Origin of the sequence: Psychrosphaera sp. F3M07, from assembly GCF_018860345.1 — a bacterium.
GTDB classification, from domain to species: Bacteria; Pseudomonadota; Gammaproteobacteria; order Enterobacterales; family Alteromonadaceae; genus Psychrosphaera; species Psychrosphaera aquimarina.
Map to the genome: position 1 here is coordinate 288,357 of NZ_JAHKPJ010000011.1, position 46,763 is coordinate 335,119.

At 38.1% G+C, this 46,763-nt stretch carries 33 protein-coding genes and 1 tRNA gene (1 of these 34 only partly in view); 13 read left to right on the forward strand and 21 right to left on the reverse strand.

Annotated features, from left to right (window positions below; genetic code table 11):
- From KO505_RS04895 to rlmE, 11 genes are all read right to left on the reverse strand, one after another.
- On the reverse strand, positions 1-537 hold the beginning of the coding sequence (locus tag KO505_RS04895; protein WP_216054324.1) for a GAF domain-containing sensor histidine kinase. The gene continues 888 nt to the left of window position 1, outside the view; the window shows 537 of its 1,425 coding nt (coding positions 1-537); its start codon is at positions 535-537; its stop codon lies beyond the left edge, outside the window.
- Positions 538-539: 2 nt separating this feature from the next.
- Positions 540-2,087 (reverse strand): response regulator, encoded by a 1,548-nt coding sequence (locus tag KO505_RS04900; RefSeq protein WP_216054325.1) that lies wholly within the window; start codon positions 2,085-2,087, stop codon positions 540-542.
- A gap of 192 nt (positions 2,088-2,279) precedes the next feature.
- Positions 2,280-2,561, reverse strand: a complete 282-nt coding sequence (locus KO505_RS04905) for a putative quinol monooxygenase (RefSeq protein ID WP_216054326.1) — start codon at positions 2,559-2,561, stop codon at positions 2,280-2,282.
- Between the two features lie 41 nt (positions 2,562-2,602).
- A complete protein-coding gene (locus tag KO505_RS04910; protein WP_216054327.1) occupies positions 2,603-3,841 on the reverse strand; it encodes a leucine-rich repeat-containing protein kinase family protein in 1,239 nt (412 codons plus the stop codon).
- Between the two features lie 117 nt (positions 3,842-3,958).
- Positions 3,959-4,043: transfer RNA gene (locus KO505_RS04915), tRNA-Leu, on the reverse strand.
- Between the two features lie 7 nt (positions 4,044-4,050).
- Positions 4,051-4,437, reverse strand: coding sequence for a preprotein translocase subunit SecG (gene secG / locus KO505_RS04920; RefSeq protein ID WP_216054328.1), 387 nt, complete (start codon positions 4,435-4,437; stop codon positions 4,051-4,053).
- 9 nt (positions 4,438-4,446) lie between these two features.
- Positions 4,447-5,184 (reverse strand): triose-phosphate isomerase, encoded by a 738-nt coding sequence (gene tpiA, locus KO505_RS04925; RefSeq protein WP_216054329.1) that lies wholly within the window; start codon positions 5,182-5,184, stop codon positions 4,447-4,449.
- Positions 5,185-5,268: 84 nt separating this feature from the next.
- On the reverse strand, positions 5,269-6,600 hold the full coding sequence (gene glmM / locus KO505_RS04930; protein WP_216054330.1) for a phosphoglucosamine mutase: 1,332 nt from the start codon (positions 6,598-6,600) through the stop codon (positions 5,269-5,271).
- Entirely contained in the window at positions 6,593-7,423 is an 831-nt protein-coding gene (gene folP / locus KO505_RS04935; RefSeq protein ID WP_216054331.1) for a dihydropteroate synthase, read from the reverse strand. Before folP ends, glmM begins: the two co-directional genes overlap by 8 nt.
- A 77-nt stretch (positions 7,424-7,500) precedes the next feature.
- Positions 7,501-9,423, reverse strand: coding sequence for an ATP-dependent zinc metalloprotease FtsH (ftsH, locus tag KO505_RS04940; protein ID WP_305849771.1), 1,923 nt, complete (start codon positions 9,421-9,423; stop codon positions 7,501-7,503).
- 38 nt (positions 9,424-9,461) lie between these two features.
- Positions 9,462-10,091, reverse strand: coding sequence for a 23S rRNA (uridine(2552)-2'-O)-methyltransferase RlmE (rlmE, locus tag KO505_RS04945; RefSeq protein ID WP_216054332.1), 630 nt, complete (start codon positions 10,089-10,091; stop codon positions 9,462-9,464).
- Between the two features lie 101 nt (positions 10,092-10,192).
- Between rlmE and yhbY the strand changes: the two genes are divergently transcribed.
- Entirely contained in the window at positions 10,193-10,489 is a 297-nt protein-coding gene (gene yhbY / locus KO505_RS04950) for a ribosome assembly RNA-binding protein YhbY (RefSeq protein WP_216054333.1), read from the forward strand.
- 162 nt (positions 10,490-10,651) lie between these two features.
- Here the strand turns inward: yhbY and KO505_RS04955 are convergent, their stop codons facing one another.
- The 6 genes from KO505_RS04955 to KO505_RS04980 form a co-directional block, all read right to left on the reverse strand.
- Positions 10,652-16,105, reverse strand: coding sequence for an Ig-like domain-containing protein (locus KO505_RS04955; RefSeq protein ID WP_216054334.1), 5,454 nt, complete (start codon positions 16,103-16,105; stop codon positions 10,652-10,654).
- A 312-nt stretch (positions 16,106-16,417) separates the two neighbouring features.
- The gene (locus KO505_RS04960; RefSeq protein ID WP_216054335.1) at positions 16,418-17,683 is read right to left on the reverse strand and encodes a TIGR03032 family protein; all 1,266 of its coding nucleotides are present in this window, start codon (positions 17,681-17,683) and stop codon (positions 16,418-16,420) included.
- Positions 17,684-17,901: 218 nt separating this feature from the next.
- Positions 17,902-18,423: an energy transducer TonB gene (locus KO505_RS04965; protein ID WP_216054336.1), complete on the reverse strand. Its 522-nt coding sequence runs from the start codon at positions 18,421-18,423 to the stop codon at positions 17,902-17,904.
- Positions 18,424-18,425: 2 nt separating this feature from the next.
- Positions 18,426-20,465: a S9 family peptidase gene (locus tag KO505_RS04970; protein ID WP_216054337.1), complete on the reverse strand. Its 2,040-nt coding sequence runs from the start codon at positions 20,463-20,465 to the stop codon at positions 18,426-18,428.
- Positions 20,466-20,520: 55 nt separating this feature from the next.
- Positions 20,521-23,277, reverse strand: coding sequence for a TonB-dependent receptor domain-containing protein (locus tag KO505_RS04975; RefSeq protein WP_216054338.1), 2,757 nt, complete (start codon positions 23,275-23,277; stop codon positions 20,521-20,523).
- 64 nt (positions 23,278-23,341) lie between these two features.
- Positions 23,342-29,065, reverse strand: coding sequence for an autotransporter outer membrane beta-barrel domain-containing protein (locus KO505_RS04980; protein WP_216054339.1), 5,724 nt, complete (start codon positions 29,063-29,065; stop codon positions 23,342-23,344).
- 284 nt (positions 29,066-29,349) lie between these two features.
- On the opposite strand from KO505_RS04980, the gene KO505_RS04985 reads away from it, so the two are divergent.
- From KO505_RS04985 to KO505_RS05005, 5 genes are all read left to right on the forward strand, one after another.
- Positions 29,350-30,309, forward strand: a complete 960-nt coding sequence (locus KO505_RS04985) for a MipA/OmpV family protein (protein WP_216054340.1) — start codon at positions 29,350-29,352, stop codon at positions 30,307-30,309.
- Between the two features lie 3 nt (positions 30,310-30,312).
- Complete coding sequence (locus KO505_RS04990) at positions 30,313-30,729, forward strand: DUF3019 domain-containing protein (RefSeq protein ID WP_216054341.1); 417 nt, start codon at positions 30,313-30,315, stop codon at positions 30,727-30,729.
- Positions 30,730-30,731: 2 nt separating this feature from the next.
- Positions 30,732-31,436 (forward strand): response regulator transcription factor, encoded by a 705-nt coding sequence (locus tag KO505_RS04995; RefSeq protein WP_216054342.1) that lies wholly within the window; start codon positions 30,732-30,734, stop codon positions 31,434-31,436.
- Positions 31,423-32,604, forward strand: coding sequence for a HAMP domain-containing sensor histidine kinase (locus tag KO505_RS17550; RefSeq protein ID WP_216054343.1), 1,182 nt, complete (start codon positions 31,423-31,425; stop codon positions 32,602-32,604). The genes KO505_RS04995 and KO505_RS17550 overlap by 14 nt, the downstream gene beginning before the upstream one ends.
- 149 nt (positions 32,605-32,753) lie before the next feature.
- Positions 32,754-34,139: a Na+/H+ antiporter NhaC family protein gene (locus KO505_RS05005; protein ID WP_216054344.1), complete on the forward strand. Its 1,386-nt coding sequence runs from the start codon at positions 32,754-32,756 to the stop codon at positions 34,137-34,139.
- Between the two features lie 72 nt (positions 34,140-34,211).
- Here KO505_RS05005 and KO505_RS05010 read toward each other — a convergent pair whose 3' ends face one another.
- Positions 34,212-35,408 carry an acyltransferase family protein gene (locus KO505_RS05010; protein ID WP_216054345.1) on the reverse strand — a complete coding sequence of 399 codons (1,197 nt, stop codon included), beginning with the start codon at positions 35,406-35,408 and terminating at the stop codon, positions 34,212-34,214.
- 40 nt (positions 35,409-35,448) lie between these two features.
- Positions 35,449-37,629, reverse strand: a complete 2,181-nt coding sequence (locus tag KO505_RS05015; protein WP_216054346.1) for an N-acetylmuramoyl-L-alanine amidase — start codon at positions 37,627-37,629, stop codon at positions 35,449-35,451.
- Positions 37,630-37,896: 267 nt separating this feature from the next.
- Between KO505_RS05015 and KO505_RS05020 the strand changes: the two genes are divergently transcribed.
- From KO505_RS05020 to KO505_RS05030, 3 genes are read left to right on the forward strand one after another with little or no spacing between them, the layout of a single operon-like run.
- Positions 37,897-38,058 (forward strand): DUF2986 domain-containing protein, encoded by a 162-nt coding sequence (locus KO505_RS05020; RefSeq protein WP_216054347.1) that lies wholly within the window; start codon positions 37,897-37,899, stop codon positions 38,056-38,058.
- Positions 38,059-38,097: 39 nt separating this feature from the next.
- Positions 38,098-38,412, forward strand: coding sequence for a hypothetical protein (locus KO505_RS05025; RefSeq protein WP_216054348.1), 315 nt, complete (start codon positions 38,098-38,100; stop codon positions 38,410-38,412).
- A gap of 60 nt (positions 38,413-38,472) precedes the next feature.
- A complete protein-coding gene (locus tag KO505_RS05030) occupies positions 38,473-38,940 on the forward strand; it encodes a CreA family protein (protein ID WP_216054349.1) in 468 nt (155 codons plus the stop codon).
- 104 nt (positions 38,941-39,044) lie between these two features.
- On the opposite strand, the gene ffh is transcribed toward KO505_RS05030, so the two are convergent.
- Positions 39,045-40,415: a signal recognition particle protein gene (ffh, locus tag KO505_RS05035; protein WP_216054350.1), complete on the reverse strand. Its 1,371-nt coding sequence runs from the start codon at positions 40,413-40,415 to the stop codon at positions 39,045-39,047.
- A gap of 235 nt (positions 40,416-40,650) precedes the next feature.
- Here ffh and KO505_RS05040 point away from each other — a divergent pair, with 235 nt between their 5' ends.
- From KO505_RS05040 to KO505_RS05055, 4 genes are all read left to right on the forward strand, one after another.
- Positions 40,651-41,457, forward strand: a complete 807-nt coding sequence (locus KO505_RS05040) for an inner membrane protein YpjD (protein WP_216054351.1) — start codon at positions 40,651-40,653, stop codon at positions 41,455-41,457.
- Positions 41,458-41,526: 69 nt separating this feature from the next.
- Complete coding sequence (locus KO505_RS05045) at positions 41,527-42,807, forward strand: HlyC/CorC family transporter (protein WP_216054352.1); 1,281 nt, start codon at positions 41,527-41,529, stop codon at positions 42,805-42,807.
- Positions 42,808-42,967: 160 nt separating this feature from the next.
- Entirely contained in the window at positions 42,968-44,602 is a 1,635-nt protein-coding gene (locus KO505_RS05050) for a methyl-accepting chemotaxis protein (protein ID WP_216054353.1), read from the forward strand.
- A gap of 92 nt (positions 44,603-44,694) precedes the next feature.
- Positions 44,695-45,726, forward strand: a complete 1,032-nt coding sequence (locus KO505_RS05055) for a phospholipase A (protein ID WP_216054354.1) — start codon at positions 44,695-44,697, stop codon at positions 45,724-45,726.
- Between the two features lie 74 nt (positions 45,727-45,800).
- Here the strand turns inward: KO505_RS05055 and KO505_RS05060 are convergent, their stop codons facing one another.
- The gene (locus KO505_RS05060; protein WP_216054355.1) at positions 45,801-46,412 is read right to left on the reverse strand and encodes a hypothetical protein; all 612 of its coding nucleotides are present in this window, start codon (positions 46,410-46,412) and stop codon (positions 45,801-45,803) included.
- Between the last annotated feature and the right edge of the window lie 351 nt (positions 46,413-46,763).

A 46,763-nucleotide genomic window follows, 5' to 3' on the forward strand; every position in this document is an offset into this window, starting at 1 on the left:
CTTGTGGATGATCACGTTGGTAAGATGTGCGGCGACAAAAGTAAGTAACTTTAGATGCTCAACCGTGTAAATCGTATCTAAGCTGTAACTCTGTACAATTAACACACCATATATTGTATCATTTTTTATAAAAGGTACGCCAATCCAACTTTCACTTAGGGTACCAAGTGCATACTCAATTTTACCTTGTTTCTGTAACTCAAGAATGTCGGCCTTACTTAACCTTTGTGGCTGCTTAGAATTAATTAAGTAAGACGTGAGGCCGGGGCCTAAAGGAACGGTTTGCCCAATAAACCTTTCTCCATCTTTCTCATCAACCACATAATCAAACGTGACTTCTTGTTTATTTTCATCATACAAAGCTATCGCAATATTCTTAATGTCCATTATTTTACTAATGGTCTTATGCACTTTTTGGTATAAAACCTGCGGCGTTGCTTTTTGATTTAATAATTCACTTATGGTTAATAACGCTTGGATGACAGCGTCATTGTGTTCGGTATTATTTTCTAGTTGAGTTAGAGTATCTGAAGACATAATTACAATTTATCCTCACCAGTTAACCTTTCGTTAATGGTCAGAAACTCATCTAAGTTTTGTAAAAATGCATCAACAACTTTAGGGTCAAAGTGTTTTCCTTTTTCCTCTTCCAATAAAGTAATTATTGAATCTAATGGCCAAGGTTCTTTATAACATCGCTTATGTGCCAGCGCATCAAACACATCAGCCACCGCAACGATTCTTGCATAAATGTGAATTTCTTCGCCTTTAAAGTTATTGGGATACCCTGTTCCATCATACTTTTCATGGTGTTGTTGCGAAATAATGGCAGCTGCCTGCAGAATAGGTAATTCAGAATCTTTAAGAATATCGTATCCAATCTGAGTATGTAATTTCATAATGGTAAATTCGTCTGACTCAAGCTTACCAGGTTTTAATAAAATCGAATCTGGTGTCGCAATCTTACCTACATCATGCATTGGCGTAGCTTGTTTAAGTGTATTGCAATCAAATTCAGACAGGTTAAGCTTTTGACCTAACAAGTAACAATAATCAGACATCCTCTTGATATGATTTCCCGACTCTTTAGAACGGGATTCCACCGCATTACCTAAACGTACAAGTAATTCTTCCTGAGTGTTGATGATATCTTGGTTTAATAAAAAGTTATCAAAGGCAATCCCAACACTTCTGCAAAACATGTTTAACATTTGAATGTCTATTTCATGGATATCTTCAAGGCTGATCCCGGTTAAATATAACAAGCTCGACTTTTCAGTGGTTGAAGGAAAATAAGCGACATAAATATTATCTTCAAAGACGCTTTCTTTAATTTTACTTGCTGTATTTAGTAGTTGTATAACCTGTGGGGTGAGTTCACTGTGCTCGGTATCACCCACTTTAGCAATAAGATCATACCCCTGATTTTTTAATTTTGTACCGGCGCCTGCACCAACAGATACATTGACTAGTCCACCATCATTATCAATATGTAAAATACTCATCACTTGCTGTAACAAACCATCAAAAAATGTTTGTAAGTCCTTTCTTTTTAGCATGTCTGAGGTGGCTTCAATAACTTGTTCTAGTCCATGCCTAAACTTACGTTCATACTGACGAGATTCTTCAACGGCAAGAAGATCACGATAAGCTCGCAAAGCGGTAACAACGGTTGTAAATAACTTTTTGCGGTCGAGTTCTGTTTTTTGCTTATAGTCATTAATGTCGTATTCCATAATGACATCTTCCTCAGGCGCTTGGCCTGGCTGACCGGTTCTAAGCACGATTCGACTGAATTTATTTTTTTTAGTTTCTCGTAACCACTTAGCAAAATCCAAACCTGCGTGATCGGTTTCCATCACAACATCTAGGAAAATTAGAGAAAATTCATTTTGTTGATTTATAATTTCTTTAGCTTGTAGGCTGTCGTAAGCACTTACAAATTCTAGGCGTTTCCCATCTAATTCAAACCGCTTTAGTGCCAATTTGGTAATAACGTGAATATCTTCTTCGTCATCAACAATTAATACTTTCCATGTAGGTTTGATATTATTCATTTCAGCAGGAGCGTTATTATTAAACAACATAATGTCCTCTCATGTTTATAACTAACATGATCCTTGTTCAGATATTTAAAAAGTGGGTTGAATTACTTTATAGCGGTTAATTAAGGTTTAGTTAGAAAAGCTGAGAAAGTCAACATTAGCTGAAACTAATATTTGAATGTTTGTTAATTAAAGATCCATACTAAATAATAAGTGTGATGACATAAACAAAGATTATACTGGCTCAATAACCTCATATTCATTAACTGAAAACGATTCCACTAAATTAAAAATGGCTTGATTATTTCCAGCTTGCCTGAATGCATTCAAGCTTTGTTTTGAATGCCAAAGTTCAAATACATTAACTCTATTTGGCTCAATGGAATCCGCGCAAACTGAAAAATCAATACAGTTTTCATTCGCTCTCGCCTGTAAAATAGCTTCGCAAGATTGATGTAAAAACTCTTCACGGTAAGTTGGTTTAATCATTAAACTGCCTGCAACGATAATCGCCATCACGCCACCCATTATTCAAACAAAAAAGCAATAAATGTAAACTAGTGTAATTTGTTTTTTAAGGCAAAAAATAATTCGTTTTCTCGGTCTGCCACATTACAAATACCAAGTAAGTCATCAATAAAATAATTTAGCGCACGCTGCTCTATTTGTCTGATTAAAGATTGCTGCTCTGCCGTTAGCATGTGGTACATAGTCGCTGCACCAAAATCTCCAAATATGATATTCGCCTCATCATCAAACATTGTGTTGTGAGCGTATAAATCACCGTGACAAACTTGGTTATCATGTAAATGCTCAAACACATCTTCCATTTGCTCAACGATTTTAGCGATTTGTTTTATATCTAACGAAAAACCAGCAGGAAATGTATCTCTTGTACAAGTCTCTAAACTAGGAGGTAACCCCAAATTTGCAAAATATTCAGGGATTAAATTCATGATCAAGGCCAAATAACCATCATCATTTACTTGCGCCAAAGACTTAATCAAATTTGGATGATTACCTGTTTTTAAACAAACTTGTAATTCATCTTCCGGATAACCGTCGCTGGTCACTTGGCCTTTAAATACCTTTACCGCAATATCTTCAGGGAACTGCCTTTGTTTATCTTTCCATGTTGCTCTTGAAATCACACCAGATGCCCCCTGCCCCAATATATTGTGCAAAACAACACTTGATGCAGGTAAGATGGGAACACTGTCTACCTTAAGCGTAGAGCGACTAAAGGGATTACCTGAAAAGGCAAACCAAGCAAGATTAGGCAAGTTCAATAATTGAACCGGACATTCAACTAAGTTATTAGCAGATATACGAACTAACTCCAGATTCTGAAGCTTCGACATAGTCAAAGGTAAATGCGTTAACTTATTGCCCGCCAATGCCAGCTTCTGTAATAAAGGCCGTTCACCTAAAGCTTCCGGTAACTGCTCAATCTGATTCTCAGTTAAAATCAACCAACGTAACTTAACGGGCAACGAACTAGCAGGTACATGTTTGATTTGGTTTGCCTTAAAACCAATCATCTCCAGATTGTCACACCGACCAAGCACTTCCGGTAACGTTTCAAAGCTATTGTTTGAAGCAAAGATAATTTTAAGCTTAGTTAACTGCACGAGTTCAGATGGCAAACTGGTTAATTGATTATTAGATAAATCCAACACCTCTAAGCTGTCTGCTAATGACAAGATCTCAAGTGGAAATTCAGTTAAGTTTTCAGACAGTGTTAACTTTTTAATACCAAGTAGTTCACCTGATTTTAACTGAGAAAGAGTATGCATTGTTTATTCGATTCCAATTTTAACGAGCTATTAACACTTAAGGGAGCGCTAGAAATGAAAAAGCCAGAAGGCTAATTTAGCAATTCTGGCTTTATTGGTTCTTAATGAACCTTATAATGGTGCGGATGGAGAGACTTGAACTCTCACGCCTTGCGGCACAGGCACCTCATGCCTGCGTGTCTACCAATTTCACCACATCCGCAAATTTTTTAGTTTACAGGTACGTCTGTAGACTTATTCTCTGCAGCTGGCGTTACTGGAACATCTGAGTCTGCATTATTGATTGCTGGCATATCAGTTTCAGGAGCTGTTGTTTTAGTTTCAACAGGAACTGAAAGGTCATTCCAATCATCTTCAGCTTTGATTGTATTTGACGTCATGCCACCTAAGAAGATGCTGATGACAAAAAACAAGGTTGCTAATATAGCGGTTGTTTTAGTTAAAAAGTTACCAGAACCATTTGAACCGAATAAAGTTGCTGAAGCACCAGCACCAAATGAAGCGCCCATATCTGAGCCCTTACCTTGCTGGATTAACACTAAACCTATTAATGCTAAAGCGACTACTAAATAAACTACAATTAAAATTTCGTACATGCTTGTTTCCTAAGCTACTGCGTTTTCACAAATTTTCATAAAAGAGTCAACATCTAAGCTAGCGCCACCTATAAGGCCGCCGTCGATGTTGTCACTACCAAATAATTCTTCACTATTGTCAGGGTTTACACTGCCGCCATATAAAATACGTGTTGTATTTGCCAGTTCATGATTATAACCAGCTAATATTTGGCGAATACCACTGTGAACATCTTCTGCTTGTTCACAACTGGCTGTTTTACCTGTGCCTATTGCCCAAACAGGCTCATAAGCAAAAACTAAACTATCAGAGAATGAAGGAAGTACATCTAATACTGCTTTAACTTGGCGAGTGATCACGGTTAAAGTTTCGCCTTGTTCTCTTTCTTCGTCAGTCTCACCTACACAAATGATAGGAATTAACCCTGCACTTAATGTAGCTTTTACTTTTTCTGCTACTACGTCATCCGTTTCACCAAACAAAGATCTTCGCTCTGAATGACCAACTATTACGTAATAACAATTAACATCACGTAACATTCTGCCGGAAACTTCTCCGGTAAACGCCCCTGATTCTTGGCTCGCTATATTTTGAGCTCCTTTTTGGATACTCGACGTTTCTTCACTTAAGTATACAAATGGAGGACAAATCACAGTTTCTACTTGTTCAGCGTCTAACGTTTGTAAACGTTCGACCATGTTTGTTAGTAGTTCTCGGTCGCCATTTAATTTCCAATTAGCTACAACTAGAGGTAATCGTGTGGACATTAAATCTCTCCTAGTTTTTAGGGGCGAGATAGTATCTAACCTCGCCAAAAGTTACAAGAGATGCTTGGTCTTATTATTAGAAAATTATGAGAATTCCGTTACTTTTTGCGCTACTTTTTCTGCAACGCTTATTATCAAGTCAGAATCTTTGCCTTCAGTCATAACTCGGATCAAAGGTTCAGTGCCTGACTTACGAATTAAAATGCGACCAGCCTCACCTAATTCTACTTCAGCTTCGGCGATAGCAATTTTCACTTCATCTACTTCTAGTGGGTATTTATTGTCTGATACACGTATATTAATTAACTTTTGTGGGTATTTTTCCATGCCTGATTTTAACTCAGACAAACTCATTCCAGTTTCAACCATAGCAGCAAGGACCTGAATGGCCGATACCACCCCATCACCAGTCGGAATATGTTCCAAATTAATAACATGACCTGAACTTTCACCGCCAATTGACCAGTTATTTTCTTTTAATAACTGCATGACATAACGGTCACCTACTTTGGCACGTTTAAACGGAATGCTTAGGTTCTTAAGTGCAACTTCTAAACCTAAGTTAGACATCAAGGTACCAACAACGCCGCCATTAAGTTTGCCCTGTTTTAAGGCGTGTCTTGCAATAATAAATACTAATTCATCACCGTCGACTTCAACACCATTTTCGTCAACCATAATGATACGGTCACCATCACCATCTAACGCTAAACCAACATGTGCGTTTTCAGCTTTAACTATTTTTTGCAAAGCGGCAGTATGGGTCGCACCGCACATTTTATTAATATTCAATCCATCTGGCTGATTGAAAATAGGGATGACTTTAGCACCTAGTTCTGAAAAGACTTCTGGAGCAATGTGATAGGTAGCGCCGTTAGCTGAATCGACAACTATCTTCATGCCTTTTAACGTATCAGGGGCAAATCGGCTTTTACAAAACTCAATATATCGTCCCGCAGCATCGTTAATACGGAAGGCTTTACCTAAAAGCTCAGAACTAACACAAGTGATGTCTTGTTCTAATAAGTCTTCAATTTGATATTCAATCTCATCCGGTAATTTGGTGCCATCTTTTGAGAAAAACTTAATACCATTATCATAATATGGATTGTGAGAAGCACTGATAACTATACCCGCATCGGCTCTGAAGGTTTTAGTCAAATAAGCAATAGCCGGTGTCGGCATAGGACCTAATAAACCAACATCAACCCCCGCGGCGATCAAACCAGCTTCAAGAGCAGTTTCAAGCATATAGCCAGATATACGAGTGTCTTTACCTATTAATACTTTTCTATTGCCGTTTTCAGCAAATACTTTCCCTGCAGCCCAACCTAGTTTTAATGCAAATTCAGGGGTAATTGGTGGTTTACCAACCAAACCACGTATTCCGTCAGTTCCAAAGTACTTCTTACTCATTTTCTACTCCATATTTCATCGCATTAAATATACGAACAGCATGTTTGGTTTCTTCAACATCATGTACACGAACGATATCCGCACCATTGTTTAGCGCTAATGTAGCCGCGGCAATACTGCCGGCAAGGCGTTTATCTATATCAAGCTCGAGCAAGTTACCTATCATTGATTTACGCGATAGACCAACTAATACAGGACATTCTAATTGTTTAAATTTTTCTAATTCAGCCAAGAGCTGATAATTATGTTTTAAGGTTTTACCAAAGCCAAATCCTGGGTCGATAATTATTCTGCTTTTATCTATACCCAAAGTGTCACAATGATCAATTCGCTCTGAAAAGTACGTCATTATATCATTAACTAAATTGCTGTATTGAGGATTTGTTTGCATGGTCCTCGGCGAGCCTTGCATATGCATAATACAAACGGGCACATCCGACTCGGCAATAACCTTTAACACGCCTTCACCTTCCAGCCCACAAACATCATTAATTAAATCAACACCTGCCGTTATACCCGCTTGCATCACTTGCGCTTTACTTGTATCTAACGATACCGCACAACCAAAGCGAGACTTTATCGCTTCTATCACTGGAATAACTCTATCTAACTCTTGCCCCACTGGCACTTCTGGGGCACCAGGGCGAGTTGACTCACCACCGATATCAATGATGTCAGCACCTTGCTGAAGCATCAACTCAGTTTGCTGTAAGGCCATATCAAAGTTAGCAAAACGACCGCCATCAGAGAATGAATCAGGGGTTACATTGAGTATACCCATCACGAGAGGACGCAAGATGTTTTGAAGGTTAATTTTATTCATTTAGCTATTATTTACTGTGATATCATTTATATAAAAAAGGCTCCTTTCGGAGCCTTAACTAATTTGGGGCTAGCTAATTAGTCAGCAGATTTTGACTCTGGCTCATTAGCCGATGATGCTTTTGGCTCATCATCGTTTTTTGATTCTGGTTTAACTTCAGGCTTTTTGTCTTCAGTCCAACCAGCAGGTTCACGAACTTCAACTCTATCCATCAAATCATCAATTTGTTTAGCGTCAATCGTTTCATACTTCATTAATGCATCTTTCATTGTATGCAGTATGTCCATATTGTCTTTTAAGATTTTCTCAGCACGTTCATAGTTACGGTTAATAAATACTTTTATTTCTCCGTCAATGGCTTTGGCTGTCTCATCAGACATATGTAACGATTTAGAAGATGTACGGCCTAAGAATACTTCACCTTCTTCTTCAGCGTATAACATAGGTCCCATTTTTTCAGATAGGCCCCATTGCGTTACCATCTTACGAGCGATATCAGTTGCACGTTCGATATCGTTTGATGCACCCGTTGATACTTTATCAGCACCGTATATCAATTCTTCAGCGATACGACCACCATATAAAGAAGATATTTGGCTTTCCAAGAATTGTTTGCTGTGTGAGAAACGGTCTTTCTCTGGTAAGTACATAGTTACACCAAGCGCACGTCCACGAGGAATAATACTTACTTTATACACAGGGTCATGATCTGGAACCATGCGACCAACTATAGCGTGACCCGCTTCATGATATGCCGTCATTTCACGTTCACTTTCGCCCATAACCATAGATTTACGCTCTGCGCCCATCATGATCTTATCTTTGGCTTTTTCAAAATCTTGCATATCTACTAAACGTTTATTACCACGAGCAGCAAATAGCGCAGCTTCATTAACTAAGTTAGCTAAATCGGCCCCAGAGAAACCAGGAGTACCACGAGCAATATAACTTGGCTCTACATCATCAGATACAGGTACTTTACGCATATGTACTTTAATAATTTGTTCACGACCACGAACGTCTGGCAACCCTACCGTTACTTGACGGTCAAAACGACCAGGTCTTAATAATGCTGGGTCCAACACGTCAGGTCTGTTAGTCGCGGCAATAACGATAATGCCTTCATTACCTTCAAAGCCATCCATTTCAACTAACATTTGGTTTAGTGTTTGTTCACGTTCATCATGACCACCACCAAGACCCGCGCCACGTTGGCGACCTACCGCATCGATTTCATCAATGAATATAATACAAGGTGCTGCTTTTTTAGCTTGTTCAAACATGTCACGTACACGTGATGCACCAACACCCACAAACATTTCTACAAAGTCAGAACCAGAGATAGCAAAGAAAGGTACTTTAGCTTCACCAGCAACCGCTTTAGCTAATAAGGTTTTACCCGTACCTGGTTGGCCTACCATTAATACGCCTTTAGGAATTTTACCGCCTAACTTTTGGAATTTTGCAGGTTCTTTTAAGTAATCAACTAACTCTTGTACTTCTTCTTTTGCTTCGTCACAGCCAGCAACATCTTTAAATGTTGTTTTGATTTGATCTTCGCCCATTAAACGAGCTTTAGATTTACCAAACGACATCGCGCCTTTGCCACCGCCGCCTTGCATTTGACGCATGAAGAATATCCATACACCAATCAATAGAAGCATTGGGAACCAAGATATTAAGATTTGTCCCAAAATTGAACGTTCTTCTGGCGGAACACCAACAACACGTACATTTTGTTTAATTAAATCATTTAATAAATCTGGGTCATATGGTGTTGGAATATAAGTTTCAAAACGTTCGCCTGAACGTCTTAATCCTGTCACTTTACGATCTTCGATTTTAACTTCACGGATCAGACCTTGCTGAACATCTTGAATAAATTGGGTGTAGTTTGAATTTGAATCTTCAACGCTGTCAGGCACTATATTTTGAAAAACCGACATCAAAACAACGGCAACAACCAACCACAACAATAAATTTTTTACCATATCACTCAAAGGGAAAACCTCTAGTCAAATAAATTAAAAGAAGATTACTATAATTTGTAACCTGTCGCCACCAAATACACTTCACGAGATCGTGCTCTTGAAGACTCTGGTTTACGAATTTTTACTACTTTAAATGCTGATTTCACATCAGCCATGAATTGATCAAAACCTTCGCCTTGAAACACCTTTACCACAAACTTACCATTTTGTTTTAACACTTGATGACACATGTCTAAGGCTAACTCAACTAAATACATAGATGTTGCTTGATCAACGGTATCATTACCACTTAAATTTGGCGACATATCTGACATCACTAAATCTACATTTTTACCACCAATACGGCTTAACAACGCATTAAGTACCGACTCTTCACGAAAATCACCTTGTAAAAAGTCAACACCCGCCATGGAATCCATTGGTAAAATATCACAGGCAACCACAGTACCGTTATCACCTAATTCGTTTACAACGTATTGACACCAACCTCCAGGGGCAGCTCCTAAATCCACCACAGTATCACCGGGTTTCATTAACTTATCTCTTTTTTGTAACTCTTCAATTTTGAAATAAGCGCGAGAACGAAGTCCTCTTTTATTTGCTTCTTTTACGTATTTATCGTTTACATGTTCCTGCAGCCATTTCTTGCTACTGGCCGACCTACTATCTTTTGCCATGCTCTTTACCTAATAAAATGCGCTTATAAATTGGTAATAACCTAAAGGTGGGGTAGAATAACGGTAATTCAAGTAATTATCATTGTTAAATTTGTGACAAAATGAATCTTAGTAAAAAACAAATCCAATTTTTAAAGGGCGAAGCCCATTCTTTAAAGCCAGTTGTACAACTGGGTAATAATGGTTTCACTGAAGGCGTATTAGCTGAAATTGAAAATGCACTCGCTGTGCATGAATTAATTAAAGTTAAAATTCCAAGTGAAGACCGCGAAGAACTACAATTATACGTCGAAGCTATCGTTAGAGAAAGCAAAGCAGAAAAAATCCAATTAATTGGCAAGACGCTTGTTATTTTCAAACAAAGTGAAAACAAAAAGATTGAACTACCGAAAAAATAACGGCCTTAAGTCAGTTATTTTTACATTTAAAAAACCAGCGTTTAGCTGGTTTTTTTATGCTCCAATATATATCAATATCAGACTTGGTTAATCTGTTAATAAAAAAGGAGCCTAATGGCTCCTTTTTATCGTTAAACTAAGTTAGTCGTTCAAGTTCACAACTTACTTTTTTAACCGTCTACGGAATGCTGCAAAACCGCCAAGTAATGTAACCAAAGCATAACCAAAAGATAATCCTAAGAAACCTTTATCTTTCTTCTCTTTTTTCTCTTCAGTTTCTACCACAACTTCAGACTCAACATTACTAATAATAACCGATACCTCTGCTTCGTCAGTAGCAGTGCCATCTGACACAGTAACAATAAAGGTTAACGTCGTATTTTGGTCAACTTCTGGTGCTGTAAATGTTGGCATATCGCTAGCTTCATCACTCAAGCTCACTGAAGGACCCGCGGTTTGTGTCCACGAATACGTTAATGTATCACCATCAATATCACTTGATGAACTGGCATCCAATGTCACTACTTCTGACTCTTTTGCATTTGCAGCATCAACAGAAGCAACTGGCGCTGTGTTAACTTGCACAAATACGGCAGGGTCAACTATTACCCCGTTCACAGTACCATCCGCATCATTAACACCACCGTCTACTATCATCAGCTTAACGCAATCATCGCCTGCGGTTAAGCCCGTAGAAAAATCAGTAGAGGTTAATGCAGAACATGAACCATCACTAGATTTGGCAGATAAAATACTGTTACCATTTTCTGTGCTAAATTTACTCCAAGAGCCGTTTTTAGCTAGTTTACGGTATTCAACATTAGCCGGTAATGCAGTACCTAATGGAAGAACGAGTGATACCGTTGCGCCAGGGTTAGCACCTGAAATGATGAAATCCACAACCGGAGTAACATAAGACTTCACATCAGCATCAGTTTGCACTGAACTATCTGCAGCCATTAATGTTTCAATATCAATGCCTAAGTCGTTTGATAATCCCTGCTCAACGGTTTTAAGTGTATGACCTAATGACAGAGTTAACCCGTCATCGACTGTCGCAGTAGATGTACCAAATGTTTGTTGATTGGAGGTTAATGACGCATCATCAAGATAGTCTGGTATACCATCGTTATCCGAATCACCAAAACCTTCGTCGATGTCAGACACTCCATCACCATCAGAGTCAGTGTCCGTTAACGTAGGAAGTTGCTCTGCCATGAATACAGATGTTTCAATTTCAACATTAAACTTATCTACGGTATTGGTTTCACGAAGTTTTATTGTGAATATATTTTCACCTACTAGTAAGCTAGATATATCCAACGCGATGGTTGCGGACTCAGTGACAGCCCCATTGTGAATAATTTCATTTTCACTGTTTGAGATAATGATGGCATGTTTACTTAACAGGTCGGCATCTTCAACTGTCACCATTAAGGCTACCGACTCGGCATTTTCATCTGCATGCAGAGATGGTTTCCCGTCAACTAACACTGAAGCCGATACCGATGGCATTACATTTTCAACAACATTGACTGTAATAACCTCTGCATCAATATGTGCATTCACAGCTGAAATAAACTTAACCGTATATTCACCAGCAGTTAAAATTGGATCTAACACCAATTCACTCGTTACACCTGAGTTAATAATTAAATCGGTCGATTCAGCGACGAGACCATTTCCTAACTCCACTTCTATTTCAACATTATAGTTAGCTGGAGCACCAGACAAGATTACCGGTATTGTCACTTCTTTACCGACTAATGCAGTTATGCTAGATGCAAACGTAACCGATGGCACAACATCAACAAACACATCAATTGTATTCGTTGCTGTATTGCTATTCGTTAACGTAACCGTAACTTGGTGTTTACCTGAAACCAATTCAGCATCACCGTCAACTGTAATACTAATACCGGCCAATTCTTCAGTTGCTATAACCGACTCAAGTGACGATAAAATTGCAGTTAGTTCGCCAGTTGAATTAATCGATATAATATTTTCAGTTAATAAATCAGCGGCAATTTGTAAATCAATAAATGTATCTGTGTTGTCACCAATACCATCTAAATCAAAGTCATCCCACTCAGTTTTGTCTGTTGGGAAACTATCAAGTGAATTAACGACTAAATCACCATCAATATCCGTATCTAAGTCATCTGTGACATAATCACCATCTAAATCATTTAACGGTGAGTTATCTTCTGTATCAAGAATGCCATCTCCGTCATCGTCAGTATCAGTATTGTTACCAATATTATCGCCATCCGTATCTAACCACTCTGCAACATCCGTTGGGAATGCATCGATTTCGTCTGGACGACCATCACCATCTGTATCGGTAATGCTAATCACTTCAGATGTTTTGCTGTTTAAATTCTGTTCATTATCGGTATAAGTCACAGTAACAAAAATATTTTGATTCACATCCGCATCTGTATAGGTATAACTTTCAGCAACCGCACCTTCAATCGCGACATCGTTACGATACCATTGATAAGTTAAACTAGTGCCTAATGCGATACCATCTAAGTCAGTGACAAATGCCAAACCTGTGGTGGTTAAAATGTCTTCACCAGCAGAAACTAATTTAATCTCACCTTGTGGTAATTGATTTTGTTTTAATACATTAATATTCACTTTAACGCTTGAATATGTATTTGTATTATCAACCACTGCAAATGAGAATGTATCCGGCCCGTAATAACCAGCCGTTGGTGTATAAGTGAATGTTTTGCCGCCATCGGCATCAACAATATCGAGTGTTCCATGAGAAGCACTTAGTTGTTCAACCCAAGTTAACGTCGCACCGTCATCACTGTCATTCGCTGTGAATGTCCAACTAGCGCTTTTGTTTAAATCCAGTGAAACATCAAACTCATTACCAACGACACCATCATACGTCACTGTCGGTGTTGCACTATTGGCAATTGAATATAACTCTTGACCATTTTCTCCGGTATTTACAAAATATAATTTATTGTTAATCACGGTTAAGCTTTTAACGGTTGAGCTGGCTGTACCTTCACTTAGCTCAAACGCTAACTTAGGGGTATAAGTTGTATCACTTTTATCCAAATACCAAATTTCTATCCCTGATAAACGAGTAACATCATTACCTTCTTCATCTTGTTCAGTCACTGTACCAGTAGCAGCAAAGTACAAACGTTCACCAAAAATAGTAAAACTTTCAGGTGAAGCATTGCTCGACCCTTCCGCTAGATCGGTCACATTTATCAACTCACCATCTGATGAAATGGTAACAACCTCTTTACCTTTATCCGTTAACGTTCCTTCGCTGTCATACTTTTTATAATCCGCTTGTAAAAAAAGCTTTTCATCGAAAATAACAAAATTTGAAGGGTTTGAATCTCCATACCTCATGTTAGTCCCGCTATTATTGTAATCATTAAGATCAATACGGCGCGGGTTAGATGTCAACCTATCTAATTCAGTATTATTTGAAGTCATATCTGTGATTGCTGCGGTTGTATCCAACATCCACAACTCTCTACCACTAGTTCCTGCTTCATTTGACTCATTTTGTGCATTGAAGAAAATTTTGTTTCCTAAACTAATAATTTGGTCAACTTTTTCATCATTCCCTTTGGTTTCAGTATCCGGGTAGATATCCACCACAACTTTAGGATTAACACCAGATTCAATTGCGCTCGTATCATCAAAAACAAAAAGACTCTGTGTATTGCTTGTTCCAACGGTCACATTAGAAGCAAAATACAACTTGCCATCAGAGTGCGTTACCGGCGTATATACTTTATTTACTTTTGTTCCAGCAAGTTCACCAAACGCCAAGGTAGCTTGATTATTAGCACCTAAAACATAAACTTGTTCGCCTAACTCATTATCTATTTCTGCTTGGAAATATAATTTGCCATTATGAGTGAAAAGACTTTGAGGCGCGGCATTTTCTGAGTCGTCCCTAAGATCAATAACACTGATTTGATGATCTGAGCTAAGAACATGAATTTGTGTATCGGTAAAATCTGTACCTGTGTATTGGGCTGTGTTAGCCGTGAAATACAATTTATTGTCAAATACATGTAAGTTTGAAATACCGTTATTAGCATAAGATAGTGACGTAACCATTTCTGGTTTACCGTTATTTATACGCCAAACCTGACCATTATTGATGCCATCATTAGCAACAAAATATGGCATATTGTTAAATAGAACTATTTCCCCAGGACTACTACCTGCCGTAACTTTATTGATATCAAAGGCAACTTCTGGTGCAAGCTCGCCTGATTTAATAAATAACTCAGACCCTGTATTTTCAGTATCACCAATAAAGTATAAATCCGAACCTAATGCTGTAATTTCCTCAATTGACGAAGATGAATTTGAATCTAATAAATCTATAACCGCAGTACCTGTAGCTGATGATAACTTGTATAAATGAGAAACGTCTGAACCAGACTCAGCATCAAAGGCTCGGGCATTAAAATAAAGAGCGCCATTAACCACATTTAATGATGTTGGATTGGTTTGGCAACCTAAAACTTGATCCACTAATCCCTCATCCGGCGTTGCTATTTTATATGTACACTGACCTGGGATTTCGTGTGCCATAGATGGTTCATTGACCCCATCATAACGCCATAATTCAGTACCAGCATCACCAACCGATGCACTAAAAAATAAGTGGTCTTCAAATACGATGACATTTTGTATATTTGGGCTGCCCTCTTCTGACTCTAAATCTTTTACTAATAAAACACCTTCATTAGTTTGAAAGCTGTAGAGCTCAGTTCCTTTGCCGTCACCGCTATCCGCTGTGAAATACAATTTATTATTAAACGATATTAAGTTCGAAACTGAACTATCAGCGGTAGACGTTGCGGTTTTTACCGTGCTATTAATATCAATAACTTTTAAATCAGTTCCATCATAAATCAATAACTCTTTACCAAAGTCAAAACTTGCATCTGATACGTCATCACCTGTCACATCAAGATCAGGTTTATTTACATCTGCAACAAGGGCTAACTTCTCAACTCCCCCATCATTAAATACAGTTAACTCAACAGGTGATGAACTAGCGGTACTGCGATAGTTTGCAATATTTGCAACTATTGTTGGTTCATTAACAAAGTCATATTCATATAATTCATACCCCGAAGAAACCGAGGCCGAGAAATAAAGTTTGCCGTTATAATAAGTAAACGTTTTAGCACTAGAGCTGCCACTGCCGGCACGAACATCCACTAATACCGGAGCAAGTTTACCATCAAAAACATAAAACTCTTTACCTGCAGCATTGCCTTCCGAGTCAGTTGTATTGGCACCAATTATCAATCGATTATTAATTACTTTTAGCTCTGTAGGAGTCGTTGCTTTAAACCCTTCAAATATTGCACTGAGCTTAACGGGCTGTCCGTCAACCACCGTATATAGCTCTTTGCCAGAACCATCATTTGCCACAAAGTACAGTTGATTTTTAAACACAGTCAACATTTCTGGTGTTGAACTTTCGGTCGTTCTATTTAAGTCAACTTCGAGATTGTAAGTATCTGCAGCAGCATAACTACTAAACGCAGTAGTAAGACCCAAAGCGATCAACGAGCGCTTAAAGCCTTTTTGAATTTTTAACATAACTATTTCCTATTCACTTGTTGTTATAACCCAACATCTTGTGCGTTGGTTTGAATGGGCAAACACGTTTTTTTTATTAATATATATGATTTGTAATGGACAAAAATTACGCTCACCCTAGCTATGTTTTATAGCAAGCTAACGAAGGTGTCCAAGTATGCTTTGTAGCGATTTGTACATTGGAAATAACCAATTATTTCATAGTGTTAGGCAAGGTTTTTTATAATTCAGGCATGATCAAAACAGGAGTAACCAACAAAGGTCACTCCTGTTTCTGGTGTTATTTTAAGTTTTGTTTTACCTCAATTCACCTTAAGCGGTTGCGTTCTCAAATGTTAACATCGTCAGGTTTTCTTTATTTTGTTGTCCTATAGCCATTGGGCAACGGACATTAGGTAACATAGTTAAATCAAACAGCTCACTGATTGGGCCATCCAATCTAATCCACTCTTCAACCACTTCTGTCTCTAAATTAATTATTTGCACACCACACCATGCGGCAGAGTCTTTATCTGATAAATTTTTATCAAGGTCTAAACCTTCAAAACGTTCATAACGAGGTTTTGATAAACCAACCACTGCATACTTGCCATGAATGGCTAAACCACGTGCAAAACCAGGACAAAATATCTTAGGGACAAACGACTTAGTCTTAAAGTCAACATAACCTAAGTACCCCGTACCCGAATTTAATACCCACAATTTACCGTCAGCCCAACGAGGTGAGTGCGGCATTGAAAGTCCTTCACAGACAATTTCGTTTGTCTCAACATCAATAATAATTCCACCGTCATGACGGCGTTCACGCCAACCATCTATGGTATCCGCTTTACAAACTGCAGTGACGTATTTAGCTTTGCCATCTACCATGGCTAAGCCATTCAAATGACAACGGTCTTCTGGTACTAATTTACTGATAAATTCTGGTTTCCAAATAGCTTTAAAACTATGTGTCACCGACGGTACAGCTAAACAGTTATACTTAGTATTAACAAAAATAATAGTGCCATCTTTTTGAATACCTAACTCATGAATATCTACTTCACCCGTAAATTGTGCATTTCGTGGCACATAACATTTATCAAACATCTTATTGGCAACTTGACCTTGTTGCAGCACATTTTCAAAACGCCATACTTGGTATAGACCGCCCATGTAAATACGTTGTTCATTACCAACAATCCCCATAGCTCTTTGAAAAACACGTTCATGAAAAGATACTCGCCCTTCAGGATCGGCACCTATAAAGTACACTCGACCAGACTGATAAGACGTGAATGCCAACGCCGTTTTATTGTTTACTATCCAATTTGCTAGACCTTTAGAGCAGGATTTTTTGACTTGTTCTACCGGTTTAGTTTCAGGGGTTTCAGTAGACTCAGCGGGTAAGTCGATTTGTTCATCTGCTGGCGTTGTATTTTCATTTACTTTTGCTGCAGTCGCTTTTACCGTTTTTTTTGCGGCTTTTGGTTTAGCTGCTTTTTTAGGTGCGGCACTTTTTGTCGTTGTGCGTTTCGTTTTAGTTGGTGCTTGTTCTTGCTCCACGTTCAAACTTTCAGATTTGTTATTGTCAGCCATAAAAACCTCTGCACCGATAATAGTGCTTTGCTAGAAGAGTATCTTGACGTGATTAACATCGATAGACACGGGAATATTGTTCAATTCTAACGTTAAGCCAACGAGTTTTGATAGGTTCTACAGCCCCCTTTCGAGTAGCATTTTGTACAGTTCAAATGTCTAACGCATAAAAAAGCCAGTAAATACTGGCTTTTTGTCAGGTTGGGATATGTTTAAGCTTATTCTGAATCGTCCGTTACGTTACACGTATCATCTTCATCTGAGTCGGCTTCTGACTCACACTCTTTTTGTTCATAAAAGAATTCTGTTTTCCATTCAACCCCTTTAACCATGTTATCTATAGGCATAAAGGTCCAATTTTCTATGGCTGTAATGATAGGTTGAGCAAAAATTTGTACTTCTTCGCTTGATGCTGAATACAGTGTCACATTTTTAGTTTTACCGTCAGTCGTTACATCAAATTTTAATGTTAATGCACCTTCAACTTTATCTTTAAATGCACTGGTTAACGCCTCACCTTTATAAGTTGGACGTTCATAATACCAAAAAGATAAACCGTGTGATTTCATTTGGCTTTGACGAGCTCGGCGGTAGTCGGCTTTTACTGCATTACGGCAAACTGAAAATTTTTCAAATTTGCTGCAATCAGGTGCTTGCCATTGTTCTACCTCTACCTCACTTGCGTTAGCAAATGAGATTGAGCCTAATACAGACATTACTAATATTAATTTCTTTAACATAATTATTCTCCTAATGTTCCTTCATAGAGATTAAATGGTAATTCTGGATCACCCTCTGGAACACACTCTGCAGCAGTTGCTGGTGGATCCATAGGATTACCACTACCAATATTACGATCTAAAAAGTCAAACATACGACACCAAATTTGTTTGCGACTTTCAGCCTTTCTAGCTCCATGCCCAGCTCTTGGAATGGTTAATGTTTCGAATCTATGTCCTTTTTCAATAAGCGCGTCGCGCATAACTTCAAAGTTTTTGAAATGGGCACGATAATCACGCTCACCATGCATTAAAAATACGGCTGATTTGATTTTATCCGCATTAGGCGCAGGCGATTGAGCTTTACGTTTCTCATAGGTGTCACCAAGTGCCCAATTAAGATAATTAATACCTGATTCACGCAATGCAACGTCACCCGTTTCCATCATGACATTTAAGTCATAAACACCAACATAACCAATCGTACATTTGTATAAATCTGGTTCACGAACCACGCCCATCAAGCTGGCATAACCACCGTAAGAAGCACCATACATACAAATACGTTCTTTATCCGCGATGCCTTGTTGGATGGCCCAATGTGTTGCATCGGTTAAATCGTCTTGCATCTCAAGTCCCCAATGACCGTACCAGTCATATAAAAACTCTCTACCAAAACCACCAGAACCACGATAATTTACGGCTAATACTGCATAACCTTCGTTGGCCAGTAATTGATGCTCAGTTAAGTAGCGCCAGTAATCTCGTATACCATGTGGACCACCATGAGTGAGTATGATTAAAGGTAAGTTTTTAGATTTTCCTTTAGGTAATGTCAGCAAAGCGTTTATTTCTAGACCATCACGTGCATTGAAGCGCACGGCATGCATTGGTGCCATCTCTTGTGGTTTAATCCACTCTGCGCGATTTACTAAAAACTTTAATGAACCATCAAATTGGTTAAATATGTAATATTTTCCTGGATGAACGTCGCTCCGCACATGTACTAACCATTCATTGTTATCCGCTGTTTTAGAGCTTATTTGTATGATTGAATGTTTAAACGTCGCTTCCATTTTTTGCTGGATTTGAGCATAGTAATTATCTTTATCTAAATAGATGGTTTTTGGATAATCAGGATTAACCGTAACACCCCAGATATTTCCATCCTCATCTTTTAAGGTCTGGCTATAGTCTACTTTTGGATGACGATAAACTAACTTCATTTCACCCGTTTCTACATTTAGTTTCATTAAACCCGTTGTTGGCGCATCAATGGTATCTCGGTAAAATAAAAACTTACCATCACTGCTATACGCTAGAGGGATACGTTCACCTTCAGACGCGTTAGAAATGGTTTCTTTCCAACTGCCATCTTTTTGTTTTTCTCTGATCACTGTATGGTCAAAACTATCAGGTAATTTACCCACCCAATGCGTAATTTCACCTTTCTCACCTTTTTTACCAGGCTTGATTATCGGTTTACCAGCGCGGATAGGTGAACGATATAGTTTTTTGGTAGCACCGGTGTAAATGTTAATTTTGTAGTAATAGTAAAAAGGGAACTTACTCATACTTGTGCCTGATGGCGCAACCATTAACATATAATGCTTAGAATCTAACTTTTGCATTATAGCTCCACCTTCGCGGCCACCATATTCTGACGTAACTCCTTCCCAAATCATGTCGTTATGTTTACCATCAATATCCATAGCAACGACACGACCAGTACCACCAAACCCCTCTTGTAGTTCAGAGTCATAACCTAGATTTACTAGTACACGTTCATTATTAGCCCAATTCACAGACTGAATACCATAACGTCCAGCAAATTTCATGTCAGATACTAACTCGCCGTTTTTACGGTTAATAATAAAAATATGGAGTTCGCCATTATCTTCTGCTTTACCGGCTAAAAAATGTTTACCATCGGGCGATAAACGTAAGTTGCCATACTCTAGCCCTCTAAAAAAGTTATCAAATGGTACTTTCGCTTGTGCATTACTAATGTGTAATACATTTAACATTAATAACATTAACGTTAATATGAATTTAAATTTCATAAATTTCTCCTAAGTCGGACTTTACAAGACGTTAAGCCCGACTATCTAAATCAACCTAATTGATTGCGTAACTGAAAGACAAAGTCGCAGAGCGTCCCATTGGGCTTTGCAAGTGAGACCAGAAATATGGCCATCTTGGATTTGTATTGTCCGTCGTTGGCATTTCGTTAGTGATATTGTTAAGTCCCAATCTCACATTTAAACGAGCCGAGAAGGTGTAACCTACCGTTGCGTTTAATGAATAATAAGGGGCTAACTCTTTAGAACCGATATAGTTGTCAACTGCACTTTGACGGCTTAAGAACATAGATGCATTAACCGCTTGGAAACCCGTTAAAGCATTTGAGTAAGCGACATAAATGCTAGAGCGATTTTTAGGCGTTGATAACCCCGTGCGTCCACCACGCAAACTGATAACGTCATCATCCGCAAATTTTTTCCAATCGTACTCTAATGTTACTGAATGATTTAAACCGGCTTGGAAACGACCTAAGGCCTCTGATTCCCACATAGTTTGTACTCGTAAATCTATCCCCTCAAGTTCTACGTATTCTTGATTTTGAGGTTTAATAAACACTTGAACAATTTCGTTGGTTACAGGGTCTCGTACCACACGCTCATTTACATCATTACAATAACTACCTGTTGCATTACGTTCGCCGTTGGCACATTGCCATTCACCAACATATAAGTCATATGCACTTTCAGTGGTAACCATGTCATTTAGACGGATCTTCCACCAATCTAATGACATATTGACATTAGACATAGGCGTGAAAATAATACCTAAACTACGCTCAGTACCTTTTTCTTCTTCTAACTCAGTTGAACCAGTTCGAGTACTTAACACTGTAGTTTGTGGACAACTACCCACAAAGTTTTCACCGTCATAACAACCTGGCGATAATAAGTCGATAGCTGTTGCAAAACCGGTAGACTCACCGTAGATATTGAACATATCTGGGGCACGGAAAGTTTCAGATGTACCACCACGCAATTTAATTGCATCCGTTATGTTGTACATGAATTTTAATTGCGAAGTGACACGAGAGTCGACAGAACTGGCATCATCGTACTGGTCAAAACGTGTTGCAAACGTAATTTCTAAGTTTTGCGTTGCTGGTATACGGTATTCCATACCAAATGCGGTACGCGTCCTTTCGCCATCTGCTTGTACCGCGCCTAAATTCATCCAGCCTTCACCAGTTGTATTTAATGAACGAGCATCTGGGTTTATTTCGGTTGTCGATTTATTCCAATCAACAACAAACGCAGCTTGTACTGGGTTATATAAGAAACCAAAGTCAGACAACGTTCCTGTTATTTTAGCTTGGAATGCATGTGCCGTTGAACCAGCGTCTGTTAATGCTCTGCCAACCAAAGTATCACGGTCACCTGTTGCATCACGGAAAAGGTTATTAACCAATTGATCTTCAAAGAAGTTATTATCCACACGATAAGTACTTTCAGATACATACTCTAACTCTTCGACACCATCAAAGATCCAATTAGTGACTTCTTCTTCTTTTAAAGCGTCATACTCTTGTTTATAACTAAACTCAGATGCAGAATAAGAGACATCCCAGTACCAAGTGTTGCTGTCAATAACAAATTCACCTTCAACACCCGCCACAGCAGTCCACATATTTGATGAGTAATCTGCTTGTGCGTAACCAAGATCTGAGGCAAAAGAACGACGTCCTGACAATACTCGATCACTACGTTCGCCATATACAAGGCCATTCCAGCTAAATGAAGGATTGTAATTTGTAACATTTCGCTGTGTCGCCATCACAGTTACGAAACCTAAAATGTCATTAGTAATATTATAACGACCATCTATGAAGGTAGATAATTGTTCACTGTCTGCTGACATAGCTATGCCATTTGAAGCGTCTAAATTACAAACTGTGTGCCCATCTTCTCCAGCATCTTCATGTGTAATTAAGCCGTTATCCTCACAACTATAACCTTCAGGCGATGCATAAGGCATTTCAGATGTTTGATTGGCATAATATTTAGCGGCTGAAATGCCAGTAGTCACAAAACGTCGATCTTGCATAAATTCAATTTCATCAGCACTAACTGCTGTTGCCATGCGGGCTTCAACCCCCAAGGTCACTGAGCCTTTATCGAATGCAGTACCCGTTACGAATGATAAACGACCCGTTTCACCGTATCCGTCTTCATACCCACCAAAGTAACCACTTAAAAGCGTTTGTTCCATATCTCGTTTCGTGATGATGTTTACCACACCACCCACTGCGTCAGAACCATAAATCGCGGAAGCACCTGCACTTAGGTATTCAACACGAGCAACCGCAGAGTTAGGGATAGTCCCCATATCTACACCGTTTTGCTCACCACCAAATGGAATTGGATAATCAGCAATACGTCGACCGTTTATTAATACAAGCGTACGACCTGTACCTAACCCACGAAAGTTAGCTTCTTGAGCACCAACGGTAAAACCAGATAACAAGTTACCTGAATCACCTTCTGAATAACCTGAGTTTTCTGCTAATGACTCGATTACATCTGCAATGGTTAACAAACCTTTGGCTTTCATCTCTTCTTCATCAATGATAGTCATCGGTTCCGCACTATCGTATCCCTGACGTGGAATAAATGAACCTGTGATGACAAAGCGTTCAACTTCTTCTTTTTCGACTTTTTGCTCTTTTTTCTCTTTTTTAGCAACTTCTACTTCTTGCTCTGTCGCTTTTTTATCATCAGCAAATATAGGTGTGCTAATGACACTGCCTAATAACGCTAAGGTTACTAGGTTTGAAATTTTCTTTTTATTAAACATAGTTAAATTCCTAAAGGCTTAAACGTTAGATTTAGCCGGAGGTTATCCTCCGGCAAACAATGGGTTACCAGGCATACCCAACAGAAAAATGAATCGAGAGACCATTTTTGTTGGTATCACCATCATGGAAACCTGCACTTGCATCTATCGCCCAAGCTTTATATGTGCTGTTGACACCCGTTTGAATTCGATATCCTGCGCCAGTTAAGTCACTTAAGAAGCTGACATCATTTGAAACCAAATTGTTTTCAGCTTGAGTATCTACATAATCAAGGTTCACAAATGGGATCACTTCGCCTGTTGACAAGGTATAAGTTTTATTGACTTTAATACCTGCGCGAACTTGTGTGTTTGCACCGTTATCAAATTCATAGTGGTAAACACCAGATTGAACGCCATCAACGTCTACTTGAACTGAAGATATTTGTAATTGAGGAACCCAATTAAAACCAAACATGTCCAACTGATAACCGGCTTCTATTGAAGCACCAATAGCAGAACCTTTTGTTGTTGCAGAAGAGCTTGCATTGCGGATTTGACCTTCAAAGTCTGTGAATTGGATGCCACCATCAATATAAGCACCATAAGCTTGGTAGTTAGCAGTTATCGCGACGCCGTCCATATCAATTGATGTTGAGGCTTGTTGGATTTTCTGAGATGATTCAGAGGTCGATTGATTAACGAAAGCAGACACACCCCAATCATTTTGTTGGTAATGAATACCAGCGTTGATACCTGAAATACGTTGCGCAAATGATAAGTCTTGCTCTGCAATCTCACCATTTAAGCCTACATCAGAGTCGGTGTGGAAGCTATTTACGAACCCTTCAAACCCTTGTTGTTTGATATTGTCCTTGGCATATTCAAGATTTTGTTGCCATGCATTAGCTACGATATGAGGTACTGAACTTGCAGCGGTCCCCATTTGAGATAGACCATAAACCAATTCAATAACTTGTTGGCCATCGCTATTTTCAACCATTTCTGCTTTAACAACCGTGTCGGCAAAGTTACCTTTAATACCGGCAAAACGAATACCGTCTAAATTGTGCTCGCCTTTGGCTGTTATAAGTGCTTTATCCGCTTCATCATCTGATAATAAGATATGAGATTGAGCACCTTTGAATTGCGCTGCAGGAGCTAATGCTACATTTAGTTTTGCATCAACCATGTCTCCAGCTTGATTATATATCTCTGCAACTTTTAAATCCCCACCAATAATAATTTGGTCGGTCGTTGTTGTGCTAGTTTCTAACACAACTAAGCCAGTATTCGTGCCATTGGTAATAAAGTTAACATCACCATCTATGGTTAAGGTATCACCGGCTTGTTCGTTAACACTTGAAACTGTTGCATAGTTAATGGTTTGAGAGTAATTGTTAACAACACCATCAACACCAACTAAAATTGAACTGTCGCCAGAGAAAACGATATCTCCAAAGGTGTTACGGAATTCATTTTGACCGCCACCTAAATCGATACTTTGATCAGTTAAAGTAATTTTACCAGCTCTAGAAAGAGCATCATCTGGACGATTATAGAAGAAGTCATCACCATCACCCGTTGTTACGTTTCCGGTTAAATCGCCTTCATTATAAACATTAACATTGGCATCTCCAGTAACTAATAACGCTTGATTAGCGTCAATTGTCCCTAGGTTATATACATTGACAGTTGAGTGTTCACCTTCTGCAAAAACAACGTTTTTGTTATCAACGTTGACATGTATAGCAGTATCAGCAGTAATACTACCTTCATTAGCAACAACCGCTACCGCTACCGCAGCTTCCTGAGTTACATCTTCATATGCTTGTACAAGTACTGGTTCACCGTCAAGACCTACTAATGTAAATCCATTAGCGTCTTTAAGCTCTTCCATAATAGGTTGTAACATAGGCGTAGTTACAAAATTACCGTTAGCATCTTGAACTGTCGTATATACAGTGTTGCCCGCTTCATCTTTTACTTCTTCGAAAGCAAGTCGAGAGTTTAATCCTGCTTCTCTCGCAATCACCGAAACATCTATTGCAGTATCAGCTTCAATCATGCCTTTATTTACTGATACTACTTGGTTTACATCTTCAATTAAGATACCAGTGTTAGCAGTAATAGAACCCGTATTTTGAACAGTTGATACCACGCTTTGTGTAGCATAAGAGAATTCGCGGCCATTAAAATCTGTTATCGTCGCATTTTCAGTTGGTTCTCCTAAAACATGGATACCAACATCAGCAGTGATTTTGCCACCATTAGTTGCACTAGCAACGCCATTTCGACCTACAGAGATTACTGGATCTTTGACTACATAATATAGGTAATATTGTTCTCGGCCTTCGTCCGTTAAAATAGCATTACCGGCATCATCTACTAACTTTTCGGTATAATAAGCCGTTTGCCCTTCATCAATATTAATGTCTAGGCCGCCATTTTCTTCAGCTACAAGTATTTTCTTCGAACCATCTGCATTAGTCGCGTGATACCACGCATAACCATACTTACCATCTTCCTCAGACTCTACTTTACGTGGAGATAAACTCACAAAGTTAGTTTGAGAACCGGCTGTGGCTAGTATTCCTGTTGAGTTTTCACCTGCGGTGATTACACCTTGGTTATTACTTTGACTTAAAATACCGCCAGTTTTGATGCCAATAGAGTCATTGCCAGTCGATAATGTGCCATAGTTAACTGAAGTAGATACCGCGCCAAAAGTATTCATACCTAAGCTATCATCGCCTGTGATAATTGTACCTACGTTTACGCCGTAACCTTGGTAGAAACCGTTAGTGTTGATACCAATTGAGTTGTTGCCCGTTTCAATACCCGCAATTTGAGATTGGACCGATATTGCGAAAAAGGCATTGTTATCAATACCTATTGCAGTATCACCAGTTTCGATATCACCAGAGTTATTTATAAAACCGATTTCAGAACGCCCACCTGGTAAAAATCCGCCTATACGTATCGCTGAACTGCGTTCGAGATCGTCAACACCGTTACGCTTAAACTCTCCACCTGATATCGTAATATCGCCATTATTAACTACACTGATACGATAACCAGCGCCATAAATACCGATTGAGTTATCACCAGTCGTTACATCGCCATTGTTTACAACGCCAACATGGTAATTATGACCAAAGTTTTCATCCGTTAATCCCGAGTTCGTACGCGCATTAGAAGCCACAATTCCGTATGAAGTATGGCCTGTTTCAACACTGCCATTATTAATGACAGAGTTGTAAGCATTAAAACCACCAGCGACGACAGAGCGGATACCAGTGGACTTACGCGTATTTTCAACGGTTCTGTTTTCATCGACCTCTAACGTATTACCATTACCTACAGTGATTGAACCATCGTTAACAATGTTATTAGAACCATTCCAGTTGTTGGCCAATAAACCATGTGATAAATCACCAGATACGATAATGCCAGATTCTGAGTTAGTTACATTTTGAGTGGCTGCACCTTCCATACTCCAGTTGTTGGCTGCAACACCGACTGAATATTGCCATCTTGCGCTGTAATTTTCTGGCATATTGCCATGAATACCATCACCCACTTTGACGTAACCATTATTGGTTACATTTAACTCTCCCACAAATGAAGAAGCTGTAATACCAGTTGATAAGTCCGATAAAATAATATTGCCATCATTGATGACATTGGTTTCATACAAAACAACGTCTTCAACACCTTCCACATCAGTTCTACCGTATTGGGCAAACTTAGTGGCAGTGTTATATAAATTAGCGTTAAGTGAAGAAACTCTCATCCCGATGGTTTGAACTGGAACCGCGACTAGCGCTCCATTTTCATTGTATTGCATTAATTCTAGTGGCTCTTCAGTTAACGTAATATCGCCTGAATTAATAACATTGGTATTGCCCGTATCCAATCCAGCATAAGCTTCTTTATTCGCATCAATAACAGCAACATTTGCTTGTTCTAAACCGCTGGTTGAAGCCAATGGATTGGTACTGACATTAATAGCAACTGCGCCAACTCCAGTAAGTGTGATTTCTGAGTTATTTATTACTTCTGTTTCACCTACACCGCGTGCACTAATACCAATTGATACACCACCAACTAAAATATCACCTGTATTCGTAATAGATTTTGCACCGTCTGATTTTACATATATACCAGCCCCAGATAAGGTATTACTTAAATCAATAGTACCTGAGTTATCAATAACGACATCACCCTTGTCACCAATATAATCTTTAACTTTGATATCTGTGTATTTAGTAAATTCGCTATACACATATTCACATTCAACTGGTTGAGTTAATGTACATACTTCAGTTTTAGTTGGGTCATTAGGATCGCCAACGTTAGTTTCACTTAACGTTTCTCGGCTGTAGCTAACGCTTGAGGTCATATCAACTGCAATGCCAAAACCACCCACACCTTCAGCTATATTTATATCACCACTATTGTTAACAACCGCTGACTCGCCGGATGGGTTTTGTACGAATATACCCGCACTTGCTTGTCCAATAGATATAGTACCTGAGTTTGTAACCACAACTTCATTTGTACCAGCATCGGCATTGATAATTTCAACATCATCAAAACGATTATAAGTATGAATGTTTTGCTCTGGAACATAACTAACTTCACCAGCAACACCTACTTGTTCTACATTGCTGTAACCTGCATCATAAAGATAATCATAAGTCGTTAATACCTCAGTTTGCACGGCCGTGTTAACAACGATGCCATTACTTCTTTCGCCAACTTCAATGTCACCCGAATTGGTAATATTGACATCACCTGATACCGAATTAAGTTCAAATGCAGAGGCTGTGTTGCCCGCTATCACATTGCCTGTATTAGTGACATCAATCAGTCCTGAGTTCGTGCTTGCATGGATACCTTTAGCATATACATCTAAAACTTTTATACCGCTATAAGAATGAACACGATTGAATTCACCAACAACCATATAATCATTGACACCATCACCATCGATATCAATTCTAGCCCCTTCAACGTTCCCTTCTGCTTGAATTAAATCATTAAAGTAGGCAATTGAATGACCTGAACCAACCTCAATAGTACCGTCATTAACAATTGTAATATCACCAGCATCTGTATTAGCATCAACACCTATTGCATCAATGGCCGTTAAATCGCCCGCTTGTGCAACAATAATTTCAACAGTATGTTGCCCCCCCAAACTTCCGCGATTTTCGCGTTCAATGACATTGGCTAAACTTTCTTCTGAAATAGAAAAATTTTCATTATTTGTCATATATTCTGCAAGTTCACCAATTTTCACAGGGCCATCTGTAAACTCAATTACATCACCTGTTTTGTGGCCATTTTCATCAAGCGCTTGCACACCTGTATAAATATTGCCTGATGTGAACTGCTTAGGGTTTTCCCCATAGAAGTCAATCATCATATGGTTGGAATAACCTGAATTTAAATAAACTTTAGTATGTTCTTCTTCGCCTTCTACGCGAGCATCGCCAGCATTTAACGTTTCATTACTACCGATAGTAATGGAAATAGCATCATCTTCAGACTCTGATGACGCCTGTTCTTCAGCCTGACTAACCTTAGTTAAATCAGCTACCGTTTCTTCAGTTGCATTTTCTTGTGTTTGATTATGGGCTGCAGCAACCACCGTTGCTGTTTCTTTTGCTGGAGCATTTTCAGCGAGTGTAGTTGGTGTAAAGCCAGCCGCAGCAGTAACCGCTGCGGAGGTAAATATCGCTTTACGAATAGCAATGGCTAAGTGCCCTTGCTTCGCTGGCAAGACTTTATTAGATGGCATGTTCACATTCCTCTGATTATTTTTATTGCCTTTTGAGGGAGATCAAAAGGGGCAGCAATATAATTTGCATGGCGACATAACATCACAAAGATGGCTAATGGATAAGTGAAATAAAGTAGCGATTTGTACAATTCAACTTCGGGCGATAGCCTTACTCTGTATGGGATTGACTCATTTGACGGCAAGTATTTTTATGTAGCAGTTTGTACGGTTTTGTCATTACGCATTGTTTTAATTTTCGAATTAATCATATAATCCAAACAGATTTAATGAAGGAGTGTTTCTTGTACCATTTATTAATTATTTTACTCTTATTGTCTCCGGTTGCGTCAGCTAGCCTGCACGATAGATTTTCAGATCGAGATAAACCAACTGAGCCAAAGCCTGTTTCTCAAGTTGAGATACCAACACTGCCTACTGACAATGATAATAATATTGAAGTTGGTCTGTTTGGGGTGCTTGAAAGCCCGTTGTATAAAACAGTCATTGAACCTGATTACAAAAATATTAATACTGGTGAATTCCAATTCAGATTATCTGTAGGTTACGGTCAAGTCACTAACCCCCTTTGGGCTAGGGATGATATCAGTGCCTATGTTTTGCCAGAGTTCAGTTATTATTCTGATAAATTTTATATTGAAAACTTTGTCTTAGGTTATAGCTTATTTGAGAGCCAGGATTTGATATTAGATGTATATGGTTACATTAATACTGATGGTTACTTTTTTGAATTAGATGGTATTGAGAATTTAACCATAGCGTCAATTTTGGATCTTAGATATAACCCAAGACAACAGCAAACTCTTGTAGAGCGACACTTAAGTTACATGTCGGGTTTAAATGCAATGTACCGCATCAATAACTTTGATCTTCGCATGAGTTATGCAACGGACATTAGTGGAGTACATAACGGTCAAGAAACTATTTTTGAAATCAGTAAACTGTTTGTTTGGGAAAACCTGCACTTTAAAATAGCGGCAGATAAAACGCTCAAGTCGGATAAAATAAACCAATATTATTACCATAGCCATGCCGATGAGCCGCCTTTTGAAATAGATGAAAGTGATATAGGTGCAACCGACTCAAATAGTCTTGCTCTGCAATTTGGATATAAGTTCTCAGCACATTGGTCATTTAATGCCTTAGTTAAAAAAACATGGTTAGATGATAAATTAGAAAAATCAATTTTTGTTAAAGAATTGGATTACTTGACCACGTTTGTCGGCATAGGATATCAATTTTAACCTATGCGCTTATTTATAATCATACTTACAATTTTACCGTTAATTTTTGCTAATCATGCTGCTGCAGAGGCGTTACATCCAGTAACACAAAACTCGGCTAGAGAAAAAATACTCATCACGGTCCCTGATATTTGTATCAAAAATGAATCTGAATCACATTGTTCGATTAAATTGAATGTGAAAGTACAGTTTCCGACTAAAACGAACTTCTGCTTAATTGCAAAAGAGATAGCGTTAAAAGAATGTTATTGGGATCTCAAACTGCTTGAGCAAGTATTACATCTGAATGTTAGTAATAGTGTTTATTTTACCGTCACAAACCACGAAGAAGATGTGTTGGCAGCGCAGTTTTTTAATGTTGCTAATATTAAATCTAAACGCACTCGCCCTAGACGTAACTTAGGTTGGATTTTGTTTTAATTATGAAAAATTACCAAATATTATTAATAGAAGATGATTTACCGTTAGCTGAATTAACGAAAGAGTTTTTAGTTGATTATGATTTCATTGTCACCATTGCTGAAACCGGTGAGCAAGCAGTTAAATTCATCAACCAACATGATTATGACTTAATTATTTGTGATGTTAATTTACCCGATATACAAGGTTTTGATTTAATTGAGTCACTCAACCTACCCTACCTATTACCCGTTATTTTTCTAACCGCATTGTCTGATATTGATTCTCAAATTACCGGTTTAGAGGCTGGCGCCTGTGATTACATTGTAAAACCCGTAGAGCCTGAATTATTGTTAGCTAGAGTCAAAGCACACTTACGTCATTCAAGCCCTGTAGCATCTGGTGATGTGGTGCAAGTTGGGGAACTTCATTTAGATAATGTAAATAAAAAAGCCAAATTCCAAGACTCGCCGATTAATTTAACCAATCAAGAATTTGATGTACTGTGGTTTTTCACATCCGTTGGCGACAATGTGGTTTCAAGAGAGCAAATTTTCACTCAACTTATTGGCCGAGAATACGATGGTAGTGACCGTGCCGCGGATTTACGAGTCAGTCGTTTTAGAAAAAAAATGCAACAACTTGGGTGTGAAAAATTAACCGTCGATTCGATTCGTAACCAAGGATACGTTTTTAATTTTTGGGCGCATTTACGTGAAACAAAATAACTTCATCCGATTTTACGTATTTTTTTTTATAGCGGCATGTGCCTTTATAATTAGTTTCACCCAAATATATAAGGCGTATTTTGCGCCACCTGTGTATCACACCATCAACGTCGACAATATATTCAAAAGCTTTGATAACAACTCATTACCCGAATACAAAGTCATCCGTAAACAGAGTGTTCAACTTGATGATGAATCTAACCAGTCATTAAATCAAAATGACATCATTGCATATACAGTGAATAACAACAGTTATTACCTTAAGAAATTAAATGATGAGCAATTAATTCAATGGGGACCAATCCACCATAGTAATTGGGAACAACCACAAGATACCCTTATCTTATTGATTTTTTATAGTACCTTAGCCGTTATCTTTTTATTATTGTTTAGACCGGTATTTAGAGATGTAAATCATTTGCAAAATTGTGCTGTTGAGTTTGGTAAAAAACCGGAAGCTCAAGCATTGACCATATCAGCAAAATCCAGTGTATATCCGCTAGCCGAGTCTTTACATCAGATGAGTCACCAATTACTAAAACAAATTCAAGTGCATAAAGATTTATCAAATATCATCGCTCATGAAGTCCGTACCCCTTTAGCGAGAATGAAATTTGTATTGCAAAAAATAGCTAAACGGATCCCAGAAAAAGACTTACGACGCTTCAAAACAGATATTAAAGAATTGGAGACACTAGCCCATGAATATCTAGAGTTTGGCCGTAATCAAATTACCGATGCTAACTACTTAGCTCCAATTCAATTATCTGAATTTGCAGAACATATTACCAATAAGTTTGTCGAAACCGATGTGGCCGTGGTGTTTGAACCGTTTGCAGAAGATGTGATTTTTTACGCAAATGAATTACAAATTGATTTAGCGTTAACCAACTTAATAAACAACGGATTACGATTTGCAAAATCTAAAATTTCTGTTCAGTTTGATCATAAAGATCAGTTTGTATATTTCATTGTTTCTGATGACGGCCCTGGGTTCTCTTCAACTCAAAAAAGCAGTGCGAACGGGGAAGAACACCAAGGTTTTGGCTTAGGTTTATACATTGTGAAACAAGTAGCCAGTCGTCATAACGGTGAGTTTATCATTGACGAGACTGATGATGGTGGCGCTAAAATGACAATAAAACTACCAAACAATAATAAAAAATAAAGTTAAACCTCAGCTAATCCATTTTAGGGGTATCTTTTTTCCATTAGGTCTTTCAAAATACACTTAGCTAATTAACGTTGTTTACAACCTCACAAAGTAAATTACGACAAAATATAATAAGAACTCGTTAAAGCGAGATAGGAGACATAGTGTCTGATTGGTTCACCGTTATCCCCCCTCTTTTGGCTGTTGCCATCGTATTGTGGAAAAGAGAAGTTATTCTTGCGTTATTAACCGCTATTTTCAGCTCAGAATTATTGGTTTTACTCAACAAAGGTGATGATGCTAATAGTCTTGCTGGTTTTGCTATCGCCGGAATTGAACGCATTGTTAATGTGTTTGCCGATGGCGGTAATACCCGAATCTTAATATTCTCTATATTGGTTGGCGCATTGTTAGCCTTTATGCGTTATTCCGGCGGCGTGTCTGCTACCGTTAACTTTTTAGTTGAAAAAGGGTTAAGTGGGAATGCTCGTCGAGCAAGATTTATCGCGTTTTTCACTGGTGTGTTCATTTTTATCGAGTCTAATTTAAGCGTGTTAATGTCAGGCATTTTATCGCGCGGTTTATTTGATAAGTTTAATATGAGTCGTGCTCGACTGGCCTATATTATTGATAGTACCAGTGCTCCAATTTGCATCTTACTATTATTAAACGGCTGGGGTGCTTATGTACTTGCTCTGATAGGCGGATACGAGCTTAACGAGTCTAGCGTTTCTACCTTAATTCAAACTATCCCTCTTAACTTTTATGCCCTTATTACCTTATCTATTGTGCTGTACACCATAATTGCAGACAAAACTCATGGTCCATTAAAACACGCAGAACAAAATCAAACTAAGTCAGAGAGTAAGGTTGAGTTAGAGATAGAGCCATCAAAACCTAGATTTATGTTAGTGCCGTTATTTGTCATGTCGTTCTCTATGGTTGGTTTTATGTTTCTAACTGGCAATGGTAACTTTATTGAAGGCTCAGGCTCTAAGTCCGTGTTATACGCTACGTCATTAGCTTGTATCGTTGCTTATGCCATGATGATCAGTACGAAGAAATTTAGCCATAAAAAAATGACTGAAATTGGTTTTTCTGGCATGTCTGAGTTATTACCACTGGTGATGATTGTATTATTTTCGTTAGCCTTAGGTGCAAGTTTAAAACAGCTTGGTACGGGTATCTTCATCTCTGGCATAGTGGCAGAGTCATTACCTTACTTCTTAATTCCAGCGGTATTGTTTATCGCTGGTGGCTTGATGTCTTTCTCTACTGGTACAAGTTGGGGTACCTTCGCGATTTTAATTCCGATTGGCATGCCATTAGTAGTTAACTTGGGATTACCTGCGCCATTAATTTTAGCGGCTATATTAGGTGGTGGCGTATTTGGCGATCATTGCTCTCCAATATCAGATACTACGGCAGTCAGTTCAGTAGCCTCAGGTTGTGACTTACTGGAACACGTTAGAACCCAATTACCTTATGCCTTAGTTGGTGGTGGTTTAACGATAATCGCTTATTTAATAGCAGGATTGGTAATGATCTAGATTGGTATATCTAAATCAAACACAAAAAAACGTTTCAAATTGAAACGTTTTTTATGTCTAAAGTTTAACTAATTAAACCTTAAAGAATATCTTCTTTTTATATAACACATGCATCACCACATAAGACATTAACAAGAAACTTATCGCATACATGAGTGAACCATTAAGATTGCCAAATATAGGACTATATACTTGATGGTACAGCCAACCTTGTAAGCTTATATTACCAATAGGGATCATCATAAATAGTCGTGCGACCACCGCAGAAAACAAATAAAACAAAATGGCATTGGCACCAAATACCACAAATGGCGCACTCCAGTTTTTATAACTTTTTATATCAATCAGCCAAGTTAACAAACCTAAAATCAATAACGCCCAGCCTGTCGTCATCACAACAAAACTAGATGTCCATAATGCTTTGTTAATAGGGAATACAAGACCATAAAGCTCACCCGCTATAATCAACCCTAACCCCCAACACAACATGGTTTTAGTTTTATTTATCAGTGATCTCGATTTATCCGTTAATAGATCTCCGGTGAAAACCCCCGCTAATGCTCCCGCAACCGCAGGGAACGTACTTAATATGCCTTCTGGATCAAAGGCAAAAGGTTGAGCTTTTGAGTAATACACATGCTCACTTCCCAGAATTAAGTTATCTAACCATGCCGCTAAGCTATTTCCGTGCTGCAACAACCCTTGGTAAACAACGCCATTGCTATCAGAGTATGGAATGAACATCATGATCGCCCAGTAACCTAATAATAATCCTGTAATCCAAAGCGCTCGCCCAAGTCGTCCAAAATATAAAACAATGATCACTGTAACTAAAAATACTAAACCGAGTCGTTGTAATACGCCCATCACCCGCACAGACATTAACTTAGATTCAACCCAACTGTAATCCGCCGCAAAAACGTTGAAGTAAAACAAGGCTAAAAACAATCCCAAACCAAACAACTTAGCAGCCCTTACACTGGCATTTTTTATCAAACTCAGTTTATTGGTACCTTTGGCCATTTCTCTGTTCATAACTATGGCAACGGATACACCAACAATGAAGACAAAAAATGGAAAAATTAAATCGGTAGGAGTCCAGCCGTGCCACTGAGCATGTAGCATTGGAGGATAAACATAAGACCAACTGCCGGGATTATTTACCAAGACCATAGCGGTTATGGTTAAACCTCTAAATACATCAAGCGCTAACAATCTATTTTTAGGTAATATTGATAGTATTTTCTCGCAGTAGATATGCCAGCCCATGTTGATGTTCTTCCTTTTAAAATAAGCTTGTTATTACTAATTAACGCTGTGCTTGATAGATTATCTGTAGCGCCTTCGTTAATACTTGCTGTTGCGGTTCAGATAAACCACATGGATTTGATCCCAATTCATCCACACCTTCTTTATCCTCTGTTTGGAAATGGATAATTACTGAAATATCCAATTTGTCATCAACCAATACGAGATTGTTCTCAGATAAAGCAACATGGCTACTTTGTGTCAAATATGGATGGCAGGTTTGCACATCTAATATAGGTTTAAATTGGCTCAACTCTTTACTTAATAGCCAAACAGAATTGTGTTGTAACCAACGAGTGTATGCACTTGGTTTAAACAGTTGTTGGTTACCATAACTACCATTATTTTTAAACAATTGTGTTAATACTAATACATCTTCCATCCGAGTGGTTAGCTGGCTTGTTGGCCTTGATTTGTCATTTGGTTCTGTTCGAAACGCACTATGATTTAAACCTAAAGGTAAGAACAATTGTGTTTCAACAAATTGCTCAAATGGCATGTTAGTTACTCTTTCAATGACTAATCTTAGAACTAAGTCATTAAACTCACTATAAACCAGCTTTTGTTCAACACCATAATAAAATGGGACATGGTAAATTGCGCTTTGCCAATCGATATCAAGTGATTGCTGATGTATTTCATCAACGGTTAAGGATAACGCCTGATCCGCTTCGTTATCCTCTCTAGACTGTTGGACTGCTTGAAGGTAATCATCGACTCTTGGGTAACCAGATTTATGATTAACAAGGTGTTTGATCAATCGGTTTGCTCTGCCATCGCCTTTATATTCAGGTAAATAATATGAAACTGAGTTATCTAATTTTATACGTTGCTCACCAATTAATTTAACCATCGCAAGTTGCGTGGTAAAAAAAGAACTTAATTGATTTAAATGAAGTTCACCGTTCTTTGCTGCCCTGCCAAAAGATTGGTGTAAGATCACTTTGTCATGTTTAACTAAACTAAATTCAAAACTTTGCTCTAAAGTACTGAGGCCATTAGCCAGTTCATTTCTCAACTTCCTTTCTAACCAGACTGTAGGTTGCTTTAATTCCGGCCCTGTAACATTAATAGAAAGATTCGACAAATCACTTTTAGATGCAATTTCTAACACGTTATTTCCATTGTTAACTAAGCTAGCAATGCCAAATTTAATGCCTGTTGCATTCATTTTGACTGGTTGCTTGAAATCGACGGACACACCATTAATAGTGATATCTAAGTCAATCAAACTTGATAAATTAGGATGAATTAAAGTGACTTCTCCCTGCCCTTTCGCTCCATAAAAAGGTTTCACTAAACGGTTTTTATTAGCCTCTAGTAAACTTGATAAACCGAATTGCTGTTCTTCTTCTCGGTTATATCGTGACATTAATACTTTCAGTTGAGGTTCTTTGTATTTTTCTAATAATGCATAAACCGTCGCAGCCGTTTCTGTATTCAATTCGCCTGTCACATCCCAAGGAAGAAAATGCATTTGAAATGCAAATAATACATCTTGAGTTTGACTGTCTAATATTCCCGTTTCCTTAATGTTGTAACCATAATAATAAAGCGCTTTTTGCACTAAATTGATAGAAGGTGAAAACGTTTCAAACATATGCTGATATTTAGCTTGAGTCTGGGCATCATACCAAGCACCAATGCCATGCTGATAAAGTTGATACCAAGGGAAATTTGGCCCTGGATCGTTTTTTCTACTAGGAGATATATCTGAATGTCCAATGACTCTTGTCGGCTCAATATCTGGATGACGTTGTAAAATTTGTTTTGATAATTCAATTAATAAACTGATTTGTTCTTGGTCAAAATCAGGAAACCTGCAATCTTTATGAGCGCCATATTCACCTCCATGTGTTGCTTTAACTACCGGCTGGTGATGGCATTTGGGAATATTAACTATTTCTATACCGATGGAAGTATCATTTAAGTTTCGGCGGCCATCCCAATAACTGGTTCCAGCATGCCAAGCCCTTTGGCTTTCATCCACTAGTTGTATTATTTCCAAACTAGTTTTGGGGTAACTTGGATCGGCTTTTTCTGGAATTAAATAATGCGCACTCACGCCTCCACTATCTTTAAGCGCCCACATGGAACGTTGATAATCTATCGCGGTAAAGTGCAGTATTAACGATTGAATTCTCGCGTTTTGCCCTACGGATATTTGTTTATCAATTGGCAATGAATTACATGCGTTTAATAAAACAACGGACAACAAAATAACAATAAAACGTTTGATAAACTGGCTCTCTCTGCAACCTAAGTACGAGCCGTAATTGTTGCATGACTCGCCTATACAAAGCTAGCCATTAACTTGGACTAAATGGGTAAAATATTGCGCCTGTTGACAGACTCTATATGGGACTAAATAAAAGTTTAAATTGATCATTACAGATAACCTTTTTAATTGTAAAATAGTGCGATTAACGATTATGGTAGGCCTAAAGCAATGAACAGAAAAAAGAAAATAAATGAAACATTTAAACGAAAATTAAAAAAGGCCAATAGCAAATTACATAAAAGCAACAAACCTAAATATATTTCTAAAGCAGATAGAGCCTTGTTAGATCAAAAAGAGCAAGATCAACAAGAACTAACAAGCGAACAATAAACTTAATAATCGACCTTCAATGGAACTAGGAGGCCTGTCATGATCACTAAAACAAAAGAAGTGTTTCAGCAAGAAGCACTTAGCCGCTTAATAACGTTATTTCAGCATTCAAAAACCTCTAAAACGGATCAAAAAAACAAACATAGATTAGAGGGGTTTCTTCACGCTGGTGAGTACTTAGGTCTTATCACTCATGAAGAAGGTATAGATATGCTAGAACAAGCTCATTTTGAGGTGTTTGGCGAATCCATCAAACAAAAACAAGCGCGAAAAGCTCAATATCGCACTGCGTTGAATTCGGACGACTTAGACTTCTTTGATACCCCTGCAATTGAACGATTAAAAAACAAATAATCGTCCAATTAAGTGACATTCATGTATATTCTCAATAATACGAAATAACAGGAAGTGCAAATGAAACCAGTCGTTATATTATTATTAGCAATAAGCATGTCGGCATGTACTGAAGATGCAGGCAAAGTCAGTTTAGGATTGTTTACCACCAAAGACGTGGTGATAAAAGCAGAGCAAGATCCTAAGCTCCCAGGTGTTACTTGCCATATTAGTCATATTGAAGCTAATTTAGATTTTTCTGACCCTTCTGATATGTCAATTGCCTGCCGCCAAACTGGACCCATCTTACCGGAACATCTGGCACAAATTGATTTATCAAAAAATGGAGAAGTGATTTTTCGCGAATCCAAAAGTATCTTATTAAAAAGCCTTAAAGTACGTCGGATATATGACAATAAAACGAAGACGTTAATGTATTTATCTTACTCAACCAAAGAAACAAACGGCAGCCATCACCACGCACTTTCCACTGTACCTTTGTATAATACTCAGGCTTGGACGTGGGCCGACAAGCAAAAAGTTAATTGAACATTCAAAATTAGCTTCGCAAAAGACGCATAACCAAGATCAAAAAAAGAGTTCATATGAACTCTTTTTTGTTTTTTTATGAAGCTTATATACCTAAGTTTTCTTTATATCTTAGGGAATCCACCTGGCATTTTTGGCATTCCACCGCCCATACCACGCATCATTTTCATCAAGCCGCCACCTTTCATTTTTTTCATCATTTTTTGCATTTGCGTAAACTGTTTTAACATGCGATTAACATCTTGAACTTGTGTTCCACTGCCCATCGCGATACGACGTTTACGAGAGCCTTTTATGACATCAGGAAACTTACGTTCCTTTTTCGTCATGGAATTGATAATGGCTTCCATTTGCACAAACTGTTTGTCGTTTACTTGGCCTTTAACTGCATCAGATACTTTGCCCATGCCCGGCATTTTATCCATCAAACTCGACATCCCGCCCATGCTGCGCATTTGCGTTAATTGATCACGAAAATCTTCAAGGTCAAAACCTTTACCTTTCATGACCTTTTTGGCAACTTGCGCTGCTTTTTCTTTATCTATAGTTGATTCAATTTGTTCAACTAGAGAAAGTACGTCTCCCATGCCTAAAATGCGGCTGGCAATACGTTCTGGGTGGAAAGGTTCTAACGCATCAATTTTTTCACCCATACCAATAAACTTAATTGGTTTACCCGTTATGTGACGTATTGATAATGCCGCACCACCTCTGGCATCGCCATCCGCTTTAGTTAAGATAATGCCCGTTAATGGTAAAGCTTCATCAAAGGCTTTAGCGGTAACGGCCGCATCTTGTCCCGTCATTGAATCTACAACAAACAGAGTTTCAACTGGATTAACCGCGGCATGTAATGCTTGAATTTCTGCCATCATGTCTTGGTCGATTGCTAAACGGCCTGCCGTATCGACTAACAACACATCAAAAAACTTACGTTTCGCGTGATCGATTGCTGCGTTAACAATATCAATAGGCTTTTGTTCGATTGAGCTTGGGAAAAACTCAACATCAACTTCAGTGGCTAGGGTTTCTAACTGTTTAATAGCGGCTGGACGATAAACGTCGGCACTCACTACTAATACTGATTTTTTCTTTTTCTCTTTTAAGAATTTAGCTAACTTAGCAACTGATGTGGTTTTACCCGCACCTTGTAAACCTGCCATCATGACCACTGCAGGTGGTTGCGCGGCAAGGTTTAAATCTTCATTTTTATCGCCCATGGCCTTTTCAAGTTCACCTTGAACGATTTTCACAAACACTTGGCCTGGCGTTAAACTTTTACCAACTTCTTCGCCAACGGCTTGTTCTTTAACGGACTTAACAAAATCACGAACAACAGGTAACGCAACGTCCGCTTCTAACAGCGCCATTCTTACTTCACGTAACGTATCTTTAATGTTGTCTTCAGTTAGTCGCCCTTGACCACTAATTTTTTTGAGGGACTGGGATAATCGTTCAGATAAATTGTCAAACATAGATGAATATTCTCTTACTAAGGCTAGCTGTTTTTAACAGCGCGAATGGTGCGATTATATACCGCTACCTATGCTAAATATAGGGTAAAAAAGCAATTACAAGGTTTCTAATTCATTCTAAGTTACAATCTGTTAATTTATTGTAATTAAACTTTTGAATATTGATTAACGAAATAAAAAAACGTGGTAACATCAAAGCGTTATTTTTTAGATTTACTCATAAAGGTTTACACCCATGTCCGCAATGATAGGACTTATTTTAGCTTTTATTGGATTTACTGTTGCCAGTATTGTGACGGCTAGATCAGTTTTCATAAACTCTACGTTCAATTCTAAAGTTCTATTTTCAGTCGCCATTGGCGCAATTATCTCTCAATTAGTTGCCGTGCGCGCAATGTTGTTTGTTAATAATGAATTGCATTTATCGTTAACCGCAATGTGTTTATTAATCAACGCACTTATTGTTGTTGTGTTAACTATACGTTCATTTAAAAACAGTAACTTAATGATTTTGTTAGTTACTTATGGATTTTCCGCGCTATTGTCTCTGGCTATTATTTTTGTTCCTAATGATTCACTCGCTTATATGGGCGTGTCGATTAATTCGTCTGTACCTTTGATAATTCACATCGTTCTATCAGTTAGTGCTTATTGTGTATTGGTTATATCGTCTTTATATGCAATTCAGTTTAGATACATAGACTCTAAGTTAAAATCAAAAACGTTATCGTTAAACAGTCACCTACCTTCACTTAATGTTGTTGAACTACAACAATTTAGGCTAATGGCTATTGGGTTAATTTTGTTAACTGCCGCTTTATTCACAGGCTTCTTATTTCTAGATAACATGTGGACAAAACAATATGCACATAAAACAATATTATCTCTGATCGCTTGGGCTGCTTTTGCAACACTTACCATAGGCCATAAAATATATGGTTGGCGTGGAAGTAACAGTGCAATTGCCACCATTTTAGCCTCTTTAATACTCACGTTGGCATATTTTGGCAGTCGTTTTGTGCGTGAAATATTGCTCACTTAACGTATTTGGCTTGACTATACCTACATAAGATCATACTTATACATTTATTAATTCCAGCAAGGATCAATTTTGGGCGACATCTCTACAAGTGCACTGTTTATTTTACTCGTTGTACTTATTTTTATTTCAGCTTACTTTTCTAGTACTGAAACTGGGTTAATGGCATTAAACAAATATCGGCTTAAACACTTAGAAAAGGAAGGTCACAAAGGGGCTATCCGCGTCACTAAGTTGATGAGTCGGCCTGACCGAACCATTGGGCTTATTCTCATTGGAAACAACTTGGTTAATATTGGCGCTTCTGCAATCGCTACCATTATAGGATTACGTTTATATGGTGATGTGGGCGTCGCAATTGCGACATTTGGATTAACGTTAGTCATATTAATTTTTGCCGAAGTGACGCCAAAAACACTCGCCGCCTTACACCCTGAAAAAGTCGCTTTCCCCAGCTCTATCCTTTTATTGATACTAATGAAGATACTATTCCCATTAGTGGTCATTGTTAATTACATCACTAATGGTATTTTAGCCTTATTACGCGTTAGCTCTGAACAACGTGAAGAACATAGTTTAAGTAAAGAAGAGCTCAGAACCGTAGTTAATGAATCCGGTGGCATGTTAAGAGATAGCCATCAGAATATGATTGTTAACCTATTGGATTTGGGCAAAATTAAAGCTGAAGATATTATGATCCCACGTAACGAAATTTATGCGTTGGACATCAATGATGACTGGAAAAACCTACTTAAGGGGCTTACATACGCAAACCATACACGCTTGTTGCTTTATCGTGACAATATAGATGACGCGGTTGGTTTTATTCATGTAAGAGACGCATTGAGATTGCTTGCCAAAGAAGATTTTAGCAAGACCACATTATTAAGAGCCGTACGTGAAATATATTACACACCTGAAGGTACGTCTCTGTTTGTATTACTGCAAAAGCTTAAACAAAATAAAGAACGTATTGGTTTGGTTGTTGATGAATACGGTGATATTCAAGGTTTGTTTACCCTGGAAGATATTTTAGAAGAAATAGTGGGTGACTTTACTACTGGTATTTCTGTCGACCCAAGTGCTATTTGTGTAAAACAACCTGACGGCAGTTATGTTTTAGACGGGAGTTCATCCATCCGTGATATTAATAAAGAAATGGAATGGGACTTACCCACTGACGGACCAAAAACGATTAACGGTTTGATCTTAGAGATCATGGAAGACATCCCAGATGGCGGCGTTTCTATCTTAGTTTCTGGTTATCCAATTGAAATTATTGATGTAAAAGACAATAAAGTTTCTTTGGCTAAAATCCATCCTAAAATTGAGATGGAAGATACGTCAGATTAACTGGCGTATCTTAGATATCAGCTCGCCCCCTCCCCTTATCTAGAAAAATAATTCACTAATATTGTGCAAAATATCAATATTTTCTAACTTAAGCCGTTAACTATATGAATTAATGATCTATATTCATTAAGGATTAGTATAACAATTTAGGGTTGAGATAATGAATTTTAAGAGTATTCGCGTTAAATATACTGCGATGTTTTGCAGCATAGCCGTCGTATTTATTATATCCAATTTGATGAATTTTTCGTTAATATCCAAAACGGAAAATGGAATGGTCTTATTTGCCCATGAATTTAACCCAGCTATTTCTGCAGTGTTAAACGCAGATAGAGATCTTTATCAAGCCAGAGTAGCTGAACTGCAAGTATTGATCATAAAACAGGGGGACTCCAGCGCAGTTGAACTAAGAAATGAGTTCGAAGAAAATGCCCAGCAAGCCTACGACAGAATGCAAAAATTCAAACAATATATGTCTGAATATCCTTCAACCACACAAAAGCTCGGACAATTTAATGCAAGTTTCAATAACTGGAAAGAGGCCGCGATTAAAGTTTTTGATTTAGCACAAAGTGGACAACTTGAAAAAGCAAAGCAGCAAAGCGCCTCGTCATCATTAACCACATTTAATAATTTACGATCCTTTTACGACATTGCAGGTGAAGCTGCAGACAAAAAGAGTTTATCACTGAGTGATGAAATCATCGCTGACGTTAATACCACATTAACGGTTCTAACTATCTTCAGTGTCATTATCGTTTTATTTACTTTAATTGCTGGCATCATAGCCCCAAAAACAATGGCTGACGCCCTTGATAGTTTATCTTCTAAACTAAAAGCGATTAACAGTGGTGACGGTGATTTAAGTCGAAGAATTAATAGTAATCGACATGATGAAATTGGCCAAATCGCCAACGATTTCGATGAATTTATGGATGTGTTAGCTAAGTTAATTGGCTCTATCGTTGAACAGTCGTCTGAGGTAATTACAGGTGTAAACGAATTAGATTCTGGCGCTAAAAAAATCAAACATACCAGTAAAGAGCAAACGGATAAAGTGGACATGATAGTCACTGCTGTGAATCAAATGTCTTATGCAATTAAAGAAGTGGCAACTAACGCCAACTTAACCGCCACTGAAATTGATGTGGTTAATAAGCTTACCAGCGAAGGTAAAGATATTACCAACAACGCAGTTAACGAAATGGAGCAACTATCCAAAACCGTTAACCACGCAGCAGAAGTGATTTCACGTCTAGCCGAAAACTCTTCAGATATAGCGTCGGTATTAGATGTAATTAGGGGTATCGCGGAACAAACTAACTTACTTGCTCTAAATGCGGCCATTGAAGCGGCGCGTGCTGGTGAACAAGGTCGTGGTTTTGCAGTAGTTGCTGATGAAGTTAGGACGTTAGCGAGTCGCACACAAGAGTCAACACAAAGCATTCAAGGCATGATAGAGGCGTTACAAACGGGTGTTGAGCAAGCTGTGAGTTCAATTAGCCAAGGCAATAGTGCTACCGAATCAACCGTGGCACTTTCACAACAAACCCTAGCCTCTTTAGAAAAAATTAGTGAAGCCTGTAACAATGTTTCAAATGTTGCAGCACAGACCGCAACCGCCACAGAACAGCAAAGTGTTGTGGCAGAGGACATCAGTGAAAACTTAACAGTATTATCTGACCAAACTCAAACTAACTTTAACATTGCAGAAAACAATGGGAATCAAGCTAATACAACCATGGCGTTAGCTACTGAACTTTCTAACTCTGTAACCCGTTTTAAACTTAGTTAATTTCGTGTTTTTTCTATACAATATGTTTAATACATGGAAGTGTTAAACATATCATTCGTTAATTTTACCCATTTTCCAAAAGAGATTTTAGTTTGAAATTACCTGCATTACTTTCCATTTTCACTTTTACTATATTCACTTCTCAGGTACACGCTTTAGAAACCATTGAAGATCAATATGAAGAATTTAACTATTTAAAAAAAATTGAAGAGTGTATTGATGACATCGTTAATTCCGGCCTTTATGACGGTAGTCAAGATAAAGTGAACCAATACTGTAAAGTTAAGATCATCAAAAAAGACTTTAACCCTGGCAGATATGCCAAACGTATTCTTGAAGAAAAAATGACCGAGTTAAACCCTTTTGTCATCACACCGCATAAACCAAGTTACATTTTACCGATAGTAATTAGTGACAACTTTAACAGCAAAGAGTACGAATATTTTGATGGCTATGCTGAAGGAATGAAAGAGGTTGAAGCTAAATATCAATTAAGTTTTAAAATCCCACTTAACACTGGTGACATTTTTATTCGGGGTGATGGGGCTTATTTTGCAATGACAATACAAGCTTGGTGGCAGCTATATTCTAGCCAAATATCTAAACCATTTAGAGAAACCAATTACCAACCTGAACTATTTTATCGAGCTCCTTTGCCATGGAACCCATTTGGCGGCAACACGGGCTTTATGCTGGCCTTTGAACACCAATCAAATGGGCAAACCCAGATACTTTCTAGGAGTTGGAATCGAATTATTGGCAGCCTAATCTATGAAAAGGGCGATTACATGTTTATGTTAAAACCTTGGCATAGAATTAGAGAAAGTGACAAAACTGACCCTTTATCTCCTAAAGGAGACGACAATCCAGATATTGAAGACTACATGGGTAATTATGAGTTATATGGCGCCTACGCTTACAACGATAATAATAAACTTTCAGTATTGATCCGCAAAAACTGGCGAACTGGTAATGGAGCGATTGAATTAAATTATACCTATCCGCTTTATGGCAAGTTAATTGGCACTATCCAATATTTCTCAGGATATGGCGAAAGTATGATTGATTACAATCATAAACAACAAAAGTTGGGGCTAGGTATTGCACTAACAGAAATATTTTAAACACGATTAAAGTTACTTTCAAAACGAACAGATATCTCTGTTCGTTTTGATTAACCTGATGTTTTTATAGTGGGTTAATAAAATAACAAGCGCCATAACCAACCAGAATCTAAGTATTCCTTACAACCTTTTAATTGTTGTCCATATGTTCGAGCTCGAACATCTACTTTTTTCGCAACTTTAACTAACCAAGCTTTTTTATTGTACGTTTTTTTGCGATACCCCCCCCACCCTTCGTGATAATTCAGGTATTGGTTTTTAGCATCCCATTTTGACACTTTATTTATTCTGTGTGTTTTTGCGGTAAACCACCCCATAAAATCAATCGCATCTTCAAAATCATCTCTGTCACCCCAAGTATTGCCAGACTCTTTTACATACTCTTCCCAAGTGACGGTTTTAGCTTGGGAATAACCATAGGCACTACTCGCTCGACCGTAGGGTATAAAACCTAAAAACCATCTCATAGGTGGTTGTGCATCGGCTTTAAATGAACTCTCTTGATACATCATGGACATTACAACATGAATTGGTGTTCCCCACTTATCCTGCATATCATTCGCGGCATCCCACCAATCATCTTTCTCTATAAATATTTCACAAATGTTGTTGATATTCTTTGGCTGTGGAGTGGTGCAACCTAGAATTGAAAGGGTCAAAAATAAATAAATTATAATTTTTTTCATATTGTAAGAACTTTTTCTGAAAATCCTGTCTAACATAGTGAAAGCAGTATTTTTTCATTCCCTGGAAGTTGTTGTTAGTTTAGCGAACATTAATTAATGTTCGTTTTTTTTTGCCTACAGGATGTAGGTATACTCGATGGCCATGGATGGCCAAGGAGAGTATGCCTATACAGAATTAGTATGTCGAGAGTCAAAATAACTATGTTCACAGCCCCATATCAGTAGATAGATAAATAGAATGTTAAGGTTTGCTGTTAAATTTAAAACTAAAATCAAATAAAAATAGAACTAAACACATTTATTTTTCATTTCGCTGAACTTTTCCACAACCCCCTGTCTAACAAAGTGAAA

Coding starts and splice junctions, on each gene's coding strand:
- glmM (WP_216054330.1), bottom strand. CDS start 6,600: ATGAGTAAGAAGTACTTTGGAACTGACGGAATACGTGGTTTGGTTGGT.
- KO505_RS04975 (WP_216054338.1), bottom strand. CDS start 23,277: ATGTTTAATAAAAAGAAAATTTCAAACCTAGTAACCTTAGCGTTATTA.
- KO505_RS05040 (WP_216054351.1), top strand. CDS start 40,651: ATGTCCGCAATGATAGGACTTATTTTAGCTTTTATTGGATTTACTGTT.
- folP (WP_216054331.1), bottom strand. CDS start 7,423: ATGAATAAAATTAACCTTCAAAACATCTTGCGTCCTCTCGTGATGGGT.
- KO505_RS04995 (WP_216054342.1), top strand. CDS start 30,732: ATGAAAAATTACCAAATATTATTAATAGAAGATGATTTACCGTTAGCT.
- tpiA (WP_216054329.1), bottom strand. CDS start 5,184: ATGTCCACACGATTACCTCTAGTTGTAGCTAATTGGAAATTAAATGGC.
- KO505_RS05060 (WP_216054355.1), bottom strand. CDS start 46,412: ATGAAAAAAATTATAATTTATTTATTTTTGACCCTTTCAATTCTAGGT.
- KO505_RS04970 (WP_216054337.1), bottom strand. CDS start 20,465: ATGAAATTTAAATTCATATTAACGTTAATGTTATTAATGTTAAATGTA.
- rlmE (WP_216054332.1), bottom strand. CDS start 10,091: ATGGCAAAAGATAGTAGGTCGGCCAGTAGCAAGAAATGGCTGCAGGAA.
- KO505_RS04905 (WP_216054326.1), bottom strand. CDS start 2,561: ATGGCGATTATCGTTGCAGGCAGTTTAATGATTAAACCAACTTACCGT.
- KO505_RS04960 (WP_216054335.1), bottom strand. CDS start 17,683: ATGGCTGACAATAACAAATCTGAAAGTTTGAACGTGGAGCAAGAACAA.
- KO505_RS05020 (WP_216054347.1), top strand. CDS start 37,897: ATGAACAGAAAAAAGAAAATAAATGAAACATTTAAACGAAAATTAAAA.
- KO505_RS05030 (WP_216054349.1), top strand. CDS start 38,473: ATGAAACCAGTCGTTATATTATTATTAGCAATAAGCATGTCGGCATGT.
- KO505_RS04910 (WP_216054327.1), bottom strand. CDS start 3,841: ATGCATACTCTTTCTCAGTTAAAATCAGGTGAACTACTTGGTATTAAA.
- secG (WP_216054328.1), bottom strand. CDS start 4,437: ATGTACGAAATTTTAATTGTAGTTTATTTAGTAGTCGCTTTAGCATTA.
- KO505_RS05025 (WP_216054348.1), top strand. CDS start 38,098: ATGATCACTAAAACAAAAGAAGTGTTTCAGCAAGAAGCACTTAGCCGC.
- KO505_RS04980 (WP_216054339.1), bottom strand. CDS start 29,065: ATGCCATCTAATAAAGTCTTGCCAGCGAAGCAAGGGCACTTAGCCATT.
- KO505_RS04990 (WP_216054341.1), top strand. CDS start 30,313: ATGCGCTTATTTATAATCATACTTACAATTTTACCGTTAATTTTTGCT.
- KO505_RS05010 (WP_216054345.1), bottom strand. CDS start 35,408: ATGGGCTGGCATATCTACTGCGAGAAAATACTATCAATATTACCTAAA.
- yhbY (WP_216054333.1), top strand. CDS start 10,193: ATGAATCTTAGTAAAAAACAAATCCAATTTTTAAAGGGCGAAGCCCAT.
- KO505_RS04900 (WP_216054325.1), bottom strand. CDS start 2,087: ATGTTGTTTAATAATAACGCTCCTGCTGAAATGAATAATATCAAACCT.
- ffh (WP_216054350.1), bottom strand. CDS start 40,415: ATGTTTGACAATTTATCTGAACGATTATCCCAGTCCCTCAAAAAAATT.
- KO505_RS04965 (WP_216054336.1), bottom strand. CDS start 18,423: ATGTTAAAGAAATTAATATTAGTAATGTCTGTATTAGGCTCAATCTCA.
- KO505_RS04955 (WP_216054334.1), bottom strand. CDS start 16,105: ATGTTAAAAATTCAAAAAGGCTTTAAGCGCTCGTTGATCGCTTTGGGT.
- KO505_RS05050 (WP_216054353.1), top strand. CDS start 42,968: ATGAATTTTAAGAGTATTCGCGTTAAATATACTGCGATGTTTTGCAGC.